We start from the raw sequence: 55,376 nt of genomic DNA on the forward strand, positions 1-55,376 counted from the left end.
GATCCGGGTGCGGCTCGCGCGGCGGATCTGGTGGATCGACAGTTCCGGGTGCCGGCACCGAACCTGCTGGTCGTGGCCGACTTCACCTATGTGCGGCTGGCGACGGGCGCGTTCGTGTACACGGCGTTCGTCATCGATGCGTACGCGGGCCGGATCCTGGGCTGGGAATGCTCGACCAGCAAACTGACCGCGTTCGTGGAATCGGCGATCCGGCAAGCCGCCGCGCTGCGGAACCGTGAAGGGCATCCGCTGACTGATGTGATCCATCATTCGGATGCGGGGAGTCAGTATACATCGGTGAAATTCGGTGAGACACTGATGCTTTCAGGACTCAAACCGTCGATAGGGTCGGTTGGCGATGCCTTCGACAATGCCCTCGCCGAGACCACGATCGGGCTCTACAAGACCGAAGCGGTCCGTGATGATTCCCCGTTCCGGCGAGGCCCGTTGCACCGGCTCGCTGATGTCGAGCAACTCACCCATGAGTGGGTCAGCTGGTTCAACGAGTCCCGGCTGATGCACCGGCTCGGCCGCAAACCACCGGTCGAGTACGAAGCCGACTACTATGCCGCTCTGACCGAACAACCGGTCGGAGACAGATAACCGGGTGCGCATGAAACCCGGGGGGATTCAGTGGATCGAACGGGCCGTAACGGCCTCGTCATCGGTTGGCCACGATCGGGCGGCGACGGGTTGAGTTGGGCGAGTTGTTGGTATGCGCTGAGATGTCGGCGCAGTGCATGACCCCGACGGCTGGGCCGATACGAGGGTCTCGCTCCGCGTGCTCTACCGGGACGTTGGGGCGGGGCCCTTGTCCATGTTGTGTGGTCAGTGCGGGATGCGTTCGTGGAGCGTGAGCAGGATGTGGTCGAACGCCGACACCGTGGCGGGTTGGGCCGGTGGCACGGCGGGCAACTCACGGAGTAGCTGCTCGGCCAGGGGCGCGGAGCTTGGTATTGGTTTCCTGGGAGCGCCACACCAGCAGCTTCATCTCCGAGCTGGGCGCGTATTCCAGTGGCCGGCGCCCGCGCTTTCGCTGCCTGCCGGGACGCTTCGGGCCACCAGAGGCCGGCCGCGTTCCTGCGCGCGCTCACCGAAACCATCATGCTCACAGCCGATTTCACAATCGATGTGGTGACCGATGTGCGGGTGGCGCTGGACGAGGTGGCTACCACGTTGATCGCGGCAGCCGCTCCGGCCGCCTGGATCGGGTGCGACTTCCTCTTCGACGAGCACCGGATACAGGTTCCGTGCGGCGGCGGTGACCAGCAGCGATGCCGGGCTGATAGAGCACAGGTTCGGCTGGCGCTTCGTGGAGAAACTGACCGACTCGATCGCGGTGAGCAGTGCGAACTTCGACACGGTCCAGTGCGGATACCCGGTCGTCGTCGAGTTCGTCCGGTGTCGCGGAGACACGGGCCGGGAGTAGCCCAGGAACAAGGGCATACACAGGCATCGGGAACCGACGGGCCGAACCCGCCCGCATTCGTGCTGATCATGATTCGTCCGGTTCGACGGCGAGGAACGGTATGACCGGCATCGCGCCGACCGGGTCGTCCACCAGATTCGAGAAGGCCTGAAGGTCTTGGGCCCGGTCCAGCGGCTGGTCGATCGGGACCTCGCTGACCGGCGCGGCGATCGAGCCGTGCCGCACGCTCCGGATCGGGGCCGGGTGCCGGCCGATGCCCTGCACCTCCAAGTGGGCATCCGCGGGGACGATCCCGTAGATCAGCATGCAGTATTCGGATCCCGGGTAGTGCGAAGGCACGGCAGGAGGGGTCTTATTCGGAACCGAAGGTCTGGACGTCGTCATGCGAGGCGACGCCTGGCCGGATCAGCGTTCGCTGAACGCGTGGCGGGAGGTCGTCACGGATCGAGGCCGGTTCCTGACACCCGATGGGCTCGCGCGGCGAAAGATACCGCTGTATGGCGTGAGCCGGACTGCGGAGACGTTTCGTGTGCGGGAGTGCGGGTAGGCGAGGAGCGGGTCACGTCGGTGGCCCCCTCGAATACGGCACCCATGGGAAGGAAACGATCATGAGCGCAACCGACAAGGCGAAGAACAAAGCCGACCAGCTCGCCGGTAAGGCCAAAGAGAAGTTCGGCCAGGCGACCGGTGATAAGCAGCGCGAGAATCAGGGCAAGGCCGACCAGGGCAAGTCCAACCTGAAGGACGCGGGCGAGAAGGTCAAGGACGCCTTCAAGAATTGATGCGCGGGCGCCGCCGCACCGACGATGGCCCGAGCGCCGTGCAGACATCGTCGTCCGACAGCCACGGTCACAGTCGCGGAACTGCTTGCCCGGCACCGGATCTGGCGACGCCACCCACGCCGTCCCGGCCCGCCCGCGGACCGCCACGGTCCGGTATCCCCGGTCCCGCGCTGACCGGGCCGTGGCATTCGGGTCGCGCGGTTCTCCACCGCGCGGCCCTCCCTCAGGGCTGGGCGTTGGGGTCAGTTGGATGCGCTGGAACGGGTCAGCGCGGAATCGAGTGAGGAGACCGGCAGCCGCGCGATCAGGCGGTGCCGGCGCGATCGGTCCGCCCGACCCGGTGGACGCGTCGGGCGGACCCGGTCGCGGCTGTCAGTCTGGGCGCCGATTCCGGTACCGTCGCGAATGGCCCAGCGCTTCAAGGTATTTCGATCCGCTCAAGGATTAACGCGGGTTCGGCCCGGCGCTGGGTGGCGCCAGCGGGGACAGATGGTGAGTGGCGGGTCCCTCGAGGCGGGTGCCGTCGGCGGCGAAGCGGGAGCCGTGCAGCGGGCAATCCCAGGACTTCTCGGCCGGATTCCAGCGCAGGATGCCGCCCAGGTGCGGGCAGATTGCGGAGACGGTCGTGGTCGTGCCGTCGACGGTGCAGGTGGCGGCCGGGCGGGCGAAGCGGCGCTCGACGCGGCCGGTGCCTTCCTGGGGCCGGACGGGGTCGGTGCCGGTGCGGGTCAGGTGCCACCAGCCCGCGCACAATTGCAGTGCGACGCCGGCATTCGTCCGGGCGGCGGCCGGAAATGATCGCAGTTCGTCGGGCCGCCAGGTGGCGAAGGCATGTGCCCAGTCCGGTGGTTTGCCGGTGATATGTCCCCGCAGGACTTGGGCTGCGGCGACGGCGTTGGTAAATCCCCATTTCGCGTAACCGGTGGCGAGCAGGATGCCGTCGTGGCCAGGGAGCAGCGGACCGGCGTAGGGGAGTTCGCCGATCGGCAGGTAATCCTGTGCGGACCAACTGGTCAGGGGTGTAGCCGACGGGTACCAGCGCTCGGTCCACTCGTGTAGGTCGGCGATCTGATCGTCGGTGTGGTCCTCGCGCCCGACCACGTGACTGTTGCCTCCGACCAGCAGTACGTCGCCCTCGGGGTCGGGCACGGTGCGGACGGATCTGGTGGGTGCGCCGGCGGTGATGTACATGTCGGAGGACAGTGGCTGCGGCAGCCGGTACGCAGTGAGGTAGGACCGCAATGGCACCAGGCGGGTGAAGAATCCTCCGCGGTCCAGGATCGGCGTCCCGGTGGCGAGGATGACGGTGCCTGCGTGGACCGGGCCGTGCTCGGTGTCGATGAGGTAGTCGCCGGTGGCGGCGGTGCTCACCCCGTACACGAGACTGGATTCGTGGATGGGTACTGCATGCGATTCCACGTCGGCGGCGAGCGCGGCCAGCAACGACATCGGATTGAGCTGCGCCTGTGCCGCGAGCCGCACGCCGCCCAGGATCGGAAACGGCGCGTCGATCCGCTCGGTGAACTCGACCGGCATCCCCGCCTCCCGCAGTGCGCCGAATTCTCGTCGGGCGAGCGGCAGCTCGCGCTCGGATCGGGCGTAGGTGTAGGCGTCGCCGGCCTGGTAGGCGACAGCGTGTCCGCCGCAGTACTCCAGCAGCCACCGCTGCCCCTCGAGGTTGGCGTCGAGATAGGTGCGCAGCATGGCCGCACTGTGCCGGTGCCTGATGCGTTGGGCCCGGATTCCCTGCAGCAGACTGACTTTGGCATTACTGGCCCCGGTGGTGCCGTCGCCGATGCGCCGTCCTTCCAGGACCGCGACCTCGACGCCGTTCTCGGCCAGCAGCAGCGCCGTGACCAGGCCGGTGAGGCCGGCCCCGATGACCACCACGTCGAAACGCACTCCCGGTGTCACTCGCAAACGCGCAGGGGTCGGGTTCTCGATCTTCCAGACTGGTGTCATGGTGTCGCTATAGCCCGCCGGTCGGAGGCGAAACGCCGGGGCCCGGGGTTTCGAATCGTGGCGGTGCGGTTGACGAGGGGATGCGGTGGTATCCGGCGGGCATGAAGCCGAACACCGGACATGAGTCGAAGGTCGTCGTTGTCACCGGAGCGAGTGCGGGGATCGGACGGGCCGCCGCCCGCAGGTTCGGGGCGGAGGGGGCGTCGGTCGCGCTGCTGGCGCGCGGGCGAGCGGGTCTCGAGGCCGCCGCCGCGGATGTGTGCGCCGCGGGCGGCCGGGCACTGGCGATTCCGGTCGACGTCGCCCAGTACACCGCGGTGGATGCCGCCGCGTCCCGGATCGAGGAGGAGCTGGGACCCATTGACGTGTGGGTGAACTCGGCGTTCACATCGGTGTTCGCGCCGTTCGGCGAGATCGATCCGCTGGAGTTCCGGCGGGTCACCGAGGTGACCTATCTCGGGTCGGTGCACGGGACGCGGGCGGCGCTGGCGCGGATGCGGCCGCGGGATCGGGGTGCGATCGTGCAGGTCGGATCGGCGCTGGGGGAGCGGTCGATTCCGCTGCAGTCCGCCTACTGCGGAGCCAAGCACGCGGTGAACGGCTTCGTGGAAGCCGTGCGGGTGGAACTGCTGCACGACCACAGCAATGTGCACATCACCATCGTGCAGGCGCCGGCGGTGAACACTCCGCAGTTCTCGTGGGTGCTGTCGCGGCTGCCGCGCGCACCACAGCCCGTGCCGCCGATCTATCAGCCCGAGGTGGTGGCGCGCGCGATCGCCTTCGCGGCCGGACATCCACGGCACAAGCAGTATTGGGTGGGTGCGAGCACCGTCGGCACCGTACTCGCGCAACGGCTGGCCCCGGCGCTGCTTGATCGGTACCTCGCCCGTACCGGCTTCGACAGCCAGCAGACCGACGCGCCCGCGCCGGGGCGGGCCGACAATCTCTGGCAACCGCTGGACGAGGCCGACGGCCACGACTACGGCGCGCACGGCGAATTCGACGGCCGGGCGCACCGGCGCAGCCCGCAGTCGTGGCTCACCCGGCGGGTGATGTCACTCGGTGGATTCAGCCGGGGTTGAAATCTGATACGGCGCAGCGGATTCCGAGATGCGCATACCGTGCCCGTACGGCTCGGCGTCCTGCCCGCGCGGCGCGATCCTGCCGTCCACGACCCGCGGTGCCCCGGTCACCAGGAGCGGTTCCAGCCGGGCGTGATCGACGAACCACTCGATGTGCCGCAGCCTCGGTACCGCCGCGGCGATGCCCGCATGCAAGGCTGGAGCGCAGTGCGCCGAGACGTCGCGGTGATTGGCCGCGGCCACGGCGGCGCCGCGCAGGAATCCGGTGTAGCCGCCGCAGCGGGTCACGTCGAGTTGCAGGCAGTCGACGACATCGATCAGGCGTGCGGCGTCGTATTCGCTGTAGATGTATTCCCCCGCCGCGACGTCGCAGCGGACGGCGTCGCGGACCGTGCGCAGCCCGGCGAGGTCGTCGCTGGTGACGGGTTCCTCGAACCAGACGACGCCGAGCCGATCGAGTTCCGCGCCGACCCGGCAGGCCGCACCGGGTGTGTACGCACCATTGGCATCGACCATGATGGCGGTCCTGTCGCCGAGGAGCTTGTGCACCAGGGTGATTCGTTCGACATCACGTTCGGCGTCGACCCCGATCTTGATCTTCACGGCGGTGCAGCCCGCGGTCTCCCAGCCGAGGACCTGCTCGGTGAGCCTGTCATCGGTGAGATTGACGAAGCCGCCCGACCCGTAGACCGCGGTGGCCCGGCGTACGGAGCCGAACAGCGACTCCAGGGGCACCCGCATCATGCGGGCCTTGAGATCCCAGAGGGCGATGTCCACCGCACTGAGCGCATGCCCCACGACTCCCGGCGTGCCGAAGTTGCGGCAGGCGCGCCGTAGCCGCAGCCAGGTGTCGGTGACGTCGTCGGGAGAGGTCTCGTGTAGCAACGACGCGAGGTGATCGGCGACGATCGTCGCGGCCGCGGGGGAGCTGTAGGTCCAGCCCAGACCGCGTTCGTGTCCGGCGTGAATCGACACGACGACCGCGGTGGTCGCGTCCCAGGCCAGTGTCCCGTCGGCCTCGGTCTGCGGAGTGGGGAATCGATAGGTCTCGACGGTGATGTCGTCGATGAGCGGGGTACTCACAGGGATTCGCCTCGAATCGCGGCAGCGAGCAACTCGGCCGCATGGTGGGGGCGCGCCTCGGGAAGGAGGTGGCGGATCTGGGTACGGCAGCTGAACCCATCCGCCACGATAGCGGTTTCCGGTGAACACGCCCGCAATGCGGGCAGCAGCGCGTCCTCCGCGCAGGCGACGGAGACCTCGTAGTGCCCCCGCTCGAAGCCGAAATTACCTGCGAGACCGCAGCATCCGGCGTCAAGGACCTCGACCTCGGCACCGGTGGCGGCGAGCAGTTCCCGATCCCGGTCGAAGTGCAGGATGGCGTGCTGATGGCAATGCGGTTGCACGATGGCGGATCCGCCGGCCAGTGGCGGCACCCATTCGGGGGCCCGGTCGGCGAGCAACTCGGCCAGCGTGTGGGTCTGCCCGGCCAGGCGGTGGGCATCCTCGTCGCCGTGGAGTAGTTCCGGGAGGTCCGAACGGAATACCGCGGCGCAGCTGGGCTCCAGCACGACGACCGGAATCCCCTCGCGCAGAACGGGTTCCAGGATGCGCAGGGTGCGCTTCAGCACCCGGCGGGCGGTGGGTAGCTGGCCGGTGGATATCCAGGTCAGCCCGCAGCACACGGTCCGGTCCGGAATCTCGACCCGGAATCCGGCGGCGGTGAGCACGTCGACGGCGGCGTGCGCGATGCCGGGCTCGAAATTGTTGGTGAACGTATCCGGCCACAGCAGCACTCGACCCTGTCGTGCGGTGACGAGATCGCGCCCACTGGTGAAGGTTTCGGTGAAGCGGGCACGGGCGAATACAGGGAACTCACGCCGCGGATCCACGCCGCCCGCACGCGCGATCATGCGGTGTATCCCCGGCGTGTGCGTCACGGCATTGACGACCGGCGCGGCGGCGGTGGCCAGCCGGGCCCACAGGGGAATCCAGCCCATCGAGTAGTGGGCCATCGGTCGAAGGCGGCGGTGGTAGTGATGGGACAGGAACTCCGCCTTGTAGGTCGCCATGTCCACATCGACCGGGCAGTCGCTGCGACAGCCCTTGCAGGCCAGGCACAGGTCGAGGGCGTCACGCACCTCGGTCGAACGCCAGCCGTCGGTGATGACATCGCCCTCGAGCATTTCGAACAGCAGGCGGGCCCGGCCGCGGGTCGAATGTTCCTCCTCACGGGTCGCGCGGTAGCTGGGGCACATCACGCCGCCGCTCTCGCCTCGGCATCTACCCACGCCGACACAGCGATTGGCGGCATGGCTGAAGCGGAAGCCGTCCTCGGGGAAGGAGAAGTGCGTCGCGGGTTCCCACGGCCGATAGGCCGCGCCCTGGCGCAGATCCGCGTCCAGGTGGCGGGGGTGGACGATCTTGCCCGGATTCATCCGGTTGCGCGGATCGAACAGGTGCTTCAGCTCTCCGAAGGCATCGATCATCCTGTCGCCGAACATGATTCGGAGCAGTTCGGCGCGGGACTGTCCGTCGCCGTGCTCGCCGGACAGCGACCCTCCATAGCTCGTCACCAGATGCGCGCTGTTCGTGACGAATTCGCGGTAGTGGGCGATGCCTGCTGCGGTGCGCAGATCGAAGGGTATACGGGTGTGCACGCAGCCCTGCCCGAAATGGCCGTAGAGCGAGCTGGATTCGTAGCCGAACCGCTTCAGCAGCTGCTCGAAGTCACGTAGATAGTCGCCGAGCCGGTCGGGCGGCACGGCGGCATCCTCCCAGCCCTCGTGGGTTTCGCGGCCGCCGGGCGGATACGCGGTGGCACCCAGCCCGGCTTCCCGCGCCGACCACAGCTCGGCCTCGCGCTCCGGATCGTCCACCAGGGTGGTGTTGGCGCCGGTGTGGCGCTGGACTTTATGCATCATGTCCCGGGCGGCGGCGTCGGCCGCGTCCTGGGTCTCGCCGTCGAATTGCGCCATCAGCCAGGCGTTCCCGTCCGGCAGCTGCTCGATCGCGTGCGCGGCGAGATGGCGGCTGTGTTCGAGCTGGACGAGCCGCCCGTCCAGCCCCTCCAACGCGGCGGGGTGGTGCCGCAGCACTGCGGGCACCGCGTCGGCGGCGGTGAACACATCGGGGAAGCCCAGCACCACGAGCGCCTTCGCGGCGGGGACCGGGACGAGGTCGAGCTCGGCCCGCAGCACGGTCACCAGGGTGCTCTCACTGCCGACCAGCAGTTTGGCCGCGTCGGAACCATGCTCGGGAAGCAGCGAATCGAGGTTGTAGCCCGATACCCGGCGCGGGATGTCGGGATATGAGCTGCGGATATCGTCGGCGTAGCGCTCGGCGAGGCCGTGCAACGCCTCGCGCAGCGGGTCGGTGAGGCCCTCCAGTCCGGGACCGACCCACATGCGTGTGCCGTCGTAGGTCAGCACCTCGAGCCTGCGGACCGAATCCACCATCTTCCCGTATGCCTGGGCGGTGGAACCGCACGAGTTGTTGCCGATCATGCCGCCGATGGTGCAGCTGACGTGTGTCGAGGGTTTGGGCCCGACCATGAGGTCGTAGGGACGGAGTTCGTCGTTGAGCGCGTCCAGGGCGATACCCGGCTCGACCACCACGGTCCGCGCCTCCGCATCGAGGCCGACCATGCGGTGGCAGTACTTGGTCCAGTCCAGAACGACCGCGGCATTGCAGCATTGGCCCGCCAGACTGGTGCCTCCGCCCCGGGACAGGACGGGCATATCGCGCTCACGACACACCGCTATCGTGGCCTGGGCATCCTCGGGCGTCCGGGGGACCACCACGCCGAGCGGTAGTGCCCGGTAGTTGGAGGCGTCGGTGGAATACGCCGCCCGCGATCCCGGGTCGAAGCGCACCTCCCCGGCGACCGTACGCGTCAGGTCGTCGGCCACGGCGTCCAGGGGAAAACGGGCGCGTTGCCCGCGGCGTAGCTGGTGATCGGATCCTGCCGTCATCGGCGCGCCTCCACTCAGGTGCTCACATGAGGTTTTCGGCTCTCCTGTCGCGCGGATACCCGCTACGCCGGGGTAATCACCTGCCGATTGGGGTGCGGGCGCAGGGGTACTCGGGCGCTGTTCGCAGTGATCCGGCAACAGGGACAGGAGGCGTCATGACTCGGCAAGTGAGTGATCATGTCGTGGAGCGGCTACGGGAATGGGGAGTCGAGCAGGTCTTCGGATATCCCGGCGACGGAATCAACGGGCTCATCGGGGCATTCGGCCGCGCCGACGGAAAACCCGCGTTCATTCAGGCCCGCCACGAGGAGATGGCAGCCTTCGAAGCGACCGGGTACGCGAAATTCAGCGGCAATGTGGGGGTGTGTACCGCGACCTCCGGTCCGGGTGCGATCCACCTGCTGAATGGGCTGTACGACGCCAAACTGGACCACGTGCCCGTGGTGGCGATCGTCGGCCAGACCGCGCGCAGCGCCATGGGAGGCAGCTACCAGCAGGAAGTGGATCTGCAGAGCCTGTTCAAGGACGTGGCCTCGGATTATCTGGTCGAGGTCAACGTGTCGAGCCAGCTGCCCAACGCGCTGGACCGCGCTTTCCGCACCGCACGCACCCGGCGGGCGCCGACCACGGTCATCATCCCGTCCGACCTGCAGGAAGAGAAGTACGAAGCGCCCGAGCACGAATTCAAGCAGGTACCATCCAGCTCGCCCGGCACCATGTCGGCGCCGAGGGTGGTTCCACCCCGCTCCGACATCGAGCGTGCGGCCGAAATCCTCAATGCCGGAACCAGAGTCGCGATCCTGGCCGGACAGGGCGCGCGCGGCTGCACCGCAGAACTGACCCGCATCGCGGAGCTGACCGGCGCCGGTGTGGCGAAGGCGCTGCTGGGCAAGGACGTGCTCTCCGACGAGCTGCCATTCGTGACCGGCGCGATCGGCCTGCTGGGCACCCGGCCCAGCTACGAGCTGATGCGCGACTGCGACACTCTGCTCATCGTGGGCTCGAATTTCCCCTATGCACAATTCCTTCCGGACTTCGGGCAGGCCCGCGCCGTTCAGATCGACATCGACGGCACCATGATCGGCATGCGTTATCCGACGGAGGTCAACCTGGTCGGCGATGCCAAAGCCACACTGGCGGAAATGATTCCGATGCTCGCGCCGAATCCCGACCGAGCCTGGACGATCGACATCCAGGAGAGTGTCGCCCGCTGGTGGCAGACAATCGAGCACCAGTCCATGCTCGATGCCGAGCCGGTCAACCCGATGCGGGTGGCCTGGGAGCTGTCGCAGCGCCTGCCCGAGAACGCCATCGTCACCTCCGATTCGGGCTCGGCGGCGAACTGGTACGCGCGCTGCCTGCGCTTCAGCGGCCGCATGCGTGGGTCGCTGTCGGGCACGCTGGCGACCATGGGGCCGGGCGTGCCGTACGCGATCGGCGCCAAGTTCGCCCGCCCGGACCGCCCGGTCATCGCCCTGGTCGGCGACGGGGCGATGCAGATGAACGGCCTCGCCGAACTGCTGACCGTCGAGCGGTATCAGGATCGGTGGGAGGACCCGCGACTGATCGTGTGCGTGCTCCACAACAACGACCTGAACCAGGTCACCTGGGAACTGCGAGCCATGGGCGGCGAACCGAAATTCGAAGAGTCGCAGACGCTTCCGGACATCTCCTACGCCGACGTCGCGCGCTGCATGGGGTTGTCCTCCATCGCGGTCGACCGTCCCGACGCGGTCGGGCCCGCCTGGGAGTCCGCGCTGTCCGCCGATCGGCCGATGCTCCTCGACTTCCACACGGACCCGGAGGTGCCGCCCATTCCGCCGCACGCGACCTGGGAGCAGCTGAAGGACACCGCGGAGGCGATCCTGCGCGGCGATCCCGGCGGCTGGCACCTCATCGTCCAAGGTGCGAAGACCAAGGCCCAGGAGATGCGCCCGGCCCGCCACTGATCGGCTCGCCACCGAGGGAAACGCTGCCACGCTACTTCTTCGGCACGAGAATGCCGGTCAGGTCCGCGTCCCGGATCGGGGTATCCGGGTTGCGCTGGGCCCGGCACATGAGTGTGATGGCACCGATGGATGCGTCGACGGTGTTCGGATCCGCCGTCGGCGTCACCTTCGTGTCCTTCTCCAGGTATTTGCGGACAGTGATGCGCTGCTTGCTCTGATCCTGCGCCATGAAATCGCTGCACGGGGTGTCGCCGCCCTTGTTGACGGCCTCTTTCGCCTGCTCGCAGGCTCCGAGGAGGGGAACGAGCAGGACGGCGGCCGCCAGGATCGTGGTGCGGAGTGCGTATCGGGACATCGAAGACACTTCCTTGGTTCGGTCACCCCTGCTCATCGATTGCCCGGTGTCCTGGACTCGAAACATATGGCCGACAGCCCGTTTCGGTCCGGAAGCCTCGGGTAGGTCTCCGGTGTCCCTGCAATCCGATATACGGAGGTATATCCCATGTCAGAGCACGAGAAGAGCGGAGCCCGGGAAGGCGTCGAAGGCGCGGTCGAGGGCGTCAAGGGCGCGGCCAAGGAGGCTGCGGGCAAGGTCTTCGGTGACGAGGGGCTGCGTGAGGAGGGCCGCGCTCAGCAGGACAAGGCCCAGGCCCAGCGCGACGCCGCCAAGCGGGAGGCTCAGGCCGAGAAGGATCGAGCCGAGGCCCAGGCCCAAGAAGCGCGTCAGCGAGCGCAGCAGAATCGTTGACGCGTTGTGGCCGATCCCTATGACGAGGACGTGATCGATCTGCTGGTGGCACAGCACGCCCAGATCAATGCCCTGCTACAGCAGGTCCACCTGACCGTGGGTCCGGCAGCAGGCCTTCGGTGATCGCGTGCGGCCACTGACGGTGCACGAGTGCGCCGAGGCCCTCGCGCCCACCCGTCCCCACCCGGAGGTGGGTGTCTCCCTGGCTGCGAATCTGCTGGTCGGCCCGCCCCTGGCGGTGTTCGACCGGATCCGTGATGCCGTTCGCGAATGGCGTCGGCAGACCAGCACCGCCTAGCGCCGCGTCTTGCGGTACCCATATCGAAATTCCCTGGCCTGCAACGAGAAGGCCAGGGAATTTCGGGCTGTGTGAGTGAATCGCCAGTAGTGGGAACGTCCGCCGATCCGACGCCGGCGACGCACTGAGACCATCGGCGACCTGCCTTCAATCCCCGCAGGCCAGTGGCGAGTTCGGAGGAACACGACCTGACACCGGATGCTGGTTGATGCCGGCCGTATGGGGTACCCGCTGGATATCCAGACCAGATGGTCTGGCAGTGCACTACTTCCGGCGGCAGTCGCGGTCCGTATACGGCGCACCGACAACGGCGGCGGTACCTCAACGGCGAGGTGGGCGAGCGAATCGCGACAGCTGGGCGGAGAGTCGGCGCATCTCTGAGAAGGGATCTGTCATGACGTATCGGCACATCGCAGTCACCGATGCCGTTGCACGGCAATCGTTGTCACGGCTCGAGTTCGCGCACGCGATCCTGCGCGCCGCCGTCGGCCAGGAACGAATCCGCGCGGTCGTCACCCCTCCGCGGGGCGGCCGGACGAATGCTCGACAGATTGCATGAGGTGGCGACTGCCCGGCTCGAAGGAAGTCGGGCGAGACGATGAGACGAGAGGAGAACTCCGGTGTCAGCAGAACTCGAAGGCATCCGCGTCCTGATCATTACCTCCAATTCGGGGGTGGAGCGCGACGAGCTAGCGGTACCCAGGGATCGACTGCGTGCCCGCGGCGCGCACGTGACCCACGCCGCGGTGGAAGCGATCGACGTGCACACCTACCGTCATGATCTCATTCCGTCCGAAACCCTGCGGCCGGACGCCGCTCTCGCCGATGTGGACCCCGGTGCGTTCGACGTATTGGTCATCCCGGGTGGCACGGTCAATGCCGACAAGCTCCGAACCGACTTCGGGGCAAGGGAACTGGTCCGATCCGTAGTCGCGGCCGGCCGTCCGATTGCCGCGATATGTCATGGTCCCTGGCTGTTGGTCGAGGCCGCGGTGATCGCGGATAGGACGGTGACGTCGTATCCGTCGTTGCGCACCGATCTGATCAATGCCGGCGCGGCCTGGGTCGATGCGCCGGTCGTCCGCAGCGATGGCGACGGCTGGACGCTCATCACCTCACGCAGTCCCGACGATCTACCCGATTTCGTCGATGCCATCGCCGCGGAGTTGAGCGTCCGGACGTCCTGACAGCAGTCCGCCCGTGCCGGCCGGGAATTCGCAGGCGGCCGCCGCGGCCGGGGCGCTGCCGCTGCTCGATTCGGCTGTCCGGTTCACCGCGGAACGGCTTCTCGCAGACGGGCCGGCCCTGTGCCCGCCTATACGCTGCGCGGTGAGCCGGTGCCGCCGAGTCGGCCGTCGACCTGCCCGGCTATCCGGGTGGTCAGGCGGTGGTCGGCAACCGGGTGCGAGATCAGTTCCAGCTCGACATCTTCGGTGAAGCGCTGCTGCTGCCGATCATCCGGGTTGCGTTACCGCGCGGCGATCCACGCGATCGGGCCACAGTGGTCGCGATCGCGCGCGAATTGTCCAGTGACTTCTACGTGTATCGCTATCGGGACGGGCACAGTCCACTCGGCGGCAACGAGGGCGCGTTTCCTCTGTGCGGTTTCGCGATGGCGATCGCGACGGCCGACCTGGATCATCCCGTCGTCGCGGCGCGCAATTTCGAACGCAACCGTGCTGCCTGTGGCACACCGGGCTTGTTCGCCGAGGAATTCGACGTCACCCAGCGCCAGCTGCGCGGCAATCTGCCTCAGGCCTTCGTGCACGGTCTACTGCTGGAAGCATCCAATCACCTGGCCCTGCAACAGGAATGGGCCGAACTCGAGCGCGGAGGCCACGCGCGGGGACAGGATCGACCGTGACCGCCTGACCGACCGCGATGGCAGTGAACGGCGGAAACCGGACAACCTGATCGACCACGCCGACCTGCCCGCCGCAGCGTGCGGACATAACCACACTGCTGTGTGTTCCCCGGCGACACTCGATCGCGGCGGTGTTTTCATCGGGCGCGGTCACCCGTCGGCAGCGCGGAGTTTGGTCAGGAGCGGTTGCGCGGCCTCGGCGAGGAACCGGTCCTGCTGTTCGTCACCCACCTGTACAAGCGCGATATCGGTGAATCCCGCCTGCTGGAAGGGCCGTACCGCGTCGAGGACGGCGTCCAAGTCGGGCCCGCACGCGATCGTGTCTGCGATGTCGTGAGGGCGCACGAACTGCGTCGCGGCCGCGAAGCCCGCCGGGGTCGGCAGGTTCGCGTTCACATCCCACCCGCCCGCCGACCACCGGAATTGCTCATGAGCGCGCGCAATTGCCTTGTCGCGGTCGACATCCCAGCTGATCGGCAGCTGTCCGGTCACCCGCGAGGTGGCCGGGCCGGAGTCGTTGACGTGCGCGCGATGCCAGGCTTCGACGAGTGCGGGCTCGGGGCTGGTGCTGATCATCTCGTCGGCCAGTGGTGCGAATCGCTGCACGGAGCGGGGGCCCGACACCGCCACCGCGATCGGGACCGGCTGCTGGGGCAGGTCCCAGATCTTGGCGGCGTCGACGCGATACCAGTGGCCGTGCCGATCGACCGTGGCTCCGGTGTGCAGGTCGCGAATGATGCCGATGGCTTCGGCGAGGCGGTCCTGCCGTTCCTCGAGCCCAGGCCAGCCCGCACCGATGACATGCTCGTTGAGGCTTTCACCGCTGCCGAGGCCGAGGGTGAATCGTCCCTCGGCCAGGATTTGCAGAGTCGCTGCCTGTTGGGCGACGACCGCCGGGTGATACCGCATGGTCGGACAGGTCACATAGGTCATGAACGGGATCCGCGAGGTTGCCTGGGCGACGGCGCCGAGTGTGGTCCATGCGTGCGGCGCGTGGCCCTGTTCCTCGAGCCATGGTGAGTAGTGGTCGCTGCTGACCAGGAAGTCGAATCCGGCCGCTTCGGCGGCGACGGCGTAGCGGACGAGCTCGCGCGGGCCGCTCTGCTCGGTCATCAGTGTGTATCCGAATCGGGTCACGGTCACTCCTTGTCGCTCGGCTGGATATCGGGGGGCTACCCGCTGATGGGTCGTCTATCCGCGCGGCGGCAAGGCCGAGCGCAGCGCCGGCGGGATCGGACGGCGGCGATTGACCATCCACGTCGCGGGTATGGCAGCGACAACCCAGTTCCTCGGCTCGGAGGTGAGCAGTCATGGTCGACCAACCGAAGGATTCTGTCGCGCGGCGAGCGGCTCGACCGCGTCCGGTTCGCACCGCGCAGTTTCCCGATCATGCTCGAATCGGTCGCTCCCATGCGGGCGAGTCCATAGTGGATTCATGGAATTGGCCGGGGCTCATTGTTGTCGGTATCGGCATTGTCTGTGCGGCCCTCGCGTTGGTCGCGGCCGGTTACGGGTTCGCCGGGCGGGCAATTGTGGCCGGGGTGATCGGCGGTGTCTGCCTGCTCGTGGGTGTGCTGCTGGTGCTGGCCGAGCATCGGCGGGTCAAACGCATGGAAGGTCTCGAGCTGACCGATCCCGAAGGACGTTGAGTAGCGGGTAATCGCACGGGTGTCCGCGCTGTCGGTACCGCTGCCGCGGCGGTCACCCACTGGGGAATGCCACCTGGGCGCGGAGTCGGGGGTGCGTTGGCGTATCAGGATCCATCACGTCGGTTCTTGTTCTGCGCGTAGGGTGTTGCGGCTGGGTCGGTGGGCTCGCCGCGCAATTTGCGGCGCAGCACGACCACCGCAACCAGGACAGGGATCGCGAGTAGTACTAGTAGCTCCATACCGGCCGGTTACCCGGGAACGACCGGAAATCTCAGACTTCGCATGTCGAGCCCGTTCTCCGGGCCGGGACCATCGTTAGCCTGTGAACGGGTTGCGGCGCTCGATCAGCCGCTTGTACAGCGTCTGCTGGATCGTTTCGCGTACTTGATCGGTGATCGCGAACATGGTTATCGGATCGTCAGCGGCTTCCGGGCCGTATGCACCGGTGGGGATGGGCTCACCGAACTCGATGTACCACTTCGACGGCAGCGGGATAGCGCCCAGCACGCCCAGGTGTGGGAACAGCGGCGTCACTGGGAAGTACGGCAGCCCGAGCAGCCGGGCCAGCGGTGTGAGGTCGGCGAGTTTCGGATAGATCTCCTCCGAGCCGATGATCGAGCACGGAATGAGTGGCACACCGGTCTTGACGGCCACCGTTGCGAAGCCCCCGCGTCCGAAACGTTGCAGTTTGTATCGCGCGCTGTAGGGCTTGCCGACGCCCTTGAAGCCCTCGGGGAACACGCCCGCCAGCTCGCCGGTGCGCAACAGCCGCTCGGCGTCGGTGGGGCAGGCCAGCGTGTGCCCGGCCTTGCGAGCCAGCCCGCCCACGATCGGCAGCTCGAAGACGAGGTCGGCAGCCAGCAGTCGAAGCGCCCGCCGCTTGGGATGGCGATCGTGTACTGCCACCTGCAACATCAGCGCGTCCAGGGGCAGCACGCCGGCGTGGTTGGCCACGATCAGCGCGCCCTCGAACTCGGGGAGATTCTCGATGCCGCTGACCTGTACCCGGAACCACAGCTGTGACAGCGGCCGCAGGGCCGGAAGGATCAGCGTGTGCAGCAGGTGCTCGTCGAGGCCGAACTCGTCGAGCCGGTAGTCCCCGGTGAGGCGGCGACGCGCGAAATCGACCGTGCCGCGGACGCCCGCAGCGAGATTGCCTGCCACCAGATCGCCGAGGGTCACGCGGCGACCGCGAGTTTCCCGATACGCATGATGTGAACCACCGTTCGATTCGTTCTTCGGAACTGCAATCGTGGAGTGTGGAGCACAGAACGGAGTGAGCGGTTCGATCCTATCCCGATCCGGCCGCGACCACCGGCCCGGGTGAGGGCTTCGGCGGCGAGCCCCGGGGTTCGTCCCACCTGCGCTTGGCGAACGGAAAGCCTTGCTGGCCAAGGACTTTCGATAATGAGGAGGGGTGGCTAGCGTGCCTGCGGAGCGGCGGCAACCGGGCCGGTCAGTGCGTCGACGAGGGGGGTCAGTCGCTGAAGCTCTTCCAGGTGTGTGGCGCTGAGCAGGGCGAGGGTTTGCCGGCCGGTCTCGGTCAGGGTGATGCGCACGACCCGGCGGTCTTTGTCGTCCTCCCGGTTGCGGGCGACGAGCCCGAGTTGCTCGGTGCGATCGATCAGCTGCACCACGCTGTGGTGGCGGGCACATAGGTATTCCGCGATTTCGCCGACGCTGGGCCCGCCCGGGTCGAGGTGGCCCCTGATCGCCAGTAGCAGCTGATGCTGGGCGCCGGTGAGTCCCACATCGGCCGCCCGCCGCTCACTCCAGCGCAGGAACCGGCGTAGTCCGGCGCGGAACGCCAGCAGTCTCGAGTACTCCTGGTCGGTGAGGGGTTCAGGAGGCGATATCGACTCATGCGTCATAACGTGATAATATCATACAGTGACATAAAGGCCGGCGGTGATTCGGATCGGTTCCGTGTTTCGTTGTCGCCGATGGCAGCCGTACGGTTCGATATGCCTTCGTTGCACGTCCGAAGGGTGGTGGAAGAAATGGCTACTGGGTCCATGGGCAGCATGAGCCTGCATCCCGACATCATGGAGTTGCGGGCCAAGCACGAGAAGTATGAACTCGCCGCGATGGAACCGGCCCCCCAGGCGGTCACCGGCCTGATGTTCCTGACCGGGCTCTACATCGCGATCTCCGCGTGGGTTGTCGGATTCACCAGGTTCCCGGCCTTGACCGTGAACAACCTGATCGTCGGTATCGCGCTGGCGGTGCTGGCGCTGGGGTTCGCCTCGATGTATGGGCGGATCCACGGCATCGGCTGGACCGCTCCGCTGATCGGCGTATGGATGATCGTCGCCCCCTGGGTCATCAGCGGTGATGTCGCCCATACCGCGACGATCTGGAGCAACGTGGTGGCCGGTGTGGTCGTCTTGCTGCTCGGGCTGGGCTCGATGGCGCTCAGTATGCGCCGACCCGGTGCGCGCAACCGACTTCCGTAGTGCAAGCAGCCTTCGGTCGGCACCGCTCACTCACGTGGATGAGGCAATCGTCTCCTGCGGCGAAGCCGACCTCGAATCCGGCCGGTTGCACCAGGTCGGCCGGTGCTCGGGTATCGCTGTGATCGATGTCGTCGTGGCCATGCCGATGGGGTCTCTTCGCGGACAGCGAAGTCCAGGAAGAGGCGATGACAATGATGTCGCTACCGTCCGGCCGCCGACCTGACAACCATCGACACGATCGACGCCGCCCACATACCTGAACCACCGGCCTCGCAACCGGTCCGCCGCGTGCGCTGAATGGAACGGTCGGCGCACATGTACGCATGATCCGCCCTTCTCGAGTCGGGCGGGCGGCACCGACAGTACAACGGTGTACACACCGACGAACCGCTCGCGACCGCGAGCGCGCACGGATGGCCCCGATCAAAATCCGCGCGTGTGCCGTCTCGGGCTCTCACCGCTGCTCTGTCGACGATAGGCCCTTCTCACCTCGACCGTCGGGCGTTCGGCCGAGGAAATGCATTCGTCGATTCGCTACACCGAGAGAGGCTGTGCGGCATCGCAGAATCCGATATCGCCGCGGACGGGTTGATACTGGCGCGGTGGGGTATGCGAGAAATGTCCGACCGTATGACCTTCTGCCCAGTTCGGAGCGTGATTCGTGTGGGGCGCGCCGTCGATGGAAACGGTACCTCGATGATGAGGGCAGCGGACCGGTCGCACGATGCCCGATGCCGGCATGCGGGCCCGGATGGAAGGCGTGCCTGTTAGGGATTCACGCAGGCGGGTAAGCGGCTGGCAGGAGGTGGATGGATATGGCGGTATTGCTCCTGGTTCTGCTGCTCGCTGGACTGGGGTTCCTGGTGAAAGCCCTGTGGTGGCTCGCCATCGTAGTGCTGGTGATCTGGATATTCGGATTTGTTTTCCCTACCGCTGATTCCGCGGGCAGCCGTGGGCGCTGGTACCGCTGGTAGCGGCCCACTGTCCGTGCGGGCGTTGTGCGACCCAGTTTGCGTCTGGTCAAATGAGTTGTCTGGGAAAACAACCCCGCCGTCGTTCGGAGGAGTTGACCATGCGGACCGAGGCAGCTGGAAGAAGGACCCTCCCGCACCCGTGCGGTGAGGTGTCGGCGGGAGTGATCGAGGCGCTCGGAAAGCCCGCAGGCTCAGCGGTTCCGGTGTCGTCCGCGTCGGCTGATCCTTATGGCCGCGATCTGCATTTGGCGCTGCACACGTGTTATGGCCTGCATTACGAGGGTTTCGACGGTGTGGATGCGGCGTGGGAATGGGATCCGGGCCTGTTGAGCGTGCGGGAGGAGCTCGAACGCCATTTCCTCGAGGCGCTGCGCGCCGATGTCGCCGATGGCTGTGATGTGGAGAACGAACTCGGCGAGCTGCTGATCGTTCCCGACGAGGAGACCGGTGTCGCGGCGTTTCTGCGGGACCAGGGCAAGCCTTGGCAGGTGCGTGAGTATTTCGTGCACCGGTCGATCCTGCACCATCAGGAGGCAGATCCGTACGCGTGGTTGATTCCGCGGTTGCGCGGTCGGGCCAAGGCGGCGCTGGTGGCCGTCGAGTTCGACGAATTCGGCGGTGGCCACGGTGACAGGATTCATCAGCGGCTGTATGCGAATCTGCTGGAGGGGGCGGGCCTGGACCGGTCGTTTCTTTACTACCTGGATGTGGTGCCGGCGCCGATGCTCGCGATCGTGAACATGATGTCGCTGTTCTGTCTGCATCGTGGCCTGCGGGGTGCGGGTGTCGGTCATTTCGCGGCCGTGGAGATCACGTCCTCGCCTGCATCGCGTCGTTTGGTCGAAGCTTTGGAGAGGCTTGGAGCCGACCCGGCGTGTAGCGCGTTCTATCGCGAACATGTCGAGGCGGATGCGGTGCACGAGCAGCTCATGCGACGTGAGGTGATCGGGGACCTACTGGCACGCGAACCGGATACACGCGCCTCGATAGTTTTCGGTATCCGCGCCACGAACCTGCTCGAGAACCGTTTCGCCGATTACGTATTGAGCTGTTGGCGTGACGACCGCACGTCATTGCTCGGTCCGGAAACACCCGGTGTAAAGGATCAGAATTCGATGGCTCATTTGCGTGTGCCGAACGAATTCGCGGCTGTTCACGGGAGGTGAAGTTGATGATTCGTACACCAGGTGTGTATAAACCCCAGGCCGACACTCATCTGCTCATTACCGCGATGTCCGGTGCGAACATTCCGCCGTACGGTCGCGTGTTGGATGTGGGTACCGGAACCGGGGTGCTGGCGATCGAAGCGGCCCGGATTCGGGCCGCGTCGGTCACTGCCGTGGACATCTCGCGTGCCGCGCTGGTGTCCGCGTGGATGAACAGCCGGCTGCGGGGCCTCGAGGTCGAGTTGATCCACGGCGACTTCGGCTCGGTGTTGCGTGGCCGGCGCTTCGACGTGGTGGTATCCAATCCGCCGTACGTGCCATGCCTGGGCAGCGAGCGTCCGCGAGGGGCGGCGAGATGCTGGGACGCGGGGCCGGACGGCAGGGCGGCGATCGACTCCCTGTGTCGGCTCGCACCCGAATTGCTTTCCACGACTGGAATATTGCTGATGGTCCACTCCGCGCTGTGCGGCGTCGACAGCACCTTGAACCGTCTTCGGGAGGCCGGGTTGAAGGCCGCAACAGTCGCCAGGGCGAGTGTCCCGTTCGGGCCCGTGCTGCGCCGGCGCGCCGGATGGTTGGTCGATCGCGGACTGTTACGACCCGGCCAGAGTCACGAGGAACTGGTGGTGATCCGTGCCGATCGAACCCGAGAATGACCGACGGACAATCACTTACACCGTCGACGGGCCCATGCTGGTCGAGGGGCCGGTGCGGCTGGTGACCACTGATGGCCGCACGATTGTCTGCGACCGGTGCGTGGTGGCGCTGTGCCTGTGCCATCGCTCGGCGATCTATCCGCTGTGCGACACCAGCCATCGCAAACGCCGCCGCTGACCGCGTCACCGTCGACGAGTGGTCATCGGTACGGCGTCTCCTGGGGTCTGCGGAGGTGGGAATTGCCTCAGGTCCCGGCAGCCCCTGGCGAAGGTGCGCCCTGGGTACCGTGAGGAGATGAGCGAGATCGGTGCCACTGTGCGGCGATTGTCCGCCGATGCGGTGCGGTCGCAGCGGACGGTGGCGGTCGCGGAGTCATTGACCTGTGGGAAGTTGTCGTCGGCGCTGGGCGCCGCACCGGAGTCCGCGCGCTGGTTACGCGGCGCGGTCGTCGCCTATAGCGCACAGGTCAAGCATCAGGTGCTCGGAGTTCCCGAGGTGCCCGTGGTCTCGGAGACCGCCGCACGCGCCATGGCCGCGGGTGTGCGGTCACTGCTCGCAGCCGACGTCGCGGTGGCGGTGACCGGTGTCGGCGGTCCCGGTGCTCAGGACGGCGAACCGGCAGGGTCGGTGTGGCTGGCGATCGATACCGCAGCGGGGCAGTGGGCCCGCCATGAGCAGTTCGACGGCGAGCCCGCCGAGGTGCTGGAGGCGACCATCGAGGTCGCGCTCGCCATGCTGCTCGACGCGGTGGACAAGGCCGCGTTGCCATCCTGATCGGCCCGCAACCGCGCGGGTGTGCGCGGCATGGGGTCTCCATTCAATCTCCGAGTACCAGGCGGTCTGGTTGAAACCGGACAGGGCGGGTAGGGCATGAGGGAATCGTCGTGCTCCCGGAGGAGGTCAGACAGCATGCCCGATCAGCCCATCACCAGCCCGCTCGACATCGATCGGCAGCGCGCGGCCGGAACCGCGCTGCGCGAAACGGTCGTCGACCTGATCGATTTGTCGTTGATCGCCAAACAGGCGCATTGGAACGTCATCGGCCCGCATTTCCGGTCGCTGCATCTGGCCCTCGACGAAGTAGTCACCGCCGCAAGGCAATTCACCGACGCCGCTGCCGAGCGGGCGACCGCGATCGGGGTCAGTCCAGATGGTCGCGCTGCCACCGTCGCACAGGAATCGGCGGCTGCCGGGATCGCCGATTGCTGGCAGAGCGATACGGCCGTCGTCGATGCCATGGTCAGCAATCTGCGGACGATCATCACCCGGCTACGCCAACGCATCGAGAGCACCGCAACCGCAGACCCGGTGACCCAGGACCTGCTGATCGATATCGCCGCTCGCCTCGAGCAGCTCCACTGGATGTGGCAGGCCCAGCAGGCACCGGCGGCGAAATAGTCCTGCGTCATGGAGAAATCGGCACCGCCACACGTCCCCGATCGCCTTGGCGACCGGTGAGGGCGCGGATTCGCACGCGGCGCCGCGGGGCCTTCAGCGGGCAACCACCCGCAGCGTTCGCAGCTCGGCGTCGGCGGGGTCGGGCAGGTTCATGCCGGCGGCGAGTCCGGAGCGCAAATAGTCGATGACCGCGACGTCGATGAGTTCCCCGGGCACGATCACGGGGATGCCGGGTGGGTAGGGGGTGACCTGTTCGGCGGCGATACGGCCCGGTGCGTGTTCGATGGGCACGGTGTCGTAGGGGCCGAAGAAGGCGTCACGCGGCAGCAGCACCGACTCGAGTTGCAGGTCGCGTGGCGAGGGCAGCCGAATTTGGTGGGGGGCAGGGTTGTTCACCTGTATCCGCCAGGCTGTGAGCGCGTCCACCAGGGCATCGACGGTGGCCTGGTCGTCGGCGATGGACAGGGTGGCCATGATGCGGCGGTGGTCGATGTGGCCCAGGTCCAGGCGCCGGTTCTCGCGCAACCAGTCCGCGATCTGGTAGCCGGTGGCGCCAGTGTCGGAGATGTCCATCAGCACCTGGAGGCGGTCCAGATCGTGGGAGGCTTCCGCGCCGAGCAGTTCGTCGTGCATGACGGTGATTCCGGGAATCCTGGCCAGGGCCTCGCGTGCCCGATCAGCGGTTTCCAATGCGGCGCTGAGTAATTCGTGGCCATGTTCGACCATCTGCCGTCGCCAGCCGTCCATCGCGGCGTAGAGCAGCACGTTGGGGCTGGTGGTCATGAGCAGGTCAGCACACTGGCGCAGGTGATCATGGTCGATCAGATCGCCCTGAACGTGGAAGATCGACCCTTGTTCGAATCCGGCGCCCATCTTGTGCACGCTCACCACACAGATGTCGGCCCCGGCGTCCATGGCCCAGGTGGGCAGGTCGGGGTGGAACGGCAGATGTGCGCCCCAGGCCTCGTCCACGATGAGCGGTTTGCCGTGCGCATGGCATATCTCGGCGATGGCGGCGATGTCGGCACACGTGCCGTACGGACTGGGGCTGACGATGAGCGCGCCGGCGGCCTGCGGGTGGCGCTGCCAGGCCTGCCGCACCTGGTCTGGTGAGGGCGGATGCGAAAAGTGCCGTGCCGCATCCCATCTGGGTGCGATCCAATACGGCCGGACCCCGGAGAACACGAGTCCGGCCACGATGGATTTGTGGCTGTCGCGACCGAGGATGAGCCCGCCGTCGCCGCCGGCCACCGCCAGCATGGCGGCCTTGACCGACAGCGAGCTGCCGCAGGTGGAGAAGAACGTGTAATCCGCGCCGACCGCGTCGGCCATCAGTTCCTCCGCCCGGGTCAGCCGATGGCCGCGGGCGAGGCGGTCATCCATGCCTGGCGATGCCAGCACGTCTGCGCGCAGCGCGTCGCCGAGCACTGCGCGCACCCGCGGGTCCGCGCCGCGACCCTGCCGATGTCCGGGCGGGGTGAAGCCATAGCGGCCGAGCCGCCGGTGTTCGGCGAGCGCGTCGAGTACCGGAGCAGTCGAGTGATCCATCACGCCTCCCGAGTGCGGGCAGCCATCGGCGCTGTGCCGATTACCGACCTGGGTAGTTGTGCTCGCCCAGCAGCCGGGCCAAGTGTGCGGAATTGCGGGCGAGGGTCGCGGTGGTCTCGGCTACCGGTTGGACACGGGCGCGATACCCGGCGCGCGGGCGAGCAAACGCGGTCGGCATGCGGTTCGAGCGGCGGCGGTCGCTCGCCCGCCGATGGATCGGATCCGCAGTGCCCTCGTGCCTGTTTTCTTCGTGAACTCTGTGTGCTGTCTCCGACGACACCGCCGTACCCGCGAAACCGTCAGCACGGCACGGGATATCGATCCGATGTGGCAACGTGCCGGTGATTATCGTCCGACGGTGGGGGTACGTCGAGCTTGTGGGCGGCGCAGGATCGCCTGCATCCCGTACCCAGACCCCGAAGGGGAGTGGGGAGTTCCCTCATGCCCGATCCGAACAATTCGGGTCAATTCGGCAACCGGCCCGACACCCGGGAGCAGGCGCGCAAGGGCGGCAAGGCCAGCAGCGGCAGCTTCGGTGGGCCCAACGCGGCCGACCCGCACGCAGCCGGCCGCAAGGGCGCCCAGGCTCAGCCGCCCGAAGCGAAAGCGAAGGGCGGGCAGCACAGCCACGGCCGGCGCTGACCGCTCGCATCCACATCGACGAGTAGTCGAGAGCGCCAGCCCAGGTGGCCCGATTCCATCCGGCCGGGTGAGCATGGTCCAATCGCAGCCGGTCGGGCGCCGACGACGGCGGCTACGCGACCGGATGCTGGTCAAGAACAGCGGGTCCGATTCGGTGCGGGCTGAGGTCACGGGTTTGTCTCGCTGGCGTAGCGGGTATTCCGCGTACACGGTTGAGAACTACCAGCCCAGTCTGTGCCACAGTCGCGGTGTAGGCGACAAACAGTGTGGCAGAACCATCATTTTCTCGGGTCGTCACACACCTGGACAAGGGATCTGATCCTGATGTCGAGTTCGTTCATGGTCGCAACCGGATCTGCACCAGCCCAGCGTTGCGGCCCGCCCACCCAGCTGGGCATCACCCACAGCAGGCCGTCGGCGTCGACGACGGTCCTGACCGCCACCGGCGAGATCGACTACTGCACCGTCGATATATTCCGCGAACACCTCACCGAGGCGATCGATACCAGCGGTCGCCTCGTCGTGGTGGACCTGTCACGGATCACCTTCCTCAGCATCTCAGGGCTGCTGGCCGTCCTCGATGCCAGCGACGCTGCTCACCGCCACCACATACGCCTGCGGGTGGTCACCGGACCGCGGTGCGTGGACCGACTGTTCGAGGTCTGCGGCCAGGCCACCGACCTGGCGATCACCCACACGATCGCCGCCGCATGCACGCCGGGGCCCCGAGCCCTGACACCTGCGCCCACGCTGCCCTGATCGGATCACCACGCCGGTAAGTGGCGGTGCCCCGCCCCGCTCTGGGCTGCGGCACCGCCACGCGCAGGGCTACGCCAATGCGCAAGATCACCGGCCACGGCCTCCTCGATCCGGTGCTTCCGCCGCGCTTGTTCTGGTGGCAGATTGTGGCACCGCAGGCCCCGCGTTCTCCCAGCCCAACATCACGGTCTTCCACCAGTCGTCGGGCGGACTCGGGTCGGGCCATTCTGCAGCCGGTTCGCTGAATTCCCATCTGCCGACGACCTTTTCGCCAGATTGCTCATTCATCCCCGCAGCCCGCGTTCGAACACGTGGATGATCGCCTGCGCGGGCGCTGGTAGCTGATCGGCCGGGCAGTCTGGTTGCGATGCTCGTGGTGTCTTCGGTGAACTCGGCCTGAGCGGGGAACCGATCCCGGCTGCAGGACCGCAGCGGAATGCACGTGCGGGAATAGCTCGCGGCCGACGGGGTATCGCGCAGCTGTGACGCCCCTCGGGTGTCAGGCTTCTACGCAATATCGGCTCGAATCACGTTGCAGGCAAGAGGGAAGGAATAGCCATGGCGGAGCAAGATGTGGTCGACCTGCTGACCGCACAACACGAACAGATCTCCACCCTGCTCGAACATCTGCGTTCGGGACGGGAGGACCGGCAGGAACTGTTCACCGAGCTGGTCCGGTTGCTCGCGGTACACGAGAGCGCCGAGGAAGAAGTGGTGCATCCCGTGGCCAAGCGGGCCCGGTTCGGCGCCGAGGAGATGGTCGAGGCGCGGATAGAGGAGGAGGATCACGCCAAGAAGGCGCTCGCGGAGCTCTATGACCTGGGAGTCGATCACCCGGACTTCTCATCCAAACTCGCCGATTTCGCAGACGCGGTGGCGAAGCACGCGGCGCACGAGGAGGCGGAGGAGTTCGTGCTGCTGCGTCGCCAGTACTCGGTGAGCCAGCTCGAACATATGGCGGGTTCAGTTCGTGCCGCTGAGGCGTTGGCCCCCACCCGGCCGCATCCACACGCCGGATCCTCCGCAGCGGCCAACTTGATCGCCGGACCGCCGCTGGCGGTGTTCGACCGGATGCGAGACGCGGTGCGAGACTGGCGATCACAGAATTAGCGGGCGCACAAGCTGACCTGAAGCGGCATACCGTCATTCCCGGGCAGCGCGCAAGAGCCGAATCACCGCCCGGTCCACCGTATCTCGGCGGCCGGAGGCGAGGTCGGCCCGAGCATGGTCCTTCGGCAGCCGATCCGATCCAATATCACTGCGCCGACTCGCTCGAATCGCGTTGTCGGGCGCGGCATCTCGGACAATCACGCGGTGTCGTCCACCGCTCTGTGCAGGCTGAGCGAAGCAGAACTCGTCGCCGGCGAGCCGGCACACACCGACTCGGGCAGTGTCAGTGCCACCACTCCTACCCGCTGTCAGGTCGCACGCCGCCGCCCCAGATCGCTGTGCAGTCCGGTCGTGGTCCAGGGCGACCCGCGATCCCGTCGCCGGCCGCCGCCGTGCGGTACATCCCATTCCAACCTCTACTGCGGCCACTGAGCTCACCCGCATCGACTGGGATCCAGGGATATCGCGAGCGAAAACGGTGTCGAGGTTTCCTCTCCCTCGTCCCGGGTAGTGCGGTCATGTGTGGCCGACCAGCGTGTCGCAGGCGATGTCAGCCGCGGCGGACACGGCGGCAGTGGAAAGGAGACAGTCATGAGCACTACGGACAAGGCCAAGAACAAGGCCCAGCAGCTCGGTGGCAAGGTCAAGGAGAAGGCCGGCCAAGCGACAAATAACCCGCAGCGTGAGCAGGAAGGCAAGACGAAGCAGGTGCGGTCCGACCTGAAGTCCGCAGGAGAAAAGGTCAAGGACGCCTTCAAACGGTAACCCGATCGGCATCGGCGCCCGTGGTGTCGGCCATCGACAGCCACCCCAGCGCCACGAACTGCCCGTAGCAGTTCGTGGCGACGCCATTTGGACTGGGGCGGGATCTCGCCACGCTGGGTTGTGGCGTCAACCGCGACGATGGGGTCCGGAGATCCGAGCATGGCGGGCCCATCTCGTCGGGCGACGGCGCCGAGTTGGTCCGTGCGTGTCGATTGGACAGTGGGAGAACATGATGCGCGGCGTGAGCGCCCGGTTCAAGGGCATGCGGGGCGTGTTGGCGACACCCGTGGCAGGCCGTCGAACAGAGGAGAATCGAATGGGTAGAGAGTTCGACAGCAAACAGCGCCAATTGGATTCATATCGGGTCGACCGTGAAGAGGGGCGTCTGACTACGCAACAGGGCGTCCGTGTGGAGAGCACCGATGATTCGCTCTCGGTTGGTGAGCGCGGTCCTGCACTCTTGGCGGATTTTCATGCCAGGGAGAAGATCACTCACTTCGATCACGAACGCATACCCGAGCGGGTCGTGCACGCGCGTGGAGCTGGTGCGTATGGCTTCTTCCGGTCTTACCAGAGTTGGCTCTCCGACTACACCACCGCGCGTTTTCTCACCGATCCCTCCGTGGAAACTCCGGTTTTCGTCCGGTTTTCGACGGTCGCGGGCTCACGGGGTTCAGCGGATACTGTGCGTGACGTACGCGGCTTCGCGACCAAGTTCTACACCGCCGAGGGCAACTACGATCTGGTCGGCAATAATTTTCCGGTCTTCTTCATCCAGGATGGGGTCAAGTTCCCCGACTTCGTGCACGCGGTAAAACCGGAGCCGCACAATGAGATTCCGCAGGCCGCGTCCGCGCACGACACGCTCTGGGATTTCGTCGGGCAGCAGCCGGAAACACTGCACGCGATCCTCTGGTTGATGTCGGACCGCGCGCTGCCGCGCAGCTATCGGATGATGCAGGGGTTCGGTGTGCACACCTTCCGGCTCGTCGATGCCGATGGCCGGGGTACGTTCGTGAAGTTCCATTGGAAGCCCGCGCTCGGTGTGCACTCGCTGCTCTGGGAGGAATCCCAGCAGATTGCCGGCCACGATCCGGATTTCAACCGGCGCGACCTGTGGGACTGCATCGCCGTCGAGCAGTTTCCGGAGTGGGAGCTGGGCGTGCAGTTGATTCCGGACGATCGGGAGCTCGACTTCGACTTCGATCTGCTCGATGCGACGAAACTCGTTCCAGAGGAACAGGTTCCGGTACGTCCGGTCGGTGCCATGGTCTTGAACCGCAATCCCGACAACTTCTTCGCTGAAACCGAGCAGGTGGCCTTCCATACGGCGAACCTGGTGCCGGGCATCGATTTCACCGACGATCCGCTGCTGCAGATGCGAAACTTCTCCTATCTGGACACGCAGTTGATCCGGCTCGGTGGGCCGAATTTCGCACAGCTGCCGATCAATCGGCCGGTCGCGGAGGTGCGTAATCATCAGCAGGACGGGTATGGGCAGCAGGCCATACCGCGCGGCGAAGCCGCGTACACGGTCAACACGATCGGTGGCGGGTGTCCGGCCGTGGGAGGCGGCGGCGCCTTCGTGCACTCGCCGGAAGCGCTGTACGGCGCGGCGATTCGGCGGCGCGCCGATAGTTTCCGCGAGCACTATCAGCAGCCTCGCATGTTCTGGCGCAGCATGTCCGAGCCGGAGGCTGACCACATTGTCGCGGCGTTCGCCTTCGAACTGGGGAAGGTGACGCGACCTGCGATCCGCACCACCGTTCTCGAGCAGCTGCTACACGTCGACCCCGAACTCGCGATCCGCGTAGCGGACGAACTCGGAGATTCGAGCCTGCCGGCCGAACCCACCGGTTCCTTGGACGGAATCGTGTCGCCGTCGTTGTCGCAGCTGAATGCAATGACCGACACCATCGCCACCCGCAAGATCGCGATACTGGCCGCCGAAGGCGCGGATATCGAGGGCATCCGCCGAGTTCGTGCCTGGCTCTCGGATCGCGGCGCGACCTCCGAAGTCATTGCGCCGCGCGGAGGTCGGGTGAAGGCCGCGGGTATCAATGCGAACCTGCGTGTGGATCGTGCCCTGGCGACGGTGTCGTCGGTGCTCTATGACGGCGTTCTCGTCGCTGGCGGACCCGACGCTGTCGACATATTGGCGAGCAGTGGCCAAGCCCTGCACTTCGTCTTGGAAGCCTTCAAACATGCCAAACCGATCGGCGGGTTCGGTGCCGGTGCCACATTGCTCCGCACAGCGGGCGTCACACGGGACGACCCCGCCGATACCGACCTCGATCGGGCAAACGGGGTGATTGTGACCGCGTCCACGGGCGGTGATATCGGCGAGGACTTTGTCACCACCTTCGCGGAAGCCCTGGCCAGACATCGAATATGGTGGAGGTCCACTGCCGCTGTGCCAGCCTGAAACCCTGGACGCTACGGCCCGATTCATAGCGATTTCCCCACCCGGGCCGTAGTTAGGGGGCCGCGCGGTATTCCCACCGTGTAGAACGCCGCGCGGCACTCCAACCTGCCGCGCTTTGCCGTGTACCGGCTTTCGGCGCACCGGACGGAATGTTCGTGAGGTGACGGACGCGCCGGGTCGCCGTGAACGAAGTCGTCCGACGCATGAGCTTTCCTTTCTCGAATCCTGTGTCCCGGTTCGCTCAGCGGGTACGCCGATGGCATCAGCTATCAGCGAGGAGGTGTGGATATGGTCGAGGTACCTCGAAGTGAAGGACCGAACCTGTCCCCGCTATTCGAAGCCACGGGCGTGACGGGCTCGGACGTGAATCGGATGCTGCGCGAGCAGATCGAGCTCGCGATGCGCGACACCGTCAATGGAATGATGCCGCAGCTGCGTGCGCGAACCAGGTTGTATGCGACGACTGTCATGCTGGCCCTATACGGCGGGGGCGGGTTGGTCGCAGCGGTGCTGCTGCTGATCACGCTGGCGGCGCCCGCCTGGGTGGCCGCGCTCATCGTGGGTGCGATTCTTCTGATCGCGGCGGCAATCGTCCACGCCCTCGCGAAATCCCGCACGCATCCGGAGTCGAGCCCGGTTCCGGCGAAGTTGCTCAGCGGCGAACCGCACAGCCGAGGTAGCGCTAGTAGCCCGGGACCGGGCAGGTGATTGCTGGACCGCACTGCCTTCGGGAGATCAGAGTCGCCATGGTCGAATCGACAACTGCCGAAAAGACGCGAACCGAACTGAACGGCATCGCGCTGGTATGCGCGGTGAGAACTTCTGCGATCCTGGCCAGGAACACCGCCCACCTGGCTTGGCTGCTCGCCGAACAGAGCTATCCCGGACCACAAGGGGGAGCGGAATGACGAGTGCAGCGGACTTTGTTCCCCCTCACGCTGGGCTCTCCGGATTGCGCAGAGCCGCGCGCGACTGCCATGGCTGCGCTCTGTACCGGTTCGCCGAACAGACCGTTTTCGGCGAAGGACGCGCGGATTCCGACATCGTTATGGTCGGTGAGCAGCCCGGGGATCGAGAAGACCGCCAAGGGCATCCTTTCGTCGGACCGGCCGGCCGCTTGCTGGATCGCGCACTGGCCGAGGCTGGAATCGGCCGTGATCAGGTGTACCTGACCAACGCGGTCAAGCATTTCAAGTTCACCCGGCGCGGTAAACGTCGAATACATGAGCAGCCCAATCGAACCGAGGTGGTCGCATGCGCGCCCTGGTTCGAGGCCGAAGTGGAGGCCATCCGGCCACGCCTGGTGGTGTGCCTGGGTCGGGTCGCGGCCCAGTCGATCCTCGGGCCCGACTTCCGGGTCACGGCCGAACGGGGACGATTCATCCCACACGCCGGCTATCTGGTGCTCACCACGGTGCACCCGGCGTCGGTCCTGCGCAGCCCGGATCGGGAGCACGCGTACGCGGAGTTCGTCGAAGACCTGAAGCGCATCACACCGAAACTGGCCGATTGAGCATCGTCCTACCCGGACCACTGCGGCCTCGACCAACGGCCACGGACCATCGCGTATTTCGCACCTCACAGCATCCAATCGCCCTGCGCCGGAGGTGAAGACGAGTCCGGCGTCCCAAGTACGGTCGATCACGCCGTCTGTCGACCGTCAGGTAATTCCCCCGGGCTGCCGTCACGGAATTCCTCCGGTGGGCGTGCCTCGGTGCGAGCGTAGCGAGTCGCTGTGTGGTGGTCAGTTGGTGGGTCGGCCGGGGCGTTTGCGGGGCCGGTAGGAGGGGCCATCCGTGAGGACTTGGACGCCCCGTCCGAATATCGCTTTTCTCTGTTTGACGTGTGGTTTGCAGGGAATACGCTAACGCATGAAGGACGTACTCGAACGTGAGAGCAAATGGGCGGTCGACGGGGACTTCACTCTTCCCAGGCTCGACGACCTTGTCGCGAATAGCCGCATCAGGAGATACCGGTCGAGCTGACCAGTATCTATTTCGACACCGCCGAGCGTGACCTGCTCGCCCACGACCTGACGTTGCGTCGCCGTGAGGGAGACGACGAGTCCGGCTGGCAGCTGAAGATCCCCCAATCTTCTGGTCGCGTCGAAGTAACCGCTCAACTGTCGGACGAGCTGCCGCACGAACTCGCGGAGGTCGTCAACGGCGCAGCGCTGGGTAGGCCTTTGAACGAGGTCGCCAGGGTTCATACATTGCGCCGCCGTCACCGCGTCCTAGGTTCGGATGGCGAACTGATCGTCGAGATCGATGACGACATGGTGGACTCGACCGCGGCTGACCGGCCTGCTGAACTGGTCGCCTGGCGTGAGATCGAGGTCGAACTCGGCCCTCACACCAACGAAGTCCCGGCGATACTGCTGGACCGGCTCGCCGAAGCAGGCGCCCGTGAGTCGAGCTACCGCTCCAAGCTGTCTCATGTATTGCCGGAGCGATTTGGACCGGCCGCGGTCAGTTCGCGGGCGGAACATGCCATGTACGAATACATGACCACACAGATCGACCTGATCTTCGCCGGTGACGTCGGGCTACGTCGCGGCGAGGAACCAATCCACGACACTCGTGTCGCGACGCGACGACTGCGCAGCACGCTACGCGTGTTCGGCAAGCTGCTGGACCGCAGCGCCATCGGCGAGATCGACAACGAGCTGAAATGGTATGCAGCGCTGCTCGGCGACATACGCGATTGCCACGTCCAACGCCGACGCCTCGCCGATGGACTCAAGGCCCTGCCGCCGGAACTCGTCTTGGGTCCTGTCGCTGCGCGGATCGACGCGACGCTGCTGGCTCGGCAGTTGCCGAGCCGCAATGTTCTCGCTGAGGCAATGAACTCGCCCCGCTACCTGCGACTCCTCGCGACCCTGCAGACATGGAAATCACAGCCGCCGTTCGAGCGACGGATCCGGCGTCGCCAACTCGTGAAGCGGGCCGGCCGGGCCGCGGATAAAGCCGACCGCCGGTTAGTGACAGCATTGCGCAACCACCGAAACGAATCGCTGCACCGCGCGCGGAAAGCCGCCAAACGCGCACGCTATGCCGCCGAATTGCACAAGCCCGTTCGAAAGCCGGCGCTCGCAAAGTCGAATATCAAGCACTACAAGAAGATTCAGCGCCTACTCGGCGACTACCACGACAGCGTCGTCTCGAGCGAATTCCTGTGGCGAACCGCTACAGCAGCGGGCACGGCAGCCGACGAGAACGGCTTCACATACGGCCTGCTCTACGCGAACGAGATGCAAGCCGCTGAGGGTGCGCGCCAGAGTGTCGCCGCAGTTGCCGCGGGCGAATAGATGCAGGTCCGGGGGACAGTGTCAGGCGATGCAAGCTCTGGTCGCTTATTTTCGCAGTTCGGGGGTAGTCGGGTGGCATAAGGATTACCGGGGGAAAGTGCGAGGAGTCAAAAGATGAGCACCACCATTGTGATCGTGATCATCGTCGTCGCGGTTGTGGTCATTGTGCTTGTGGCCTGGGCGTTGATGCGCCGACGGCGCGAACACCAGCGGGTCGAAGCCAAGGGCATCCGAGACCGCGCGGCGAAACAGGAACTCGAGGTCGGTCAGCGGGAGGCGCGGGCGGAGGAGATCGCTGCCCGCAGCCGTGCGGCACAGGCCGAAGGTGAGGCCAAGGCGGCACAGGCTGAGCAGCTTGCCCAGCAGGCCGGCGTGCATCGCAGCGAGGCAGCGGATTCGCGAACCGAACTGGAGAAGGAATGGGAGCGCGCGGATAAGGTCGATCCGGACTCGAAGCCGGGTGAGAGGCAGAAGGCTGATCCAGAACAGCCGTCGCACAGCTCCTGACATTGATCCTGAGGTTTCTCCGGCCTGGATCGAGCATTCCGCAATGCGATGTCCCGGCGCGCAACGTCGCAGGTGACGTTCGCGGCCGGAGCATCTGCCGATGCGTGAGCGGCCAACCGGCCGCGGCACGGCCCGCGCGAACCGGAAGATATCGCAGGTTTCGACGGATTTACGTCAAACCGCTATTTCTTGAACGGGAATCAATCGATTCGGATTCTCCGCTCGACCCGGCGCGCAAAGGCCGCGGCTCGACCGCAGGATTGTGACCGCGGTGCGGTGGTCAGTCGGTTGGAGGCACGCGATTCAGGGGTCAATAGTAATGGCGACGGCCGCCGACAGCGCGGCCCGTCGACCCCAACAGCAGTAACGCAAGCCCGATGACGAGCACCACGATCCCGATGGTCCAGAGGATCGGGATGCCGAAGATGAATCCGACGATGAGAAGGATGATTCCGAGGATGATCATGGCCACTACCTGGTTTCGCTGCTGTGGTCGAAGGGCCCGAGAAGCCCTCCGGTGCTGCTGATATCGGTCATGCACGCAATGCAGGCACGCATCACTGCGCGCACCCAGCCACTGCCACGGGAAGAACAAAGCCACGATGTTCAACCCGATGGGATGCGTCGGCCGTCATGACGGGCATACCCTCATGTCGGCGGTTCAATCAGCACACCGAATCGTCCAGTGCCCCCAGCTTGCGCAATGTCACTCCGAGTGACATTCGATCTGGGCGTCCATCTATGAGATGAGGGACCGCACTTGCAGCGACAGCGCGGCGGCTAATTCGCCGCGCGGGTAGAGCCTGCGGCTGCTGACCGCATCGAGTGCGAGGCCGTCGACCGCGGCGAGCAGTATCGCGGATCGCGTCGAGGGGTCGGGGATGTTCGCGGCGGCCAGCTGGGTCTCGAGTTTCCGGCGAATCTCGGCCAGTGTGCGGTGTTGGATGCCGGCGAGGGTTTGGTTGGTGGCCGCGCGCGCTGCGAAGGAGACCATCACCCGGGCCTCGTGCTCGCGCTCGTCGTCGAGTGGAAGCAGTTGGGACAGTGCGGTGATCAATCGGTCGGTGAGGGGGGCCTGCGGGTCGATGGCGCTCATGCGGGCGCGCACCCGGGCGGTGAGTTGTTCGAAGGCGAAGGCATAGAGCTCGTCCTTGGTGGTGAAGTGGTGCTGAACGGCGCCGATGGAAACCTTGGCCGCGGAGGCGACTTCACGGATGCTCGCGGCGTCCAGCCCCTTCGATCCCGCGATGGCGAACACCGCGTCGGCGAGCTGCTCCGAGCTGGTCGATCCGTATTTGCGCACATCGACAACCATACACTCGTATGGAACAATACGAGTGTATGGAAGTACGAAAAGCCCGCTCGCGCACCGTGCTCACGGGTTCCGCGGCCCTGGCCGCCCTGGTATGGATCACGTGGAAGGTCGACCCCATGGCGTCCTCGTCACCGCTGGTTCCCTCCGTGGAGTCGGCGCTTGTGCTCGCAAACATTCCGCTCACCATCGCGTGGCCGGGCCGGAAGCGCGCCGTGGTGGCCGCCTTCCAGCGCTATCTGCTCAATCCCGTTGTGCGCCTGCTATTCCGGATCGGCTTCGTGCCCTTCGGTTATGCGCTCGTGGAGACGGTGGGGCGGCGAACCGGACGGCGATACCGAACACCGGTGGGCAACGGATCGGCCGGCGACGTCTTCTGGATCATCGCCGAACACGGGTACCGGGCCGGATACGTCCGAAATCTCATGGCCGAACCCACCGTCCGGGTAAAACTCCGGCAGGGCTGGCACTTCGTCTGGCGTACCGGTCACGCGACGGTCCTTCCCGACGAAGATCCGCTGGAAAGGCAACGGCGACTGGCTCGTTGGCGACCACTGCGGATTCTCAACGCGATCATGGTCCGCGCGCTGGGCGCCGACCTGCTCGTCATCCGGATCGACTGGGACGAGCCTCCGGGCTCGGTTCGGGGGCGCGGCCGTGTACTGACCTGAAGTGCTGCAGCCCACGGTAATTGCTCATGGATGTAGTCATGCGGTAGTCATATCGAGGATGCCCCAACGGTTTTCGATTGCCTTAGTGGAGTGCTGGAAGTGCCGCATGCTCGCCGGCGCGGGTTTCTCGATGGCGAGCGCGGCGTCCGGCGGGGACCTCCGCGGTCCTGACATGACGGTGGCACACTGCTCAACCGCGCGGCAGGGGACGACGCGATTCCGATTCCGCTGAGCGCAAGGATTCACCTGCGCGGAACCCGTTGGCATCCACCGATCTACGTTGCGGGTCACACCGGCCGAAGTTGGGTGCCTTCGTGGTGTTGCGGGCCACGGGGCCCGTAGTCGAGTTCGGCTCCCCTGTTGCTGCTTTCGGTGACCGGGGCGGGAGAATCGAAGGGATCCATGATCGATTCGATGAAGATCAAGCTGTCGTTGGGTGCGGAGAGGGCGCTGTGCAGGTCCGCTGGAGTCTTTGCGACGAATGATCGCGCCGTGGTGTCGGGGCGAAGCACCTTCGGCAGATCCGCGTATGCCCACGGGGCGATGTCGTTGTAGGACTCGGTCTTTCCGAGGTAGCCGCGCTCGATGGTGTACCCCCCGTTGTTGATCAGGAAGATCACCGGCTTGTGGTCGTGCCGCAGGATGGTCGACAACTCCTGCGCGGTCAGCTGGAACGAGCCGTCGCCCACGAACAGTAGGTGGCGCCGGTCCGGTGCCGCGGTCAGCGTGCCCAGCAGGGCCGCGACCGAGTAGCCGATCGACCCCCAGTTGACCGATCCGACAAAGGTGCAGCCCTGCGGGAGTTTCAGGCCGAAGAGGGCGTATGACGTGCCGTTATCGACGAGCAGCACATCCCCGGGCCGGATGTAGTCCTGAATGGCTTGCCAGTACGCCGCCTGCGTCAGCTTGGCAGACCGGTCGGTGTGAGCGCGCGGCGCCGCTGCCACGGGCCGGGGTGTGACGCGATCGGTAACGCGCGGCACCGCGTCGATGACGCCGCGGAGCGTTTCCTGGAGCGATACCGCCTGGTAGTTGTCCTTTCCGACGTCGGCCGAGTGCGCGCGCAGGTGGATCGTGTCGGCGGGCAGCGAGACCGTGAAGTCGCCCGTGGTCGCGTCTATGGGTCGGTATCCGATGCAGAGCAGGCAATCGGCGGCCTCCATCGCGTCGAGTGTGTGCTGCGCACTCGCTTCGCCGCTGTAGACGCCGACGTAATAAGGGAACGTTTCGTCGATTACCGCCTTGGCGGTGTTGCTCACCGCGACCGGAAGTTGCATCTTCTCGGCGAGTTCCGTGACCTCCGCGGCGACGCCGAACCGGTCCGCGTCCAGATCCACCAGAATCGCCGGTGCCGTGGCACCGGACAGGTGGGCGGCGACCGCGGCGATGCACGACCCCAGCCGTTCGGGGTCGCTGGACGGTTGTTCGAGGACCAGTGGCTCGACCGGAACCTCGATATCGAGGTAGGCGATGTCGGACGGCAGCTCCAGGTACACCGGCAGTTTCTCCCGCCAAGCGGTAAGGATCAGCCTGTCGATCTCGATGGTGGCGTTGCACGGGGTCAGTCTGGCCTGTGCGGCGGTCACCTGCGCGAACGCGCCGAGGAAGCGGTCCCAGGTTCCGTCGGCCATCGTGTGGTGCATCCCCAGGCCCCGATCGATGGACCTGAGTGGAATCGACCCGCAGATACAGACCACGGGAACATGCTCGGCATAGCAGCCGGCGATCCCGTTGATCGCACTCATCGCGCCTACAGCGTTCGTCACGAGGAGTGCGCCGATGCCTTTCAGCCGTGCGTAGCCGTCCGCCGCATAGGACGCATTCAGCTCGCCGCAATTGCCGACCCATTCGAGGGCGCTGCGCTCTCGGAGTTGCTGGAGAAACTCGAGGTTGTAGTCGCCGGGGACGCCGAAGAGGTGGCTGATCCCGGCCTCCGTCAAACGGCGAAGGAGAAAGTCACCGATCGTCATTCGTCGGGTTTCGCGCATGGGCATCACGTGCTCCTCCGAATCGTCGGGTCACGATGAAATCATCGTCCCGAACCTGGCCGAATCGGTCAGGCGCCTTTCAGAATCTCGACCATCCGGTTGCCGAGGACGGCGGCCGAGGCCGGGTTCTGGCCGGTGGTCAGGTTGCGATCCTCGACCATGTACGGCTCCCATATCGGCCCGCGACTGAAATCGACGGCGATCTTCTGCCTGAGGTCGGTCTCGAGGAGCCATGGTGCGAGTGCGGCGACGCCCACGGCTTCCTCTTCTTCGTCGGTGAAGCAGGTGAGGCGATAACCCTCGAACGGCGATTCGCCTCGGATTCTGGTGGACAGGATCGAGGCCGGAGCGTGACAGACGATGAAAAGCGGGTTGCCCGAGGCCAGCTGCTGCGTCAGCAACCGCCCGCAGTCAGCGTCGAACGCCAGGTCTGCCATCGGACCGTGCCCGCCGGGGAGGTACACCGCATCGAAATCCTCGAGACGAACATCGGACAACCGCAACGGCCGCCGCAATGCCTCCGCTTCGCGAATGATCGACTCGAGCCGCAGGGCCCCGTCGCTGCCGCCCGCCATCTGGGGGCGCAGACTCATCATGTCGACTGTCGGGATCACACCGTTCGGTGTTGCGACGACCACCTGGTGCCCGGCGTCGGTGAGGATCCGATATGGATTGGCGAACTCCTCGGCCCAGTATCCGGTCGCATACCGTGAGCCGTCCTTCATCACCCAGTAACTGGCACCGCTGACGATAAAGAGCACCTTTGCCATCGCGAAAGCTCCTCTCGGATCCCACATGCCCGTTAATCGGAAAACATTTGGCAACCGAACCGCAATCTCCCCGATCCTACACAACGGCCTGCCCCGTGCCGGCAGGCTCACGGATCCGCAGTCGGCGTCGATCAGCGGCGGACCCTGAAAGAAATAGCAACAGCGACAACCGCTTTCGCGATGCCCTGGTAACTCCACCCGATGGCATCGCTGCGTTGGCGCGGATTCCGCCCGGCCGGTGCCGGCCTGGGGGCTCAGGCAATCCGCAGCGGCTGACCTGCGCGGCAGCCGGTCGTTCGGAGCTGGATCCCGCCGGGCACAGTTGACTTCACTCGGGCCCGTCGGGTCCGTCCGGATGAGGCGGCGTGCGTACCCGTCCCGCGATGGCCGCGGCCACCAGGCACGAGAGCGCGCCCACCAGCAGCGCCGCCCGTGGCCCGGCGGCATCGATGATCCACCCGGTGATCAGGCTGCCGATGGGTGTGGTGCCGAGGAAGACGAAGACCCACAGCGCCATGATTCGCCCGCGATAGCTCGGATCCGCGTGCAGTTGCAGGGCGGTCGACGCCATGGTGACGAAGCCGAAGCCCGCGAACCCGGTCGCGATCAGGGCTGCGCAGGCGGTGACCAGATTCGGTACGACTGCCGTCGCGGCGAGACCGATGCCGAAGGCGGCCGCGGTCGTGACCAGATAGGTGCGGCGGGGATGGCGTACCAGTCCGACTGCGAGCGAGCCGCCCACCGAACCGATGCTGAGCATGGTCGACAGCAGGCCGTAGGTGCCGCCGGTGCCGTGAAAAGTGTGCTCCGCCAGCACCGGGAGCAGCACCGGGAAGTTGAAGGCGAACAGTCCGACCAGCGCCATCATGGTCAGCGGCAGCCACAGCTGCTGCCGGGTGCGGGCATAGCGCAGTGCGGACAGCACCCCGTCCGATCGCGCCCGGACGGCAAGAGCAGCGGGCGCGGTGGGCCGGATCGCCGCCAGCGCCCCGACCACCGCCAGGTAGGAGATCGCGTTCACCGCGAAACACGGTGTGGTGCCGATGAATGCGATCAGCAGCCCCGCCAGCGCCGGCCCCACCACACGGGCGCTGTTCATCACCACGCCGTTGACGCTGGCCGCACTGGCCAGATCCGTCGGCGGAACCACTTGTGCCACAAAGGCCTGCCTCGCCGGCGAGTCGACGATCTGGACCACGCCGCCCGCCACGGTCACGCCGATGACCAGCGGGATCCCCGCCCGCCCGGTCACCGCCGCCGCCCACAGAACCGCCGCCAGCAATCCGTAGACCACCTGCGTACCGATCAGCAAGCGTCGCAGATCGACTCGATCCGCGACCACCCCGCCCCACGGCCCGAACAGCAGCGGCGGCACCCCGCCCGCAGCCAGCACCACACCCAGTGAGGCCGGTGATCCGGTCAGCTGCAACACCAGCCATCCGACCGCCGTCGCCTGCACGAACGTGCCACTGGCGGAAGCGATCTGCCCTGCGAAGTACCACCGGAACGGTCGCGACCGCAGTGCGCGAAAGGCATTCGCCCGCTCCCGTCGCGGAATCTGGTGAGCCGTGGCCGCTTCGGGCACGACCGTCAATGCGTCACGATCCATCGCGTTCATATCCCCCTCGGGTCGGCAGTTGCATTCTGCCCGTGGCGGCCGGGCCGGGGTCAATCGTGCAGGGCCCGGGCCAGAACGCTGACCGCCTGCGCCACCGCGGCTGTGGCGGCGTGGGTGTCGTGCAGTGTGTTGAGCATGACGAAGTCGTGGACGATGCCGCCATAGCGGACGGCCGTCACCGGGACACCGGCGGCGCGCAGTTTGGCGGCGTACGCCTCGCCCTCGTCGCGCAGGACGTCGGCCTCCGCGGTGATGACCAGGGCCGGTGGGAGGCCGGCCAGTTGGTCGAGGCCGGCACGCAGCGGGGACACGGTGATCTGGGCGCGATCCGACTCACTGGTCGTGTACTGATCCCAGAACCATTGCACGCCTTCGAGAGTCAGGAAGTAGCCGGTGGCGAACTCGCGGTAGGAGCCGGTGTCGAAGTTGGCGTCGGTGACGGGGTAGAACAGGACCTGCTGGCGGAAGGAGACGTCCCCGCGGTCCTTGGCCATGAGGGTCAGGGCAATGGCCATGTTTCCGCCCACGGAGTCACCGGCGACGGCGATGCGGGTGCTGTCGAGCCCCTTGGCGGCGCCGTCGGTGGTGACCCACTGGGCGACCCGGTAGGACTGCTCATTGGCGACCGGGTAGTGCACGTCGGGGGAGCGGTCGTACTCGGGGAACACCACGGCCGCGTTCACCCCGACCGCCAGGTCACGCACCAGCCGGTCGTGGGTGTGGGCGTCGCCGAAGACCCAGCCCGCGCCATGGGTGTAGATGATGACCGGGAGGGTCCCGGTGGCGTCCTTGGGCTTGACGATGCGTACCCGGATCGATCCGGTCGGCCCGCCCTCTACGGTGATCCATTCCTCATCGATGTCCGGCTTGAAGATCGGGGAATCCTGCACCCCGTCGACGGTCTTGCGGCCCTCCTCCGGCGAAAGCTGGTACAGGAACGGCTGTTCCGAGGTCGCGTCCACGAAGGCCTGGGCGGCGGGTTCGAGTGAGATGCCGTGTGGATTGCCTGCCAAAATCGTTCTCCCCAGCGTCGCGTCGTGAGCACACGCGTCGGTGCGCGCGCTCGTCCAGCCTTCCCGCCGACGGTGGGTGCCGGCCCCGCTTCATCGGCCAGGAATCCCTGAAATCGGGACACCGGCCGATCGGCGTCTTCCGGGTCGGTGGCCATGTCCGACCAAGTGGAGTCGGCGGTGTCCTGATTCGGCGGATTCCTGGCCTGCAGGCAGGGATGGTCACCACGCGGCAACTCGAAACTCGGAGGGGCACGGTGCTTTCCGCGCGTGCCCCGCCAGATCGCTCAGCTTCACAAGCGCTTTCCCGCCTTGCGTGCCGCGATGACGCCTTCGGCTATGTGACCCGCGCTCGAGCGGCGGTCGGCGCCGCACGAAAGGCAGTGGATCGGACCTGGATTCAGTATTGCGATGGGGCAGCTCAGGGGTACCCGCCCGCAGCCGCTCTCGGCCACGACGATCTCGAGCGAGCAGTCGTCGTTGCCGCCGGAACCCCTCCCCGGCGGCATCGTCAATCGCTTTGGCGCAGAAAGTGATTGCCGTGCTGGTCGCGATCGAACGTGACATACTGCCCGAACCGGAAATATGGGTAGTTGACGACGCAGGGGGTCGCGCACAACCATGAACCATGGCAGCAAATGACGAAGATCAGCAGATCGCGGCGCTCGTCCAACGCCTTGCCGCACAGTTTCCCGCAATCAATACCGACACCGTCGAGGGCATCGTCGCCGAAATCCACCGCGGCTTCGACGGCCGGCCGGTCCGCGATTTCATTCCGCTGCTGGTCGAACGCGGCGCACTACGGAGGCTTTCGGCAACCGGCTGATACGAGCCGCCGGTGAGCGAGGATCCCGAAACCGCCCAGGCGCGCATGTTCCTCACGGAACTCGAGTACCACGCCGAACGCCTCATACGCCGACGCAGCCAGTGGCAAGACGACAAACCCAACCAGGCCGTCGAGGCCGAACTCGCGCAGGTCAACCAGCAGATCCGTAACCTCCGCCAGCGATTCCCCGGCCTGCGGCAGATCTCCCGATGATTTCGAGCGATCGAACAATGAAAATTCGGCGCCTCGGGGTCGATGGTGTAGTCAGCGGCGGAAACGACACCCCAACCGGGTTTGGTCTTCCACGTGGCGACCGACGCGGCTCGCTGATGTTTCAGGCCGCCTGCGGTGCTGTGAGATGGACACGGATGTGGTCTAGTAGTTCACGGGTTCTGAGCGGTTTGGGCAGGTAGTCGCAGGCGCCGGCGGTGTAGGCGTCACCGATGGCATCGGGATCGCCATCGAGGGAGACCGCGATGATCGGAATCGGTGAGCGATTGCGCAGCTGCCGGCACAGGTGCGCGCCCGGCAGGTCCGGCAGGTCCAGGGGAAAGGTCGCGCAGCAGTGCCAGGAGGTCGTCGGGCGGGCTGATCAGGCGCTGGGTGAGATCGAGCCAGCCGCCGGTGGAGGTGACCGTTGCGGCGACGGTGCCGTCGGCGCGGGTGAAAGTGTTGCGCATCATTTGCCGCGAGTTCCCAGAGCCACGCTGTCCGCGCGGTTGCGGGGCCTTCGAGCCGCCGGAATCGTGGACGCCGGCTACAACCTCACCGACGCCGGGCTCGCCCTGGCTCAGAGGTCATCCGCTGGTGGATCGGTGAGTTGTCCTGGCGGGACCTGCAGGAGCAACCCGGCGTCGACTTACACGGCGACCCGGCGCTGCGCCGCCGGATCCCGCGATGGTTCACTCGCTACGTCTTCACGCCCGAGGTCCTTGCCGCATCGGATGAGGTTGTGCGCGAACGCGAGTGAGGACCCGTGCGGCTCGAGGTAGTGATCGCTCAGGCTGAGCGGCGCGGAGATGATCTCAGCCTGTTGATCTTCGGGGCGAGGTTGTCTATTGGACCGCCGTCCCGGTGGCGACCGCTTCGAGTTCGGCCAGCGTTTCGCGAATGAACTCGGCCAGGCTGTGGTCCGGCGGGGAATCGGCCCACGCGGTGTAGGCGATCTTGAAGACCGCGACGCCGACTTCGGCGGTGAGGCCCGCGGTGGGCTCGGGTACGCCGCGCAGACGTAGCGCCTCGGCGCTGCTTGCCGCGAGCGCGGCGAGCTTGGCCAGTTCCCGTTCCTGTAGTGCGGGGTTCGCGGCAATCACGGACTGGCGCTGTTGGGCGAAGTCCCGGCGTTGCCCGATCAGTTCCGCCACCGCGTCCAGGCCCGCCCCCATCGCCGCGATCGGTGACGCTGAATCATCCACCTCGGCAATGGCGTTCGTGATGATGTCGTGCAGGATCTGCTGGTTGCCGAACAGCACCTCACGCTTGTCGGCGAAGTGCCGGAAGAATGTGCGCTCGGTGAGCCCGGCTCGCTCGGCGATGTCGGCGACGGTGGTCTGATCGAAGCCGCGCTCCAGATACAGCTCCATCGCCGCGCGGCCGAGACGGCCCGGCGCGTTCGGTTCCCAACGACCCATTCCGTGATTGTAGGACAGTGACGTCAGCAACTGACGTCGAAGTGATGACAGATGCTGACATGAGGGCTACTCTGATGACAGATGCTGACATCACAAGTCGAGAGGGCTTTCTCATGCGTCTCTTCGTCACCGGAGGTTCCGGTTTCATTGGTTCTCGCGTCGTTCCCGAACTCATCGACTCAGGTCACGAGGTTGTCGGCCTGGCCAGGTCGGATGCTTCGGCTGCGGCCTTGACCGCGGCCGGCGCGCAGGTGCGCCGCGGCGATCTCCTCGATCCGGATGTTTTGCGCGCGGCCGCAGACGAGTCCGATGGGGTGGTTCACCTGGCTTTCGTCCACGACTTCTCCCAGTTCGAGGAGAATCAGCGCACCGATCGCCGGGTGGTCGACCTGTTCGGCGATGTGCTCGCGGGTTCCGATCGGCCGCTGGTGATCGCCTCCGGACTCGTTCCGTTCGACACCGGTCAGCCCGGTGTGGCCGATGACCCGATGATCCGCCGCGCCACGGCCGCCGCCACGGTCCGGCTCGCCGAACGCGGCATCCGATCGGTGGTGCTGGGTCTGCCGCCGACGGTGCACGGCGCGGGCGATCGCGGATTCATCCACCGAATCGTCGAGATCGCCCGGGAGAAGGGCGTGTCCGGCTATGTAGGGGACGGCGCGCACGCCTGGTCGGCTGTGCACCGGGACGACGCCGCGCGGCTGTTTCGACTCGCGGTGGACAAGGCCGAAGCCGGAACGGTGTTGCACGCGGTCGCCGATTCGGGCGTGGCGACCCGCGATATCGCCGAGTCCGTCGGTCGCCAGCTCGGGGTGCCGACCACCTCGATCGACCCCGCCGACGCGGTCAGCCACTTCGGTTGGCTGGGCATGATGTGGAGCATGCCGATGACCGGCGACGGCGGACCCGCCGCAGCCACGATGGGCTGGGCGCCGAGCGGCCCAACGCTGCTCGCGGACCTGGCCGAACGCCACTACTTCCAGGACTGAGCCGGGCGACGTCGCTGCGGTGATGCCACCCGCTATTGCGGCCATCGGAATCGCGGTACCAGCCGGCGAGGGTGCCGATCGTGCCCACTACCCGGCCTGCTCGACCACGCGATGGTCGAGGCGGTCGAAGCCGTCGCGGTGACGATCTTCAAGCATTGCCAGGGCATCGCACTGGACAGCGGTGAGGAATGCGAATTCTTCGGCACGAAGGACTATCTCGCGGCGGCGGGATCTAGCGAGGGATGACCGACGTCGTGAGGGTCTGCGACAGCACCGCTGCCGCAGACCGGACGTCGCTCAGCCGAGAGCCGGCCGGAGTTCGTGGCGCGTCAGACCGCGATCGCGGTACCGACATCGTGAGCGCAGGATCGGCTGCATTCAGCTCCATCGCACTGCGGATTCGACTGTCGGGACCCGCCTGCGAAGGATTCACCATTAGCCAATTCCCGTACTCTGCAACAGAATTCACACAGCCGCCGATCCCTGCGGCTCGGCCCAGCAAGGTCCTGGTCGTCGAGAGCAACCCGGCGATGGCAGAGATCGAGGTACTCGTGCTGGCCAACGCCGGCCATGAGGTGATTTCTGCCCCCAGCGCGCAGCGCGCTTTGCACCTCGCCCGGCGATGGAAGCCGGACCTGGTGCTGCTCGAGCTGGACCTGCCGGACTTGCCGGGCGCGCACCTGTGCCGGCAGCTGCGCAATCGCTCACCGATTCCGATCATCGCGGTCTCTCTCGATGGCGATCCCGATGCCATCGGTGACGCCTACACCGCCGGCGCCTGCGACTACCTGCTTTCTGGCCGGCGATCGAGCAGGCTACGTGTACGGCGCGATACAGCCGGTCGACGGCTGACGCATCGCGATCCAGCCCCTCCGAGCCGCTGGTATCCGGACTCATGAGTGGTGGGTCGGTGCCGAACGGTTGCCGGGTGGGTTGAAAGGGTCCCTCGGACGTGATCGAATTGGAGCACGACGGGATTGGTTGGTCGTGGCAGATACTGGACTGCTTCGCGGTGTCGATCTGCAGGCTGCCACGGGGTACACGGTGTTCATGACTCTCTAGAAGCACCCGTCGCGTCTATATGCTTTTCGGTCTCGACACGAGCACTCGACTCGTGCTCGCCGCCTGTACACGGCCGGGTTGTCCGCGGTGCCGTGTTCGACACCGACCCACGACTATGTGGCCGTCGCTCTATGTCTGTGGACAAGGAGAGAGATGTCTGAGCCGAACTACACAACCGATGCCGCCGGAATTCCGGCACCCAGTGATGACCATTCCCTGACAGTCGGCCCGGATGGCCCGATCTTGCTGAACGACGCGTATCTGATCGAAAAGATGGCGTCGTTCAATCGTGAGCGCCTGGCGGAACGGCAACCGCATGCCAAGGGCGGCGGGGCGTTCGGCACGTTCGAAGTCACCCACGATGTCAGTGCCTACACCAAGGCCGCTGTGTTCCAGCCCGGCACGCAAACCGAAGTGCTGGTACGGTTTTCCGCCGTCGCCGGCGAACAGGGATATCCCGACACCGTGCGGGATCTGCGTGGGTTCGCGGTGAGGTTTTACTCCGAACAGGGCAATTTCGACCTGGTCGGCAACAACACACCCGTTTTTTTCGTGCGGGATCCGATGAAGTTCCAGGACTTCATCCGGTCACAGAAGCGCCGCGCCGACAACAATCTGCGCGACAACGACATGCAGTGGGATTTCTGGACGCTGTCACCGGAATCGGCGCACCAGGTGACCTGGCTGATGGGCGATCGCGGCATTCCGGCCACCTTCCGGCACATGAACGGGTACTCCAGCCACACCTACATGTGGATCAACGCTGCGGGCGAACGGTTTTGGGTGAAGTACCACTTCAAGACCGATCAGGGCATCAAGTTCCTCACCCAGCACGAAGCCGATCACATGGTCTCGATCGACATGGACTACCACCAGCGTGATCTGTGGAAAGCGATCGAAGGCGGCGAGTATCCGAGCTGGACCCTGAAGATGCAGATCATGCCGTTCGACGACGCGAAGACCTACCGCTACAACCCCTTCGATCTCACCAAGGTATGGCCACACGGCGATTATCCGTTGATCGACGTCGGCAAGATGACCTTGAACCGCAACCCGGCCAACTACTTCACCGACATCGAAGAAGCGGCATTCGAGCCCAGCAACGCAGTACCCGGCACCGGCCCCAGTCCCGACAAGATGCTGCTCGGGCGCTGGTTCTCCTATGCCGATGCGCACCGGCACCGGATAGGCATCAATTACAAAGAGCTACCGGTCAATTCGCCACACGGCGCCGAGGTCCGATCGTGGGCGAAAGACGGCGCCATGCGCCACCACAACCCCGGCGATCCGGTGTATGTGCCCAACTCGAAGGGCGGACCGCACGCCGATCCCGCTGTAGCGGGACCGTCCGCAGGTTGGTACGCCGACGGTGAGATGGTCAGAACGGCCTACACGCTGCGCGCGGACGACGACGACTGGGGACAGGCTCGCACCCTGGTCCGGACGGTCCTCGACGACGACGCCAGGACACGACTGGTCGACAACATCGTCGCGCACCTGTTCGACGGAGTGAGTGAACCCGTGCTCACGCGAGCGTTCGCGTACCTGCGCAACATCGACAAGGATCTCGGTGACCGAGTCGAACGAGGAGTACGGGCCAAGCAGGCGCAACATGAACCGACCGCCGCGGAGCGACCGAAGGTCGGCCATACGAGATAGCTTCGGCGATGGGCGCCGGCACGGCTGGTGGCTGCCACCGCCACCAGCTGCACATCATGGAGGCTGCGCAGTGCCGGGGATGTGGGAATCCTTGGCCCAGCTGCGATTCGGGTCGGCGCCGATGACACCGACGCGCAGCGGCCCCGTCATGGCATCCTCACGCTACCTCCCCATATTCACGAGTTGCCCTGAGCCGTAGGCCCTTTGGATGGGGGTTGTTCACCCTCGCATCCCCCGACACGGCTCAGGCGAACATCGTGAAGAGAGTGTTGAGGCCTTCGGGCGAGGAGCGGATGGGTGAAGATCGCGTCGGCCATGGCGGTGCCGACGCGGCCGAGCTGCGGGTCGATGAACACCGTGTATGGGACGATCCGGTCCCGCGTGCTCGCCTTCTCGTGCCGGATGAGATTGCCGTGCAGAACGGTCGAGGCGACCTCGACCGACTTCGGCCCGGTGAAATGAGCCTCGCCTTCGATCAAGTCGAGCCCGTCCTGCGCCAGGCGGCTCGCGTAGTTCTGTCGCGCTCCGGCGACCACGGCCCGTTTGCGTTCGCGCACCGCGGCCAGGTCCACCGATACCGGACCGATCCGCACGACGTACTCCGCGGCGCGGCGTGCCTGGTGGGCAAGGCAGGCGCTGGCGACCATCGTCTTGGTCGGGGTGCACCCGATGTTCAGGCAGACGCCGCCGAGTTGGCCACGCTCGACCAGCGCCACCTCTGGCCCGCCTTCGCCAGCTCAACCGAAAGGAACCGACCGCCCTGGCTGGCTCCGATCACGATCGTGTCGTAGTGCTCATCGGCCAGTACGCCTTCCTCCCCTCGTCCTCGTCGAGCCGGGCGGGCCGGTCTCGGCGGCAGGGAAACCACGACACGGCACGCACGCGCCACCGGCCGCGCGAATCGGTCAGCCGAGTTGGGGGACCACGCCGTGGACGCGGTCGATGAAAGCGGAGAAATCCGCCATGAACCGGGTGAGGAACTGCCGCGTCGAGTCGTCGAGGACATCCCCATCCGGGGTGAAGACATCAGGGCGGAACTGGATATAGGCCTCCGGGGAGGTCATCTGCGGGGAATTGCAGTAGCCCAGGACACTGCGCAGGCTGAGCTGAGCGATCGCGGTGCCGATCTTGCCGGGCGAGGCGCCGATGACGGCGGACGGCTTGAGAGTGAACGAATTGTCGCCCCACGGGCGGCTGGCCCAGTCGATGGCGTTCTTCAGCGCGCCCGGGATCGAGCGGTTGTACTCCGGCGTCACGAACAGCAGGGCGTCGACGGCGGTGATGGCCTCCTTGAGCGCGCGGCCCTCCGGCGGGTAGTCGGCGTCGTAGTCGTGGTTGTAGAGCGGCAGATCCTTGATCGGAATCTCGGTGAACGTCAACTTGGGTGGCGACAGCCGGATCAGGGCCTTGGACAGGACCCGGTTGATGGATTCCTTGGACAGACTGCCGATGATGTAGCCGACCGTGTAGGTACTCACGCGATGCCTCCTGACCAGAGATTTCCGATGCTGAACGGAGCGCCTGGCGTCGTAGACGCACGGCGTTTCGACGGGAGTGCAGGGCCAACGTAGCACTCCACAGCGGTCGCTCGCCCGGGTATCGGACGCCGCTGGTCGGCGGTGGCGTCGCGGCAGTGGATCGCCCTGCGAATCCGCTACCACCCCAACAAGATTCGCCAGAACTGCGAGACCTCCCGGCGTCGATTCAGCCGATGGTGTCGCGGACGGATGTGGTTGAGGACAGGTTCGTCTCGAGTTTTGCCAAGGCGGGAGCAGCTGGCGTCGCTGGCTCGTGCTCATGTCGCCGACCGTGTCGGTTTCGAGGTCCGTCCACAGTTGCTCGATCCGGCTGCGCAAGGCCATTCCGGCCGGTGTCGACTCGACCAGGGTGGCTCGGCCGTCGGTCGGATCTTGGCGGCGACGTACGAATCCGGCCCGTTCGAGGCGCTGCACGGTGCGGGTCATCGAGGCCGAATCCGTGTCGAATATCGAAGGCGCGTCGACCCCATGACATCACCCAGCGAGCAGCGAGTCCGACCTGACACCCGTTCGGAGTCGATAGCGAGATGTTCTGGCGGGTATGACGATCGTGTACCCGTCACCGAGGTGTTCGGGGCTATCGGGGGTCCAGGCCAGAGATCCGGGAGGTACGGTTCCTGGCATGAGCAGGACAACCGTGGAGTTGTCCCATCCGATCTCGGACGGCATGCTCACCTACCCGGGATTGACGGGACCGCGGGTCACCACAGATGTTTCGCGTCAGCAGTCGCCACTGATCGACATGGCCTATGACATCGCGCGGGTGAATATGGTCGGCAACACCGGCACCTATATCGACGCGCCCTTTCATTTCCATGCCGACGGCGCCGATATCGCCGAGTTGCCGCTGGAGCGGCTGCTCAATGTACCGATCGTGATGATCCGCGCGGCGGGCATGCGCGCGGTGGGACCGGATGTGCTCGGTGACCCGGCACGGCTTTGGGGCAAGGCGGTGCTCGTGCACACCGGATGGTCGGCTCGGTGGGGGTCGCCGTCGTACCGGGGCCCCGGGCATCCGTTCCTGATCGGTGAGGTCGCGGAGGCGCTGGTCGCTGCGAACGTGGCGGTGGTGGGAATCGACTCGCTCGACATCGACGATATTTCCCTGCCCACGCGTCCGTGTCACCACGCATTGCTCGGGGCGGGAATCCCGATCATCGAGCAGATGACAAACCTGGACGTGGTCCCCGACATCGGTGCCAGGCTGGTCGCGCTGCCGGCGCCGGTGCGCGGGATGGGCTCGTTTCCGCTGCGCGCTATTGCCTGGACCGATCACGGCGGCGCCGATAGCTGATCACGATTGCACGAATCGGGCGCCCGGGCCGGGGGTGCGATGGATGGCCGATGGGGGTAGATGGGCATGGCCCGCGGCGCATTCCAGGGCGAGCCGGACCGGGGCTCCGCAGTCGTGGTCGGTGCCGGGGGTGTGATGGCGGATCACGACCGACGGCCCCTCCGGACCGCTCAGATATTTGTCGCCCCACTCCAGCAACGCCACCAGGGTCGGCCGCAGGTCGAGGCCGCGCTCGGTGAGGCGGTACTCGTAGCGCTGCCGGGAGCCCGGCTCCTGGTATGGGATGCGTTGCAGCACACCGGCTTCGACGAGGCTGTCGAGCCGGGCGGCGAGCAGGTTGCTGGCGATACCCAGGCGGTCACGGAAGTCGCTGAAGCGAGTCGCGCCATCGATGGCCTCTCGAACGATCAGCAACGACCAGCGTTCCCCGACGACCGATAGGGCGCGTCCCACCGAGCAGTTGGCGGTGTCGATGCGGCGATCCGGGTCCATGTGGCCAGCCTATCGGGCTAGGTTGACAATCTCCACTCAGCGGCCCTAGCGTTCGTTTCATCTGAGTTTAGAAACTAAATCTAGGAGGTCGTCGGCATGCCGATGCTCGATGTCTACATTCCTGAGGGCACCTTCACAGCCGAGCGGGAAGCGGCGCTGATGAATCGGATCACCGAAATCCTCATCCGCCATGAGGGATTCGACCCCACCGATCCGGTCACACGCTCGGTCTCGTGGGTGTTCCTGCACCGCCCGGCAGCGGTCTACGTCGGCGGCGCACTCGCCGACATGCCGCGGTACAAAGTGGTCCCGTCGGTCCCCGAAGGACAACTGGACACCGCCAAGCGAGCCGGCGTCATCGCAGAGGTCACCGACGCGATACTCGACGCGGAGGACGGCGCGTGGCCGCGTGATCCCGGCCGAATCTGGGTGTTCCCCACCGAGATTCCCGAGGGACACTGGGGTGGATTCGGTGAAGTCAGGCCGTTGAGCCGTATTCTCGGCCGGCTGACCGGCGACGACGCACGGGCCGCCCGGCTCGCGGCGGAGCGGATCGCCGCCAGCCGCGTCGAACACACGACGCTCCCGCCCAGCGCGCGCTGACCACCCGGTGCCGGTGCCGCCATCTCGAGGCTGCACCGGCACCGACGGCGTCCGGGAACCGCGCGGATTATGGTGCGGCTCAGCCCGATTCGAGGCGGGAGCGCACGTCGTCCGAGGTGATGACCGGGAAAACCTCGAAGTCGATGAGGCCCGCCCAGTTCGCCCTCCGCGTGCGGCGAAGTCTCGTAGTCGGCATGAATACCTCGTGAAACCAGCCAGCGCGGTCCCGCCGAGCCCGAACCCGCACGCGAAGATAATTCATGCGGGTGTGCGTCGGCGGGGCGGGCTTCCGAGAGTCAGTATGCGGAGTTGACGTTGTCCATGGAGCCGTAGCGTGCGGCGGCGTAGTTGCAGGCGGCGGTGATGTTGGCTACGGGATCGTAGATGTCCCAGGAGGTTCCGGCGACATGGTAGGCCTGGAAGGTGGGGTCGATGACCTGGAGCAGGCCTTTGGACGGGGTGCCGTTGGCTGCGTTGGAGTCGTAGAGGTTGATTGCCCCGGGGTCTCCGCCGGATTCGCGCATGATGTTGCGGTGGATCGCGTCATAGCTGCCCGGAATGCCTTGTGCGGCCATAATATCCAGTGCCTGACGAATCCAACCATCGAGATTGGAACTGACGGCGGAGTCCGCCAAGACCTTTGTGCCGGTAGTGCTCATGGCTGCTGGAGTGGTCCGTGCCGGCGATTCGGGGACGAGTGCCGAGGCCTCGGCGGTTGCTGCGATCGACAATGATGCGGCTGCCAGGGCATAAACGGCGAGACGGCGGGCGGTCCGGGGACGGCGTCCGGTGGCCATTGAGTTCCTCCTCAGGAATTTCGTTGCCGAGCACATGTCGCTTCGTTGCGACCTGCGGGGCGAAAGCGAGCCCTGGCGGCGTTTCGGGTGAATCGGCGCGTCGGCAGTGAAGACAGCATTGGTTGCGGGCGTGTATCGGCACGACGGCCGATCTACCCGAGACATACCTATTTCTGCTTCTTGCTCAATCCGCGTGTGGGGTCCGCACGTAGCGGCGGAGACCCGTCACCGGCTGCGGGAGCGGGTCGGCCGGCGTCCCTGTATTCGGCTCTTCGAATCGCGTTTTCCAACTCTGGAGCGCCTTCCCGATAGCTCTGTTTCCGAGGTCCGGCGGGGATACGCTGTGCGTTGACGAAGATCTGGCGGGTGTTGCTCGGTGCCGGGACACCGGTGGATGGTGGGCCGCTGATGAGCGAGGACGATCGGTTCCTGACAGTTCGTGACGTGTTCGAGCCGGTCACGGACGAATTGGCCGCAGCCGGGTTCGAGGATGCCGAGGAGATCGGGCGGGGCGGTTTCGGTGTGGTCTATCGCTGCACACAGATCGAGTTGGATCGGACGGTGGCGGTGAAGGTCCTCACTGCCGAGCTGGACGCGGAGAACCGGGCGCGGTTCTTCCGGGAGCAGCGCGCGATGGGCCGGCTGACCGGGCATCCGAACATCGTGACGATGCTGCAGGCGGGTGTCACCGCGAGCGGACGACCCTATCTGGTGATGCCGTATCACCCGGTCGGCTCCCTGGATACACGGATCCGCGGGCGGGGTCCGCTGCCGGTCGAGACCGTGTTGTGGATCGGGGTGAAGATGGCCGGGGCGCTGGAGAGCGCGCATCGCCTCGGCATCGTGCATCGGGATGTGAAGCCGGGCAATGTGCTGCTGACCGAGTACGGCGAGCCCGCACTAACGGATTTCGGTATCGCGCGGATCGCCGGGGGCTTCCAGACGGCCGCGGGAACTCTGACCGGGTCGCCGGCCTTCACGGCCCCGGAGGTGCTCGAGGGCCAGGACCCTACGCCGGCCGCGGATGTCTATGGGCTGGGCGCCACCCTGTTCTGCGCGCTGACCGGGCATGCGGCGTTCGAACGTCGCAGCGGGGAGAACGTAGTGACCCAGTTCCTGCGGATCACCACCCAGCCGGTGCCGGACCTGCGTGAGAGCGGCATCCCTGACGACGTGTCCGCGGTGGTCGCGGCGGCGATGAGCCGCGATCCGCGCGAGCGGCCGTCGGCAGCGGCTTTGGGTGAGGCGATCCGGCAGGCGCAACGCCACCACGGGTTCGCCGTCGACGAGATGGCGTTGGACCCCGAACCGGCCCGAGAGCGCCAGGACCGCAAGCCGGCTGAGCCAACAGGGTGGCGTCCGCCCGTGACCACGGCTCCACACGGAGGCGGTACTTGGCCGCTGGAGTTGACCAGTTTCGTGGACCGCCGCACCGAGCTGGCGGAGTTGAAGAATCTGCTGTCGGCGGCCCGGCTGGTGACGTTGACCGGGATCGGCGGTGTCGGCAAGACCCGGCTGGCGTTGCGGGCGGCGGCGGCCACGCGCCGGGAGTTCGCCGACGGGGTGTGGCTGGTCGAGCTGGCCGATGTCCACGACCCATCCCTGCTGGTCAATGCGGTGGCGGCCGTCCTGGGGTTGCGCGACGATCCGACGCGGCCGTTGTCCGAGGTGTTGATCGAGTTCCTGTCGACGCGGAAGTCGCTGCTGGTGTTGGACAACTGTGAGCAGTTGGTGGCGGCGGTGGCGGAACTGGTCGGGACATGGTTACGGACCTGTCCGGACCTGCGGATTCTGGTCACCACCCGCGAGCCGCTCGATATCGCCGGCGAGGCGGTGCTGCGGGTGGCGCCGCTGACGGTTCCGGACCCGGATCGGGAGCCGTCGCCGCGGGAACTGCGGCGCTCCGATGCCGTGACTTTGTTCGCCGACCGGGCGAGCGCGGTGGTGCCGGGTCTGGAACTGTCCGACGACAACAAGGCGGCCGTGGCTCGGATCTGCGCCCGGTTGGACGGTTTGCCGTTGGCGATCGAGCTGGCCGCGGCGCGGATGCGCGCCATGTCGCCCGAGCAGATCCTGCACCGTCTCGACGATCGATACGCGCTGCTGACACGCGCCACCCGGACCGCGCCCACCCGGCAGCAGGCCCTGCGATGGTGTGTCGACTGGAGCTACGAATTGTGCACCCCGGCCGAGCAGCAGTTGTGGGCCAGGCTGTCGATATTCGCCGGAGGCTTCGAACTCGATGCGGCCGAACAGTGCGGCGCCGATCTTGGTCCCGAGGATCTGCACGATGTGCTGTCCTCGCTGGTGGACAAGTCGATCGTGATCCGCGAGGAGTCGAGTGGTGTGGTGCGGTTCCGGATGCTGGAGACAGTCCGCGATTACGGCCGAGAGAAGCTGCGCGAGTCCGGCGAGGATCAGCGATTACGGCGTCGGCACCGCGACTGGTGCCACCAGTTGGCGCTCGCCGCGGAGGCCGGGTGGATCAGCGACCGGCAGCCCTACTGGTCAGCCAGGCTCGAACGCGAACAACCCAACCTGCGCGACGCGCTCGAATACAGCCTGGCCGAAAACACCGAGCAGGCGGCCGAAGCCGGACTACAGACCGCCGCCGCCCTGTTCGTGTTCTGGACTTTCCGAGGTCTGTACAGCGAAGGTCGCCGTTGGATCGACCGGCTCCTGCACCACCCGGCCCGGCAATCCGTACCCGACCGTGTCAAAGCCCTTCACGCCGGCTGCATCATGGCAGCGGTGCAGGGCGACGTGCCGGCGGCTGCCGCCCTTGCCGAGGAGGGACGCGTGCTCGCCGAACAGGTTCCCACCCCGATGACCCAGGCACTGATCGCCTACGCCGACGGTATCGTGGCGCTCTATCGCGGTGAGCTTGCTCTGGCGGTCTCCTGCTTGGAACGCGCTGTCAGGATGCTCAACTCGAATCGGCAAGGATCCCTTTACGCTGCTGCTTTGGCCCGACTCGGTGGGGTGCACGCACTGGCCGGTGATACAGACGTTGCGATCCGGTGTTACCGGCAGTTGATCTCCATTACCGAGGAGGGCGGTGAATCGTACTTCCGGTCGCTAGCGTTGTGGGGGCTGGGCGTTGCCGCCTGGCGGCAAGGTGAACGGTCCCGGGCAACCGAATTGTTCGAGGACGCACTGCGAGTCAACCGGCGAATGCGCAGTCCGTTCGTTGCCGCGTTGAGTCTCGAGGTGCTGGCCTGGGTCGCCGGTGCCAACCGTGACGCCGAGTGTGCGGCCGTACTGATGGGAGCCGCAGAAGAAGGACGGCGGTCCTTCGGTAACCCTGCGCCCATCTTGCCAATGGTGGACAATCACGACGAGTGCGTCCGGACAACGCGATCCGCTCTCGGCGCCCGCAGATTCGACGCGGCATTCCGCAAGGGCAGCGCGATGGGGATGGACGACGCCGTAGCTTATGCACTCGGCGAGAAACCCGCCGACACCGTGCCCGCATCGGGTCCCGCCGCGGCGCTCACCAAGCGTGAGAACCAGGTCGCTGACCTCATCGCGCAGGGCCTCACCAACAAGCAGATCGCCGCCAAACTGGTGATCTCCCAACGCACCGCCCAGGGCCACGTCGAGCACATCCTCACCAAACTCGGATTCACCTCCCGCGCGCAAATCGCGGCCTGGATCGCAGAGGA

The 55,376-nt window shown here is 66.2% G+C and carries 58 protein-coding genes and 3 pseudogenes (1 of these 61 running past the window's edge); 38 read left to right on the forward strand and 23 right to left on the reverse strand.

Annotation, left to right across the window (positions count from 1 at the left end; all coding sequences use genetic code 11):
* Positions 1-603: DDE-type integrase/transposase/recombinase (locus AB0L60_RS25440; RefSeq protein ID WP_364618196.1), on the forward strand; the 603-nt coding region annotated here is incomplete at its 5' end.
* Positions 604-987: 384 nt separating this feature from the next.
* Here AB0L60_RS25440 and AB0L60_RS25445 read toward each other — a convergent pair.
* Together AB0L60_RS25445 and AB0L60_RS25450 are read right to left on the reverse strand one after the other, a co-directional pair.
* Positions 988-1,362: a hypothetical protein gene (locus AB0L60_RS25445; protein ID WP_364618199.1), complete on the reverse strand. Its 375-nt coding sequence runs from the start codon at positions 1,360-1,362 to the stop codon at positions 988-990.
* A 133-nt stretch (positions 1,363-1,495) separates the two neighbouring features.
* Complete coding sequence (locus tag AB0L60_RS25450) at positions 1,496-1,735, reverse strand: GvpL/GvpF family gas vesicle protein (protein ID WP_364618202.1); 240 nt, start codon at positions 1,733-1,735, stop codon at positions 1,496-1,498.
* A 302-nt stretch (positions 1,736-2,037) separates the two neighbouring features.
* On the opposite strand from AB0L60_RS25450, the gene AB0L60_RS25455 reads away from it, so the two are divergent.
* Complete coding sequence (locus AB0L60_RS25455; RefSeq protein ID WP_364618205.1) at positions 2,038-2,211, forward strand: CsbD family protein; 174 nt, start codon at positions 2,038-2,040, stop codon at positions 2,209-2,211.
* Between the two features lie 444 nt (positions 2,212-2,655).
* Here the strand turns inward: AB0L60_RS25455 and AB0L60_RS25460 are convergent, their stop codons facing one another.
* Entirely contained in the window at positions 2,656-4,173 is a 1,518-nt protein-coding gene (locus AB0L60_RS25460; protein ID WP_364618207.1) for an FAD-dependent oxidoreductase, read from the reverse strand.
* Positions 4,174-4,274: 101 nt separating this feature from the next.
* On the opposite strand from AB0L60_RS25460, the gene AB0L60_RS25465 reads away from it, so the two are divergent.
* Positions 4,275-5,255, forward strand: a complete 981-nt coding sequence (locus tag AB0L60_RS25465; RefSeq protein ID WP_364618209.1) for an SDR family oxidoreductase — start codon at positions 4,275-4,277, stop codon at positions 5,253-5,255.
* On the opposite strand, the gene AB0L60_RS25470 is transcribed toward AB0L60_RS25465, so the two are convergent.
* Positions 5,229-6,338: an enolase C-terminal domain-like protein gene (locus AB0L60_RS25470; protein ID WP_364618212.1), complete on the reverse strand. Its 1,110-nt coding sequence runs from the start codon at positions 6,336-6,338 to the stop codon at positions 5,229-5,231. The two genes, AB0L60_RS25465 and AB0L60_RS25470, sit on opposite strands and share 27 nt — an antisense overlap.
* Positions 6,335-9,229 carry an FAD-binding and (Fe-S)-binding domain-containing protein gene (locus AB0L60_RS25475; protein WP_364618215.1) on the reverse strand — a complete coding sequence of 965 codons (2,895 nt, stop codon included), beginning with the start codon at positions 9,227-9,229 and terminating at the stop codon, positions 6,335-6,337. Before AB0L60_RS25475 ends, AB0L60_RS25470 begins: the two co-directional genes overlap by 4 nt.
* 155 nt (positions 9,230-9,384) lie before the next feature.
* On the opposite strand from AB0L60_RS25475, the gene AB0L60_RS25480 reads away from it, so the two are divergent.
* A complete protein-coding gene (locus AB0L60_RS25480) occupies positions 9,385-11,178 on the forward strand; it encodes a thiamine pyrophosphate-requiring protein (RefSeq protein WP_364618218.1) in 1,794 nt (597 codons plus the stop codon).
* A 31-nt stretch (positions 11,179-11,209) separates the two neighbouring features.
* Here AB0L60_RS25480 and AB0L60_RS25485 read toward each other — a convergent pair whose 3' ends face one another.
* Entirely contained in the window at positions 11,210-11,533 is a 324-nt protein-coding gene (locus AB0L60_RS25485; RefSeq protein WP_364618221.1) for a hypothetical protein, read from the reverse strand.
* Positions 11,534-11,680: 147 nt separating this feature from the next.
* Here AB0L60_RS25485 and AB0L60_RS25490 point away from each other — a divergent pair, with 147 nt between their 5' ends.
* The 5 genes and pseudogenes from AB0L60_RS25490 to AB0L60_RS25510 form a co-directional block, all read left to right on the forward strand.
* A complete protein-coding gene (locus AB0L60_RS25490; RefSeq protein WP_364618224.1) occupies positions 11,681-11,926 on the forward strand; it encodes a CsbD family protein in 246 nt (81 codons plus the stop codon).
* A gap of 127 nt (positions 11,927-12,053) precedes the next feature.
* Positions 12,054-12,224 (forward strand): hypothetical protein, encoded by a 171-nt coding sequence (locus AB0L60_RS25495; RefSeq protein WP_364618226.1) that lies wholly within the window; start codon positions 12,054-12,056, stop codon positions 12,222-12,224.
* A 394-nt stretch (positions 12,225-12,618) separates the two neighbouring features.
* A complete protein-coding gene (locus AB0L60_RS25500; RefSeq protein WP_364618229.1) occupies positions 12,619-12,783 on the forward strand; it encodes a hypothetical protein in 165 nt (54 codons plus the stop codon).
* A 61-nt stretch (positions 12,784-12,844) separates the two neighbouring features.
* Positions 12,845-13,411: a type 1 glutamine amidotransferase domain-containing protein gene (locus AB0L60_RS25505; RefSeq protein ID WP_364618232.1), complete on the forward strand. Its 567-nt coding sequence runs from the start codon at positions 12,845-12,847 to the stop codon at positions 13,409-13,411.
* Between the two features lie 61 nt (positions 13,412-13,472).
* A pseudogene (locus AB0L60_RS25510) lies at positions 13,473-14,088 on the forward strand (hypothetical protein); the annotation flags it as partial.
* 150 nt (positions 14,089-14,238) lie between these two features.
* On the opposite strand, the gene AB0L60_RS25515 reads toward AB0L60_RS25510, so the two are convergent.
* Entirely contained in the window at positions 14,239-15,225 is a 987-nt protein-coding gene (locus AB0L60_RS25515; protein WP_364618235.1) for a TIGR03557 family F420-dependent LLM class oxidoreductase, read from the reverse strand.
* Between the two features lie 290 nt (positions 15,226-15,515).
* Between AB0L60_RS25515 and AB0L60_RS25520 the strand changes: the two genes are divergently transcribed.
* Positions 15,516-15,737, forward strand: coding sequence for a hypothetical protein (locus AB0L60_RS25520; RefSeq protein ID WP_364618238.1), 222 nt, complete (start codon positions 15,516-15,518; stop codon positions 15,735-15,737).
* Positions 15,738-16,052: 315 nt separating this feature from the next.
* Here the strand turns inward: AB0L60_RS25520 and AB0L60_RS25525 are convergent.
* Together AB0L60_RS25525 and AB0L60_RS25530 are read right to left on the reverse strand one after the other, a co-directional pair.
* A pseudogene (locus AB0L60_RS25525) lies at positions 16,053-16,862 on the reverse strand (lysophospholipid acyltransferase family protein); the annotation flags it as partial.
* 296 nt (positions 16,863-17,158) lie between these two features.
* Positions 17,159-17,608 (reverse strand): MarR family transcriptional regulator, encoded by a 450-nt coding sequence (locus AB0L60_RS25530; RefSeq protein WP_364618240.1) that lies wholly within the window; start codon positions 17,606-17,608, stop codon positions 17,159-17,161.
* Positions 17,609-17,737: 129 nt separating this feature from the next.
* Here AB0L60_RS25530 and AB0L60_RS25535 point away from each other — a divergent pair, with 129 nt between their 5' ends.
* From AB0L60_RS25535 to AB0L60_RS25565, 7 genes are all read left to right on the forward strand, one after another.
* Complete coding sequence (locus AB0L60_RS25535; RefSeq protein WP_364618243.1) at positions 17,738-18,193, forward strand: SPW repeat protein; 456 nt, start codon at positions 17,738-17,740, stop codon at positions 18,191-18,193.
* 815 nt (positions 18,194-19,008) lie between these two features.
* Complete coding sequence (locus AB0L60_RS25540; RefSeq protein ID WP_364618246.1) at positions 19,009-19,167, forward strand: hypothetical protein; 159 nt, start codon at positions 19,009-19,011, stop codon at positions 19,165-19,167.
* A 98-nt stretch (positions 19,168-19,265) separates the two neighbouring features.
* Positions 19,266-20,333, forward strand: coding sequence for an iron-containing redox enzyme family protein (locus AB0L60_RS25545; RefSeq protein ID WP_364618249.1), 1,068 nt, complete (start codon positions 19,266-19,268; stop codon positions 20,331-20,333).
* A 5-nt stretch (positions 20,334-20,338) separates the two neighbouring features.
* A complete protein-coding gene (locus AB0L60_RS25550; protein ID WP_364618252.1) occupies positions 20,339-20,989 on the forward strand; it encodes a HemK2/MTQ2 family protein methyltransferase in 651 nt (216 codons plus the stop codon).
* A gap of 34 nt (positions 20,990-21,023) precedes the next feature.
* Entirely contained in the window at positions 21,024-21,167 is a 144-nt protein-coding gene (locus tag AB0L60_RS25555; protein ID WP_364618642.1) for a CDGSH iron-sulfur domain-containing protein, read from the forward strand.
* Between the two features lie 117 nt (positions 21,168-21,284).
* The gene (locus AB0L60_RS25560) at positions 21,285-21,764 is read left to right on the forward strand and encodes a CinA family protein (protein ID WP_364618255.1); all 480 of its coding nucleotides are present in this window, start codon (positions 21,285-21,287) and stop codon (positions 21,762-21,764) included.
* A 135-nt stretch (positions 21,765-21,899) separates the two neighbouring features.
* Entirely contained in the window at positions 21,900-22,388 is a 489-nt protein-coding gene (locus AB0L60_RS25565) for a DNA starvation/stationary phase protection protein (protein WP_364618258.1), read from the forward strand.
* 93 nt (positions 22,389-22,481) lie between these two features.
* Here the strand turns inward: AB0L60_RS25565 and AB0L60_RS25570 are convergent, their stop codons facing one another.
* Complete coding sequence (locus tag AB0L60_RS25570; RefSeq protein WP_364618260.1) at positions 22,482-23,936, reverse strand: ornithine decarboxylase; 1,455 nt, start codon at positions 23,934-23,936, stop codon at positions 22,482-22,484.
* 441 nt (positions 23,937-24,377) lie between these two features.
* Between AB0L60_RS25570 and AB0L60_RS25575 the strand changes: the two genes are divergently transcribed.
* The 10 genes from AB0L60_RS25575 (at position 24,378) to AB0L60_RS25620 (ending at position 33,451) form a co-directional block, all read left to right on the forward strand.
* Positions 24,378-24,578 carry a hypothetical protein gene (locus AB0L60_RS25575; protein ID WP_364618262.1) on the forward strand — a complete coding sequence of 67 codons (201 nt, stop codon included), beginning with the start codon at positions 24,378-24,380 and terminating at the stop codon, positions 24,576-24,578.
* Positions 24,579-24,917: 339 nt separating this feature from the next.
* Entirely contained in the window at positions 24,918-25,337 is a 420-nt protein-coding gene (locus tag AB0L60_RS25580; RefSeq protein ID WP_364618265.1) for an STAS domain-containing protein, read from the forward strand.
* A gap of 558 nt (positions 25,338-25,895) precedes the next feature.
* The gene (locus AB0L60_RS25585) at positions 25,896-26,447 is read left to right on the forward strand and encodes a hemerythrin domain-containing protein (protein WP_364618268.1); all 552 of its coding nucleotides are present in this window, start codon (positions 25,896-25,898) and stop codon (positions 26,445-26,447) included.
* Positions 26,448-27,038: 591 nt separating this feature from the next.
* A complete protein-coding gene (locus AB0L60_RS25590) occupies positions 27,039-27,212 on the forward strand; it encodes a CsbD family protein (RefSeq protein ID WP_364618271.1) in 174 nt (57 codons plus the stop codon).
* Between the two features lie 316 nt (positions 27,213-27,528).
* A complete protein-coding gene (locus AB0L60_RS25595; protein ID WP_364618273.1) occupies positions 27,529-29,637 on the forward strand; it encodes a catalase in 2,109 nt (702 codons plus the stop codon).
* Between the two features lie 348 nt (positions 29,638-29,985).
* Entirely contained in the window at positions 29,986-30,345 is a 360-nt protein-coding gene (locus AB0L60_RS25600) for a phage holin family protein (protein WP_364618276.1), read from the forward strand.
* Positions 30,346-30,383: 38 nt separating this feature from the next.
* A complete protein-coding gene (locus AB0L60_RS25605) occupies positions 30,384-30,545 on the forward strand; it encodes a hypothetical protein (RefSeq protein ID WP_364618279.1) in 162 nt (53 codons plus the stop codon).
* Positions 30,542-31,150, forward strand: a complete 609-nt coding sequence (locus tag AB0L60_RS25610) for a UdgX family uracil-DNA binding protein (protein ID WP_364618282.1) — start codon at positions 30,542-30,544, stop codon at positions 31,148-31,150. The genes AB0L60_RS25605 and AB0L60_RS25610 overlap by 4 nt, the downstream gene beginning before the upstream one ends.
* Before the next feature lie 504 nt (positions 31,151-31,654).
* A complete protein-coding gene (locus tag AB0L60_RS25615) occupies positions 31,655-32,944 on the forward strand; it encodes a CYTH and CHAD domain-containing protein (RefSeq protein WP_364618645.1) in 1,290 nt (429 codons plus the stop codon).
* A gap of 114 nt (positions 32,945-33,058) precedes the next feature.
* A complete protein-coding gene (locus AB0L60_RS25620) occupies positions 33,059-33,451 on the forward strand; it encodes a hypothetical protein (RefSeq protein WP_364618285.1) in 393 nt (130 codons plus the stop codon).
* Between the two features lie 310 nt (positions 33,452-33,761).
* Here AB0L60_RS25620 and AB0L60_RS25625 read toward each other — a convergent pair whose 3' ends face one another.
* Both AB0L60_RS25625 and AB0L60_RS25630 read right to left on the reverse strand, forming a co-directional pair.
* Positions 33,762-33,917: a DUF6131 family protein gene (locus AB0L60_RS25625; protein ID WP_364618288.1), complete on the reverse strand. Its 156-nt coding sequence runs from the start codon at positions 33,915-33,917 to the stop codon at positions 33,762-33,764.
* Between the two features lie 273 nt (positions 33,918-34,190).
* Positions 34,191-34,766: a TetR/AcrR family transcriptional regulator gene (locus AB0L60_RS25630; protein ID WP_364618292.1), complete on the reverse strand. Its 576-nt coding sequence runs from the start codon at positions 34,764-34,766 to the stop codon at positions 34,191-34,193.
* A 26-nt stretch (positions 34,767-34,792) separates the two neighbouring features.
* On the opposite strand from AB0L60_RS25630, the gene AB0L60_RS25635 reads away from it, so the two are divergent.
* On the forward strand, positions 34,793-35,434 hold the full coding sequence (locus AB0L60_RS25635; protein WP_364618295.1) for a nitroreductase/quinone reductase family protein: 642 nt from the start codon (positions 34,793-34,795) through the stop codon (positions 35,432-35,434).
* A 287-nt stretch (positions 35,435-35,721) separates the two neighbouring features.
* Here AB0L60_RS25635 and AB0L60_RS25640 read toward each other — a convergent pair whose 3' ends face one another.
* From AB0L60_RS25640 to AB0L60_RS25655, 4 genes are all read right to left on the reverse strand, one after another.
* Entirely contained in the window at positions 35,722-37,428 is a 1,707-nt protein-coding gene (locus AB0L60_RS25640; protein ID WP_364618297.1) for a thiamine pyrophosphate-binding protein, read from the reverse strand.
* Between the two features lie 62 nt (positions 37,429-37,490).
* Positions 37,491-38,303: a type 1 glutamine amidotransferase domain-containing protein gene (locus AB0L60_RS25645; RefSeq protein ID WP_364618300.1), complete on the reverse strand. Its 813-nt coding sequence runs from the start codon at positions 38,301-38,303 to the stop codon at positions 37,491-37,493.
* Positions 38,304-38,520: 217 nt separating this feature from the next.
* A complete protein-coding gene (locus AB0L60_RS25650) occupies positions 38,521-39,801 on the reverse strand; it encodes an MFS transporter (RefSeq protein ID WP_364618303.1) in 1,281 nt (426 codons plus the stop codon).
* Positions 39,802-39,860: 59 nt separating this feature from the next.
* On the reverse strand, positions 39,861-40,823 hold the full coding sequence (locus tag AB0L60_RS25655) for an alpha/beta hydrolase (RefSeq protein ID WP_364618307.1): 963 nt from the start codon (positions 40,821-40,823) through the stop codon (positions 39,861-39,863).
* Positions 40,824-41,448: 625 nt separating this feature from the next.
* On the opposite strand from AB0L60_RS25655, the gene AB0L60_RS25660 reads away from it, so the two are divergent.
* Together AB0L60_RS25660 and AB0L60_RS25665 are read left to right on the forward strand one after the other, a co-directional pair.
* Positions 41,449-41,646 carry a three-helix bundle dimerization domain-containing protein gene (locus tag AB0L60_RS25660; protein WP_364618310.1) on the forward strand — a complete coding sequence of 66 codons (198 nt, stop codon included), beginning with the start codon at positions 41,449-41,451 and terminating at the stop codon, positions 41,644-41,646.
* Positions 41,647-41,658: 12 nt separating this feature from the next.
* Positions 41,659-41,859: a hypothetical protein gene (locus AB0L60_RS25665; protein ID WP_364618313.1), complete on the forward strand. Its 201-nt coding sequence runs from the start codon at positions 41,659-41,661 to the stop codon at positions 41,857-41,859.
* 121 nt (positions 41,860-41,980) lie between these two features.
* Here the strand turns inward: AB0L60_RS25665 and AB0L60_RS25670 are convergent, their stop codons facing one another.
* Positions 41,981-42,193, reverse strand: a complete 213-nt coding sequence (locus AB0L60_RS25670) for a response regulator (RefSeq protein WP_364618647.1) — start codon at positions 42,191-42,193, stop codon at positions 41,981-41,983.
* Between the two features lie 273 nt (positions 42,194-42,466).
* Between AB0L60_RS25670 and AB0L60_RS25675 the strand changes: the two genes are divergently transcribed.
* Complete coding sequence (locus AB0L60_RS25675) at positions 42,467-42,616, forward strand: hypothetical protein (protein WP_364618316.1); 150 nt, start codon at positions 42,467-42,469, stop codon at positions 42,614-42,616.
* Positions 42,617-42,701: 85 nt separating this feature from the next.
* Here the strand turns inward: AB0L60_RS25675 and AB0L60_RS25680 are convergent, their stop codons facing one another.
* Positions 42,702-43,277, reverse strand: a complete 576-nt coding sequence (locus AB0L60_RS25680) for a TetR family transcriptional regulator (RefSeq protein ID WP_364618318.1) — start codon at positions 43,275-43,277, stop codon at positions 42,702-42,704.
* 113 nt (positions 43,278-43,390) lie between these two features.
* Here AB0L60_RS25680 and AB0L60_RS25685 point away from each other — a divergent pair, with 113 nt between their 5' ends.
* The 4 genes from AB0L60_RS25685 (at position 43,391) to AB0L60_RS25700 (ending at position 46,987) form a co-directional block, all read left to right on the forward strand.
* Positions 43,391-44,266 (forward strand): SDR family oxidoreductase, encoded by an 876-nt coding sequence (locus AB0L60_RS25685; protein WP_364618321.1) that lies wholly within the window; start codon positions 43,391-43,393, stop codon positions 44,264-44,266.
* Positions 44,267-44,377: 111 nt separating this feature from the next.
* On the forward strand, positions 44,378-44,512 hold the full coding sequence (locus AB0L60_RS25690; protein WP_364618324.1) for a hypothetical protein: 135 nt from the start codon (positions 44,378-44,380) through the stop codon (positions 44,510-44,512).
* Positions 44,509-45,165 carry a response regulator gene (locus AB0L60_RS25695; RefSeq protein ID WP_364618327.1) on the forward strand — a complete coding sequence of 219 codons (657 nt, stop codon included), beginning with the start codon at positions 44,509-44,511 and terminating at the stop codon, positions 45,163-45,165. The genes AB0L60_RS25690 and AB0L60_RS25695 overlap by 4 nt, the downstream gene beginning before the upstream one ends.
* A 316-nt stretch (positions 45,166-45,481) precedes the next feature.
* Entirely contained in the window at positions 45,482-46,987 is a 1,506-nt protein-coding gene (locus tag AB0L60_RS25700) for a catalase (RefSeq protein WP_364618330.1), read from the forward strand.
* 176 nt (positions 46,988-47,163) lie between these two features.
* Here the strand turns inward: AB0L60_RS25700 and AB0L60_RS25705 are convergent, their stop codons facing one another.
* The 3 genes and pseudogenes from AB0L60_RS25705 to AB0L60_RS25715 form a co-directional block, all read right to left on the reverse strand.
* Positions 47,164-47,703 (reverse strand): hypothetical protein, encoded by a 540-nt coding sequence (locus tag AB0L60_RS25705; protein WP_364618332.1) that lies wholly within the window; start codon positions 47,701-47,703, stop codon positions 47,164-47,166.
* A gap of 189 nt (positions 47,704-47,892) precedes the next feature.
* Positions 47,893-48,465, reverse strand: coding sequence for an NADPH-dependent FMN reductase (locus tag AB0L60_RS25710; protein WP_364618335.1), 573 nt, complete (start codon positions 48,463-48,465; stop codon positions 47,893-47,895).
* 423 nt (positions 48,466-48,888) lie between these two features.
* Positions 48,889-48,975 (reverse strand): annotated as a pseudogene (locus tag AB0L60_RS25715) (MarR family transcriptional regulator); the annotation flags it as partial.
* A gap of 172 nt (positions 48,976-49,147) precedes the next feature.
* On the opposite strand from AB0L60_RS25715, the gene AB0L60_RS25720 reads away from it, so the two are divergent.
* The gene (locus AB0L60_RS25720) at positions 49,148-49,819 is read left to right on the forward strand and encodes a cyclase family protein (protein ID WP_364618337.1); all 672 of its coding nucleotides are present in this window, start codon (positions 49,148-49,150) and stop codon (positions 49,817-49,819) included.
* Here the strand turns inward: AB0L60_RS25720 and AB0L60_RS25725 are convergent, their stop codons facing one another.
* On the reverse strand, positions 49,820-50,311 hold the full coding sequence (locus AB0L60_RS25725; RefSeq protein WP_364618340.1) for a helix-turn-helix domain-containing protein: 492 nt from the start codon (positions 50,309-50,311) through the stop codon (positions 49,820-49,822).
* A gap of 96 nt (positions 50,312-50,407) precedes the next feature.
* On the opposite strand from AB0L60_RS25725, the gene AB0L60_RS25730 reads away from it, so the two are divergent.
* Positions 50,408-50,914: a hypothetical protein gene (locus tag AB0L60_RS25730; protein WP_364618342.1), complete on the forward strand. Its 507-nt coding sequence runs from the start codon at positions 50,408-50,410 to the stop codon at positions 50,912-50,914.
* Between the two features lie 296 nt (positions 50,915-51,210).
* Here AB0L60_RS25730 and AB0L60_RS25735 read toward each other — a convergent pair whose 3' ends face one another.
* Positions 51,211-51,711: a transglycosylase SLT domain-containing protein gene (locus AB0L60_RS25735; RefSeq protein WP_364618344.1), complete on the reverse strand. Its 501-nt coding sequence runs from the start codon at positions 51,709-51,711 to the stop codon at positions 51,211-51,213.
* 408 nt (positions 51,712-52,119) lie between these two features.
* On the opposite strand from AB0L60_RS25735, the gene AB0L60_RS25740 reads away from it, so the two are divergent.
* A protein-coding gene (locus AB0L60_RS25740; protein WP_364618346.1) for a protein kinase crosses the window boundary here: on the forward strand, positions 52,120-55,376 show its 5' portion. 22 nt of this gene lie beyond the right edge of the window; the window shows 3,257 of its 3,279 coding nt (coding positions 1-3,257); its start codon is at positions 52,120-52,122; its stop codon lies beyond the right edge, outside the window.

The sequence above is a fragment of the Nocardia sp. NPDC051981 genome, assembly GCF_040680715.1.
In the GTDB taxonomy this organism is placed as follows: Bacteria; Actinomycetota; Actinomycetes; order Mycobacteriales; family Mycobacteriaceae; genus Nocardia.

Coding starts and splice junctions, on each gene's coding strand:
- AB0L60_RS25610 (WP_364618282.1), top strand. CDS start 30,542: ATGACGAGTGCAGCGGACTTTGTTCCCCCTCACGCTGGGCTCTCCGGA.
- AB0L60_RS25550 (WP_364618252.1), top strand. CDS start 20,339: ATGATTCGTACACCAGGTGTGTATAAACCCCAGGCCGACACTCATCTG.
- AB0L60_RS25730 (WP_364618342.1), top strand. CDS start 50,408: ATGCCGATGCTCGATGTCTACATTCCTGAGGGCACCTTCACAGCCGAG.
- AB0L60_RS25605 (WP_364618279.1), top strand. CDS start 30,384: ATGGTCGAATCGACAACTGCCGAAAAGACGCGAACCGAACTGAACGGC.
- AB0L60_RS25490 (WP_364618224.1), top strand. CDS start 11,681: ATGTCAGAGCACGAGAAGAGCGGAGCCCGGGAAGGCGTCGAAGGCGCG.
- AB0L60_RS25465 (WP_364618209.1), top strand. CDS start 4,275: ATGAAGCCGAACACCGGACATGAGTCGAAGGTCGTCGTTGTCACCGGA.
- AB0L60_RS25625 (WP_364618288.1), bottom strand. CDS start 33,917: ATGATCATCCTCGGAATCATCCTTCTCATCGTCGGATTCATCTTCGGC.
- AB0L60_RS25685 (WP_364618321.1), top strand. CDS start 43,391: ATGCGTCTCTTCGTCACCGGAGGTTCCGGTTTCATTGGTTCTCGCGTC.
- AB0L60_RS25565 (WP_364618258.1), top strand. CDS start 21,900: ATGCCCGATCAGCCCATCACCAGCCCGCTCGACATCGATCGGCAGCGC.
- AB0L60_RS25735 (WP_364618344.1), bottom strand. CDS start 51,711: ATGGCCACCGGACGCCGTCCCCGGACCGCCCGCCGTCTCGCCGTTTAT.
- AB0L60_RS25535 (WP_364618243.1), top strand. CDS start 17,738: ATGGCTACTGGGTCCATGGGCAGCATGAGCCTGCATCCCGACATCATG.
- AB0L60_RS25695 (WP_364618327.1), top strand. CDS start 44,509: ATGACCGACGTCGTGAGGGTCTGCGACAGCACCGCTGCCGCAGACCGG.
- AB0L60_RS25570 (WP_364618260.1), bottom strand. CDS start 23,936: ATGGATCACTCGACTGCTCCGGTACTCGACGCGCTCGCCGAACACCGG.
- AB0L60_RS25590 (WP_364618271.1), top strand. CDS start 27,039: ATGAGCACTACGGACAAGGCCAAGAACAAGGCCCAGCAGCTCGGTGGC.
- AB0L60_RS25555 (WP_364618642.1), top strand. CDS start 21,024: ATGCTGGTCGAGGGGCCGGTGCGGCTGGTGACCACTGATGGCCGCACG.
- AB0L60_RS25485 (WP_364618221.1), bottom strand. CDS start 11,533: ATGTCCCGATACGCACTCCGCACCACGATCCTGGCGGCCGCCGTCCTG.
- AB0L60_RS25545 (WP_364618249.1), top strand. CDS start 19,266: ATGCGGACCGAGGCAGCTGGAAGAAGGACCCTCCCGCACCCGTGCGGT.
- AB0L60_RS25585 (WP_364618268.1), top strand. CDS start 25,896: ATGGCGGAGCAAGATGTGGTCGACCTGCTGACCGCACAACACGAACAG.
- AB0L60_RS25700 (WP_364618330.1), top strand. CDS start 45,482: ATGTCTGAGCCGAACTACACAACCGATGCCGCCGGAATTCCGGCACCC.
- AB0L60_RS25575 (WP_364618262.1), top strand. CDS start 24,378: ATGCCCGATCCGAACAATTCGGGTCAATTCGGCAACCGGCCCGACACC.
- AB0L60_RS25680 (WP_364618318.1), bottom strand. CDS start 43,277: ATGGGTCGTTGGGAACCGAACGCGCCGGGCCGTCTCGGCCGCGCGGCG.
- AB0L60_RS25640 (WP_364618297.1), bottom strand. CDS start 37,428: ATGCCCATGCGCGAAACCCGACGAATGACGATCGGTGACTTTCTCCTT.
- AB0L60_RS25460 (WP_364618207.1), bottom strand. CDS start 4,173: ATGACACCAGTCTGGAAGATCGAGAACCCGACCCCTGCGCGTTTGCGA.
- AB0L60_RS25595 (WP_364618273.1), top strand. CDS start 27,529: ATGGGTAGAGAGTTCGACAGCAAACAGCGCCAATTGGATTCATATCGG.
- AB0L60_RS25500 (WP_364618229.1), top strand. CDS start 12,619: ATGACGTATCGGCACATCGCAGTCACCGATGCCGTTGCACGGCAATCG.
- AB0L60_RS25580 (WP_364618265.1), top strand. CDS start 24,918: ATGGTCGCAACCGGATCTGCACCAGCCCAGCGTTGCGGCCCGCCCACC.
- AB0L60_RS25650 (WP_364618303.1), bottom strand. CDS start 39,801: ATGGATCGTGACGCATTGACGGTCGTGCCCGAAGCGGCCACGGCTCAC.
- AB0L60_RS25620 (WP_364618285.1), top strand. CDS start 33,059: ATGAGCACCACCATTGTGATCGTGATCATCGTCGTCGCGGTTGTGGTC.
- AB0L60_RS25450 (WP_364618202.1), bottom strand. CDS start 1,735: ATGCTGATCTACGGGATCGTCCCCGCGGATGCCCACTTGGAGGTGCAG.
- AB0L60_RS25690 (WP_364618324.1), top strand. CDS start 44,378: ATGGTCGAGGCGGTCGAAGCCGTCGCGGTGACGATCTTCAAGCATTGC.
- AB0L60_RS25475 (WP_364618215.1), bottom strand. CDS start 9,229: ATGACGGCAGGATCCGATCACCAGCTACGCCGCGGGCAACGCGCCCGT.
- AB0L60_RS25560 (WP_364618255.1), top strand. CDS start 21,285: ATGAGCGAGATCGGTGCCACTGTGCGGCGATTGTCCGCCGATGCGGTG.
- AB0L60_RS25720 (WP_364618337.1), top strand. CDS start 49,148: ATGAGCAGGACAACCGTGGAGTTGTCCCATCCGATCTCGGACGGCATG.
- AB0L60_RS25480 (WP_364618218.1), top strand. CDS start 9,385: ATGACTCGGCAAGTGAGTGATCATGTCGTGGAGCGGCTACGGGAATGG.
- AB0L60_RS25455 (WP_364618205.1), top strand. CDS start 2,038: ATGAGCGCAACCGACAAGGCGAAGAACAAAGCCGACCAGCTCGCCGGT.
- AB0L60_RS25540 (WP_364618246.1), top strand. CDS start 19,009: ATGGCGGTATTGCTCCTGGTTCTGCTGCTCGCTGGACTGGGGTTCCTG.
- AB0L60_RS25660 (WP_364618310.1), top strand. CDS start 41,449: ATGGCAGCAAATGACGAAGATCAGCAGATCGCGGCGCTCGTCCAACGC.
- AB0L60_RS25725 (WP_364618340.1), bottom strand. CDS start 50,311: ATGGACCCGGATCGCCGCATCGACACCGCCAACTGCTCGGTGGGACGC.
- AB0L60_RS25635 (WP_364618295.1), top strand. CDS start 34,793: ATGGAAGTACGAAAAGCCCGCTCGCGCACCGTGCTCACGGGTTCCGCG.
- AB0L60_RS25530 (WP_364618240.1), bottom strand. CDS start 17,608: ATGACGCATGAGTCGATATCGCCTCCTGAACCCCTCACCGACCAGGAG.
- AB0L60_RS25630 (WP_364618292.1), bottom strand. CDS start 34,766: ATGGTTGTCGATGTGCGCAAATACGGATCGACCAGCTCGGAGCAGCTC.